Annotated in this window: 53 protein-coding genes (2 of these 53 only partly in view); 22 read left to right on the top strand and 31 right to left on the bottom strand. The window is 70.1% G+C overall.

All coding sequences use genetic code 11. The annotated features are described in order from the left end of the window. On the bottom strand, positions 1 to 921 hold the 5' end (the start) of the coding sequence (locus I004_RS0119615) for a WD40 domain-containing protein (RefSeq protein ID WP_037977025.1). Its footprint begins 4980 nt before the window's first position; only the first 921 of its 5901 coding nucleotides appear in the window; the start codon lies at positions 919 to 921; its stop codon lies off the left edge, out of view. 93 nt (positions 922 to 1014) lie between these two features. On the opposite strand from I004_RS0119615, the gene I004_RS0119620 reads away from it, so the two are divergent. Next, positions 1015 to 2202, top strand: coding sequence for an SLC13 family permease (locus I004_RS0119620; RefSeq protein ID WP_028436903.1), 1188 nt, complete (start codon positions 1015 to 1017; stop codon positions 2200 to 2202). Between the two features lie 12 nt (positions 2203 to 2214). On the opposite strand, the gene I004_RS0119625 is transcribed toward I004_RS0119620, so the two are convergent. From I004_RS0119625 to I004_RS0119645, 5 genes are all read right to left on the bottom strand, one after another. Beyond that, positions 2215 to 3108: an inositol monophosphatase family protein gene (locus I004_RS0119625; protein WP_486580134.1), complete on the bottom strand. Its 894-nt coding sequence runs from the start codon at positions 3106 to 3108 to the stop codon at positions 2215 to 2217. After that, positions 3089 to 3787 (bottom strand): hypothetical protein, encoded by a 699-nt coding sequence (locus tag I004_RS0119630; protein WP_028436905.1) that lies wholly within the window; start codon positions 3785 to 3787, stop codon positions 3089 to 3091. The genes I004_RS0119625 and I004_RS0119630 overlap by 20 nt, the downstream gene beginning before the upstream one ends. A 14-nt stretch (positions 3788 to 3801) precedes the next feature. Next, positions 3802 to 4752 carry a hypothetical protein gene (locus tag I004_RS0119635; RefSeq protein WP_486580135.1) on the bottom strand — a complete coding sequence of 317 codons (951 nt, stop codon included), beginning with the start codon at positions 4750 to 4752 and terminating at the stop codon, positions 3802 to 3804. A 92-nt stretch (positions 4753 to 4844) separates the two neighbouring features. Then, entirely contained in the window at positions 4845 to 5639 is a 795-nt protein-coding gene (locus I004_RS0119640) for an SDR family oxidoreductase (protein ID WP_078511466.1), read from the bottom strand. Positions 5640 to 5765: 126 nt separating this feature from the next. Then, on the bottom strand, positions 5766 to 6554 hold the full coding sequence (locus I004_RS0119645; protein ID WP_078511468.1) for an SIR2 family NAD-dependent protein deacylase: 789 nt from the start codon (positions 6552 to 6554) through the stop codon (positions 5766 to 5768). 196 nt (positions 6555 to 6750) lie between these two features. Here I004_RS0119645 and oxc point away from each other — a divergent pair, with 196 nt between their 5' ends. Continuing rightward, positions 6751 to 8478 (top strand): oxalyl-CoA decarboxylase, encoded by a 1728-nt coding sequence (gene oxc, locus I004_RS0119650; protein ID WP_028436909.1) that lies wholly within the window; start codon positions 6751 to 6753, stop codon positions 8476 to 8478. 204 nt (positions 8479 to 8682) lie between these two features. After that, complete coding sequence (locus I004_RS40390; RefSeq protein ID WP_486580136.1) at positions 8683 to 8823, top strand: hypothetical protein; 141 nt, start codon at positions 8683 to 8685, stop codon at positions 8821 to 8823. A 38-nt stretch (positions 8824 to 8861) separates the two neighbouring features. On the opposite strand, the gene I004_RS0119660 is transcribed toward I004_RS40390, so the two are convergent. Next, complete coding sequence (locus tag I004_RS0119660; protein ID WP_028436910.1) at positions 8862 to 9281, bottom strand: CoA-binding protein; 420 nt, start codon at positions 9279 to 9281, stop codon at positions 8862 to 8864. 228 nt (positions 9282 to 9509) lie between these two features. Between I004_RS0119660 and I004_RS0119665 the strand changes: the two genes are divergently transcribed. The 9 genes from I004_RS0119665 to I004_RS0119705 all read left to right on the top strand — a co-directional run bounded on the left by I004_RS0119665 (position 9510) and on the right by I004_RS0119705 (position 20822). Next, complete coding sequence (locus I004_RS0119665) at positions 9510 to 11147, top strand: ABC transporter substrate-binding protein (RefSeq protein WP_051345211.1); 1638 nt, start codon at positions 9510 to 9512, stop codon at positions 11145 to 11147. Then, a complete protein-coding gene (locus tag I004_RS0119670) occupies positions 11144 to 12097 on the top strand; it encodes an ABC transporter permease (RefSeq protein ID WP_028436912.1) in 954 nt (317 codons plus the stop codon). The genes I004_RS0119665 and I004_RS0119670 overlap by 4 nt, the downstream gene beginning before the upstream one ends. Positions 12098 to 12189: 92 nt before the next feature. Next, positions 12190 to 13014, top strand: a complete 825-nt coding sequence (locus I004_RS34900) for an ABC transporter permease (RefSeq protein WP_037977030.1) — start codon at positions 12190 to 12192, stop codon at positions 13012 to 13014. A 68-nt stretch (positions 13015 to 13082) separates the two neighbouring features. Beyond that, positions 13083 to 14123 (top strand): ABC transporter ATP-binding protein, encoded by a 1041-nt coding sequence (locus I004_RS34905; RefSeq protein ID WP_051345242.1) that lies wholly within the window; start codon positions 13083 to 13085, stop codon positions 14121 to 14123. After that, the gene (locus I004_RS0119685; protein WP_051345213.1) at positions 14120 to 15196 is read left to right on the top strand and encodes an ABC transporter ATP-binding protein; all 1077 of its coding nucleotides are present in this window, start codon (positions 14120 to 14122) and stop codon (positions 15194 to 15196) included. The genes I004_RS34905 and I004_RS0119685 overlap by 4 nt, the downstream gene beginning before the upstream one ends. 96 nt (positions 15197 to 15292) lie before the next feature. Continuing rightward, positions 15293 to 17140 (top strand): gamma-glutamyltransferase, encoded by a 1848-nt coding sequence (locus I004_RS0119690; RefSeq protein WP_028436914.1) that lies wholly within the window; start codon positions 15293 to 15295, stop codon positions 17138 to 17140. 65 nt (positions 17141 to 17205) lie between these two features. Further along, the gene (locus tag I004_RS0119695) at positions 17206 to 18024 is read left to right on the top strand and encodes an inositol monophosphatase family protein (protein ID WP_028436915.1); all 819 of its coding nucleotides are present in this window, start codon (positions 17206 to 17208) and stop codon (positions 18022 to 18024) included. Positions 18025 to 18066: 42 nt separating this feature from the next. Beyond that, positions 18067 to 19494 carry a phytoene desaturase family protein gene (locus tag I004_RS0119700; RefSeq protein ID WP_028436916.1) on the top strand — a complete coding sequence of 476 codons (1428 nt, stop codon included), beginning with the start codon at positions 18067 to 18069 and terminating at the stop codon, positions 19492 to 19494. Between the two features lie 191 nt (positions 19495 to 19685). Further along, on the top strand, positions 19686 to 20822 hold the full coding sequence (locus tag I004_RS0119705) for a glycerate kinase family protein (protein ID WP_028436917.1): 1137 nt from the start codon (positions 19686 to 19688) through the stop codon (positions 20820 to 20822). A gap of 88 nt (positions 20823 to 20910) precedes the next feature. Here the strand turns inward: I004_RS0119705 and I004_RS34910 are convergent, their stop codons facing one another. From I004_RS34910 to ccrA, 12 genes are all read right to left on the bottom strand, one after another. Beyond that, positions 20911 to 22011, bottom strand: a complete 1101-nt coding sequence (locus tag I004_RS34910) for an acyl-CoA desaturase (RefSeq protein WP_078511470.1) — start codon at positions 22009 to 22011, stop codon at positions 20911 to 20913. Between the two features lie 85 nt (positions 22012 to 22096). Continuing rightward, entirely contained in the window at positions 22097 to 22357 is a 261-nt protein-coding gene (locus I004_RS0119715) for a hypothetical protein (protein ID WP_158677059.1), read from the bottom strand. Between the two features lie 5 nt (positions 22358 to 22362). Then, positions 22363 to 22938, bottom strand: a complete 576-nt coding sequence (locus I004_RS0119720) for a DUF5994 family protein (protein WP_028436919.1) — start codon at positions 22936 to 22938, stop codon at positions 22363 to 22365. Between the two features lie 122 nt (positions 22939 to 23060). Continuing rightward, on the bottom strand, positions 23061 to 23456 hold the full coding sequence (locus I004_RS0119725) for a DUF5994 family protein (protein WP_028436920.1): 396 nt from the start codon (positions 23454 to 23456) through the stop codon (positions 23061 to 23063). Further along, on the bottom strand, positions 23447 to 23704 hold the full coding sequence (locus tag I004_RS34915; RefSeq protein ID WP_051345214.1) for a hypothetical protein: 258 nt from the start codon (positions 23702 to 23704) through the stop codon (positions 23447 to 23449). Before I004_RS34915 ends, I004_RS0119725 begins: the two co-directional genes overlap by 10 nt. Positions 23705 to 24173: 469 nt before the next feature. Beyond that, complete coding sequence (gene pssA, locus I004_RS0119735) at positions 24174 to 25028, bottom strand: CDP-diacylglycerol--serine O-phosphatidyltransferase (protein ID WP_028436921.1); 855 nt, start codon at positions 25026 to 25028, stop codon at positions 24174 to 24176. Beyond that, on the bottom strand, positions 25015 to 25662 hold the full coding sequence (locus I004_RS0119740) for a phosphatidylserine decarboxylase (RefSeq protein ID WP_028436922.1): 648 nt from the start codon (positions 25660 to 25662) through the stop codon (positions 25015 to 25017). The genes pssA and I004_RS0119740 overlap by 14 nt, the downstream gene beginning before the upstream one ends. Positions 25663 to 25831: 169 nt before the next feature. Then, positions 25832 to 27046 carry an acyl-CoA dehydrogenase family protein gene (locus I004_RS0119745; RefSeq protein ID WP_028436923.1) on the bottom strand — a complete coding sequence of 405 codons (1215 nt, stop codon included), beginning with the start codon at positions 27044 to 27046 and terminating at the stop codon, positions 25832 to 25834. Position 27047: 1 nt separating this feature from the next. Further along, on the bottom strand, positions 27048 to 27602 hold the full coding sequence (locus I004_RS34920) for a MaoC family dehydratase (RefSeq protein ID WP_051345215.1): 555 nt from the start codon (positions 27600 to 27602) through the stop codon (positions 27048 to 27050). Positions 27603 to 27607: 5 nt separating this feature from the next. Next, the gene (locus tag I004_RS0119755; RefSeq protein ID WP_051345216.1) at positions 27608 to 28591 is read right to left on the bottom strand and encodes an HpcH/HpaI aldolase/citrate lyase family protein; all 984 of its coding nucleotides are present in this window, start codon (positions 28589 to 28591) and stop codon (positions 27608 to 27610) included. Continuing rightward, on the bottom strand, positions 28588 to 30609 hold the full coding sequence (locus tag I004_RS0119760; protein WP_028436925.1) for a protein meaA: 2022 nt from the start codon (positions 30607 to 30609) through the stop codon (positions 28588 to 28590). Before I004_RS0119760 ends, I004_RS0119755 begins: the two co-directional genes overlap by 4 nt. Further along, positions 30602 to 31966: a crotonyl-CoA carboxylase/reductase gene (gene ccrA / locus I004_RS0119765; protein ID WP_028436926.1), complete on the bottom strand. Its 1365-nt coding sequence runs from the start codon at positions 31964 to 31966 to the stop codon at positions 30602 to 30604. Before ccrA ends, I004_RS0119760 begins: the two co-directional genes overlap by 8 nt. Before the next feature lie 461 nt (positions 31967 to 32427). Here ccrA and I004_RS0119770 point away from each other — a divergent pair, with 461 nt between their 5' ends. Next, positions 32428 to 33177, top strand: coding sequence for a hypothetical protein (locus I004_RS0119770; RefSeq protein ID WP_028436927.1), 750 nt, complete (start codon positions 32428 to 32430; stop codon positions 33175 to 33177). Positions 33178 to 33253: 76 nt separating this feature from the next. On the opposite strand, the gene I004_RS0119775 is transcribed toward I004_RS0119770, so the two are convergent. The 3 genes from I004_RS0119775 to I004_RS0119785 form a co-directional block, all read right to left on the bottom strand. After that, positions 33254 to 33919: a class I SAM-dependent methyltransferase gene (locus I004_RS0119775; RefSeq protein WP_028436928.1), complete on the bottom strand. Its 666-nt coding sequence runs from the start codon at positions 33917 to 33919 to the stop codon at positions 33254 to 33256. A 93-nt stretch (positions 33920 to 34012) separates the two neighbouring features. Next, complete coding sequence (locus I004_RS0119780; RefSeq protein ID WP_051345217.1) at positions 34013 to 34801, bottom strand: TetR family transcriptional regulator; 789 nt, start codon at positions 34799 to 34801, stop codon at positions 34013 to 34015. Between the two features lie 97 nt (positions 34802 to 34898). Next, positions 34899 to 36683, bottom strand: coding sequence for a 3-hydroxyacyl-CoA dehydrogenase family protein (locus tag I004_RS0119785; protein WP_028436930.1), 1785 nt, complete (start codon positions 36681 to 36683; stop codon positions 34899 to 34901). A gap of 358 nt (positions 36684 to 37041) precedes the next feature. Here I004_RS0119785 and I004_RS34925 point away from each other — a divergent pair, with 358 nt between their 5' ends. Then, positions 37042 to 37674: a PBS lyase gene (locus I004_RS34925; protein WP_051345218.1), complete on the top strand. Its 633-nt coding sequence runs from the start codon at positions 37042 to 37044 to the stop codon at positions 37672 to 37674. Here the strand turns inward: I004_RS34925 and I004_RS0119795 are convergent. Then, positions 37652 to 38233, bottom strand: a complete 582-nt coding sequence (locus tag I004_RS0119795) for a GNAT family N-acetyltransferase (protein WP_028436931.1) — start codon at positions 38231 to 38233, stop codon at positions 37652 to 37654. The two genes, I004_RS34925 and I004_RS0119795, sit on opposite strands and share 23 nt — an antisense overlap. A 206-nt stretch (positions 38234 to 38439) precedes the next feature. Between I004_RS0119795 and I004_RS0119800 the strand changes: the two genes are divergently transcribed. Together I004_RS0119800 and I004_RS0119805 are read left to right on the top strand one after the other, a co-directional pair. Next, on the top strand, positions 38440 to 39435 hold the full coding sequence (locus I004_RS0119800; RefSeq protein ID WP_028436932.1) for an aldo/keto reductase: 996 nt from the start codon (positions 38440 to 38442) through the stop codon (positions 39433 to 39435). A 128-nt stretch (positions 39436 to 39563) separates the two neighbouring features. Further along, positions 39564 to 40073: a pyridoxamine 5'-phosphate oxidase family protein gene (locus I004_RS0119805; protein WP_028436933.1), complete on the top strand. Its 510-nt coding sequence runs from the start codon at positions 39564 to 39566 to the stop codon at positions 40071 to 40073. On the opposite strand, the gene I004_RS0119810 is transcribed toward I004_RS0119805, so the two are convergent. The 8 genes from I004_RS0119810 to I004_RS0119845 all read right to left on the bottom strand — a co-directional run bounded on the left by I004_RS0119810 (position 40058) and on the right by I004_RS0119845 (position 48559). Then, positions 40058 to 41269, bottom strand: a complete 1212-nt coding sequence (locus I004_RS0119810) for a Gfo/Idh/MocA family protein (protein ID WP_028436934.1) — start codon at positions 41267 to 41269, stop codon at positions 40058 to 40060. The genes I004_RS0119805 and I004_RS0119810 overlap by 16 nt on opposite strands. Then, positions 41266 to 42282: a glycoside hydrolase family 130 protein gene (locus I004_RS0119815; RefSeq protein WP_051345244.1), complete on the bottom strand. Its 1017-nt coding sequence runs from the start codon at positions 42280 to 42282 to the stop codon at positions 41266 to 41268. Before I004_RS0119815 ends, I004_RS0119810 begins: the two co-directional genes overlap by 4 nt. 66 nt (positions 42283 to 42348) lie before the next feature. Beyond that, positions 42349 to 43191 (bottom strand): carbohydrate ABC transporter permease, encoded by an 843-nt coding sequence (locus tag I004_RS0119820; protein ID WP_486580137.1) that lies wholly within the window; start codon positions 43189 to 43191, stop codon positions 42349 to 42351. A 3-nt stretch (positions 43192 to 43194) separates the two neighbouring features. Continuing rightward, positions 43195 to 44109, bottom strand: a complete 915-nt coding sequence (locus I004_RS0119825) for a carbohydrate ABC transporter permease (protein WP_037976935.1) — start codon at positions 44107 to 44109, stop codon at positions 43195 to 43197. 22 nt (positions 44110 to 44131) lie between these two features. Continuing rightward, a complete protein-coding gene (locus tag I004_RS0119830) occupies positions 44132 to 45415 on the bottom strand; it encodes an extracellular solute-binding protein (RefSeq protein WP_028436938.1) in 1284 nt (427 codons plus the stop codon). Beyond that, a complete protein-coding gene (locus I004_RS34930; protein ID WP_078511473.1) occupies positions 45412 to 46497 on the bottom strand; it encodes a LacI family DNA-binding transcriptional regulator in 1086 nt (361 codons plus the stop codon). The genes I004_RS0119830 and I004_RS34930 overlap by 4 nt, the downstream gene beginning before the upstream one ends. Positions 46498 to 47079: 582 nt before the next feature. After that, positions 47080 to 47475, bottom strand: a complete 396-nt coding sequence (locus tag I004_RS0119840) for a RidA family protein (RefSeq protein WP_028436939.1) — start codon at positions 47473 to 47475, stop codon at positions 47080 to 47082. A gap of 43 nt (positions 47476 to 47518) precedes the next feature. Next, on the bottom strand, positions 47519 to 48559 hold the full coding sequence (locus I004_RS0119845) for an Rv2578c family radical SAM protein (protein ID WP_028436940.1): 1041 nt from the start codon (positions 48557 to 48559) through the stop codon (positions 47519 to 47521). 157 nt (positions 48560 to 48716) lie between these two features. Here I004_RS0119845 and I004_RS0119850 point away from each other — a divergent pair, with 157 nt between their 5' ends. The 6 genes from I004_RS0119850 to I004_RS0119875 all read left to right on the top strand — a co-directional run. Next, complete coding sequence (locus I004_RS0119850; protein ID WP_028436941.1) at positions 48717 to 49163, top strand: SRPBCC family protein; 447 nt, start codon at positions 48717 to 48719, stop codon at positions 49161 to 49163. Between the two features lie 268 nt (positions 49164 to 49431). After that, a complete protein-coding gene (locus I004_RS34935; protein WP_037976936.1) occupies positions 49432 to 51924 on the top strand; it encodes an MFS transporter in 2493 nt (830 codons plus the stop codon). Between the two features lie 188 nt (positions 51925 to 52112). Continuing rightward, on the top strand, positions 52113 to 52946 hold the full coding sequence (locus tag I004_RS0119860; RefSeq protein WP_028436942.1) for a M55 family metallopeptidase: 834 nt from the start codon (positions 52113 to 52115) through the stop codon (positions 52944 to 52946). Beyond that, positions 52939 to 54273: a M20/M25/M40 family metallo-hydrolase gene (locus I004_RS0119865; protein ID WP_028436943.1), complete on the top strand. Its 1335-nt coding sequence runs from the start codon at positions 52939 to 52941 to the stop codon at positions 54271 to 54273. Before I004_RS0119860 ends, I004_RS0119865 begins: the two co-directional genes overlap by 8 nt. A gap of 27 nt (positions 54274 to 54300) precedes the next feature. After that, on the top strand, positions 54301 to 56325 hold the full coding sequence (locus I004_RS0119870; protein ID WP_028436944.1) for a prolyl oligopeptidase family serine peptidase: 2025 nt from the start codon (positions 54301 to 54303) through the stop codon (positions 56323 to 56325). Further along, on the top strand, positions 56322 to 56848 hold the 5' portion of the coding sequence (locus I004_RS0119875; protein ID WP_028436945.1) for an LD-carboxypeptidase. Its footprint extends 418 nt past the window's final position; 527 of the gene's 945 nt are visible here — the first part of the coding sequence; it begins with the start codon at positions 56322 to 56324; its stop codon lies beyond the right edge, outside the window. Before I004_RS0119870 ends, I004_RS0119875 begins: the two co-directional genes overlap by 4 nt.

A 56848-nucleotide genomic window follows, 5' to 3' on the forward strand; every position in this document is an offset into this window, starting at 1 on the left:
CGCCGCCTGGCTGACGTCCTGGGTCCCCGGCACGATCACCATCCGCTGCGGCGGCAGGTCCAGCTGGGAACGCAGCCCTGTCAGGAAGTTGAGGGCCTGGTCGCATTCGCGGGGGCTTCCGGACGCGGTCAGGTCACCCGAGACGACGAGGAGATCGGGCGCGGGCGCACCGGCGTCCTTCAGCTCCACCAGGTCGCTCCACATCTCCCGCAGCAGCACGTCGGGTTCACGGCCGCGCCCGAAGTTGGGCCCGGCCACGTGCAGCACCGACAAGGCGTCCTGCCGCGACGCGGTCCCGCCACCCGGTGCGGACGGGTACTGCGGGGCCCTGGCGGGCCGTCGGCGTCCGGACCAGCCCGTGCGACCGAGCGGGCGCTGGCCGTCGTCGTGCGGGCCGGCGGAGTCGTGCGGCACGCGCGGCCCGGGAACCTCCCCGGTGGCGCTGCCCGGGTAGCCGGGCCGCAGCCCCGGGCGTGCGTGCCCCTCGACGGCCTGTCCGACGCGCGTGAGCAGCATGTCGCGGGCGGTCTGCGTGTCGCTGACGCCCACCAGGTCGACGTACGTGATCGTCGCGAGGAGGCCCTCGATGGGGATGTCCTCGACGCGCACGGTCAGCAGCTTGCGCTCGGGCGCCTCCGGCTCGGCACGCAGCGCCGCCTGCCACTCCATGCGCCCGTACGTCGAACGCCCGTAATGGCTGGAGAGGACGGCGATCACGGCGACGGACTCGCTTACTCCGCGGTCCATGAAGTCGATGAAATTCGTGCCCGGGACGAAGTCCCAGGCCTGGATCACCGTGCGGTAGCCGGCTTCCTCCAGCGTCCAGGCGATCCACGAGGCCCATTGCTCGTCCGCCGGGGAGTAGCTGATGAAGAAGTCCAAGTCCCGCGTGTGGCCCACCAGTTCCCCGTTGCCCGTCATGGAAGCATCGTAGGAGCTGAGAGGCATGTCGGGCACCTCGGGTTCGACGGGCAGCGACATTCTCCTCACGTCGCGTGTGCGATTCTGTGTGCCGTGCGCATCGTGAAGAGAGTGCATCCCCTGGACTGGTTCGCCGGCGGACTCCTCGTCTGCGGGATCCTTCTGGTCGCCACCGGGCTGCTGCCGACCGGCCCGGCCGGGGAGGCGATGACCCGCATCGGGCCGCTTCTGGTCTTCCTCGCCACGGTGATCGTCCTGGCCGAACTGACCGGCAGGGCCGAGGTGTTCGACGCCGTCGCCTCATGGGTCGCCCGCACCGGCAGGGGCAGCTATCCGCTGCTGTTCTGCCTGTGCGTGCTCTTCGCGTCCGTCACCACGATCACGCTCAACCTGGACACCACTGCCGTGCTGCTCACGCCCGTGATGCTCGCGCTGTCCACGCGGGTCGGCATCGCGGCCGTGCCGCTGGCGATGACGACGGTCTGGCTGTCGAATACGGCGAGCCTGCTGCTGCCGGTCTCCAACCTCACCAACCTGCTCGCCGCCGACCGCGTGGCGCTCTCGCCCGTCGAGATGGCCACCACCATGGGGCTGCCGCAGCTCGCCTCGATCCTGGTGACCATGGCCTGTCTGTGGGGCTTCTACTGGCGCCTCGGCCGACGGAACGCCGAGAGCTACATACCTCCGCAGCCGCTGCGGCCCGCGGACCCCGTGCTCTTCCGTGTGTGCGCGCTCGCGTGCGCCGGGTTCCTGGTGGCGATCCTCGTGGCCGATGTGCCGCTGTGGTCCGCCTCGCTGACGGCGGCTGTGGTGGTCGTCGTGGCATTCGCGGTCAGGCGCAGAGCGGACCTGCGGCTGACGCTCATCCCGTGGCGGCTGCTGATGATGGTCCCTGGGATGTTCCTCGTCGTGGAGACCGTCAACGCACACGGGCTGCACGATCTGCTCACCGCGACGATCGGCGCGGACGGCGGCCTGCTGGGCATGCTCCGCTCGGCGGGCGTGGGCGCCGGCCTCTCCAACGTCCTCAACAACCTCCCCGTCTACCTCGCGGGGGAGGCGGCCGTCCCGGTTGCGAACGAGCACCAGCTGCTTGCCCTGCTCATCGGCACCAACGTCGGTCCCCTGGTGACACCTTGGGCGTCACTGGCGACGCTGCTGTGGTTCGAGCGGTGCCGCTGGCACGGCACCCGGATCCCCCTGCGCCGCTTCATGGCCACCGGGCTGGTGCTCGCCGTGACGGCGACGCTCTCGGCCACCGCCGTTCTCGCCCTGATCTGAGAAGCGGCCTGGTCACTCCGCCGCCGGCGCGCCGCCGGAGGCCGCTGCCGCCAGATCCACCAGATGCGCCAGCGTCTCACCGCGGCCCGCGACGAAGCTCCGCCCCGAGTCCGGTCCGTCGAAGCCCACCCGGAAGGGGCTGCCGGAGAGGGAGCGGAACTCCACGCCGGCCTCGGCGGCCAGCAGCGCACCGCCCGGGAAGTCGACGGCCTCCGCCCGGTAGCCCACGTATCCGTCGATGGTGCCGCTCGCCAGCATGCTCCATCCCAACAGCGGTGCCCACAGCTGCAGTACGCGCCGCGAGTGCAGCTCCAGAGCTCCCCGCAGGGCCTGCGCGCGCACGTCGCTCCTGCTCACCGAATGCCCCTGCGTCCACGCCAGGACGGGCCCGCACCGCGCCAACTCTGCGCGCGGACCGCCCAGTCGGGTGGTGCCGCACCAGGCGCCCTGCCCGAGCGCCGCGCGCCACGTCCGCCCCGTCACCGGCTCGTGCACCACGCCGACGACGGGTGAGCCGTCCACGCACAGGGCGATCCCGACGGCGTAGGCGGTGAGCCCGATCGCCACGTTGTTGCTGCCGTCGAGCGGATCCACCAGCCACGTCCGGCTGCCGTCGGCCTCGATCAGCCCGGCCTCCTCCGAGACGATCCGCTCGTGCGGGAAGTGCGTACGCAGCCGGGCGAGTATGATCTCCTCGGCCGCCAGGTCCAGATCCGTGACGACGTCGCCGCCGTCGCCCTTGCTGCCGACGGTGTGGGCCTCCGCGAAGCGGGCGCTGAGTAACGCCCCCGCCTCCTCGGCGGCTTCGACCGCCACCTTTTGCTCGTAGGCGTACGCGCCGGTGTCGGTGCCCGCCCACATGCTCTTGGGTGTGTCACCGTCCGCGTCACTCCCGGTGCCCTGCATGGACCCTCCTCAGCGCCGCCCGCACGGTCCTTCGGGTGTCTTCTGCCCCGCACAGCCGCCGTACAGTGCTGTGGCCGGGTCCGTGCAGGGGCCCGAGAAAGAGATCCCTGCGCCCAGGAAGCGTCCTCCCCAGCACGAGCGTGGCCGCGGGCTCGCCGTTCCTGACAACGGTCGAGTGGAACTCACCGGCCGCCAGCGTGTACGTCTCCCCGCCCGTGCTGGTGTGCTCGGGGCCCGGCTCGCTGCGCACGAGGCGTTCGGTGGGCCGCAGTTCGTCCGTGCCGTCGGGGGCGCTGTGCACCTCGAAGACGCGGTGAGTCGCGCCGGGGGAGGGGCCGGTGGCCGGGCCGGGCGCCGCGGCAGAGGCCGGTTCCGTGATGCGTACCGGGACGTTGGAGACGTGGCCGTAGAGCACGTGGCTGAGCAACTCCCAGCTGTGGGCGTGCATTCCGGCGGCCAAGGCCTCCCCGGCAGAGGACCCGCCGCCGAAGAGGTGGACGCACACGCCCCGCTCACCGTCGCGCACCACGGGCAGGCACAGAAAGCCCAGTGGATGCCGTACCGCTCTCAACTCCCGCTGCCCGGACGCGATGTCACCCAGGACGCCCGCCACCGCCTCGCGCGGTACATGTGCCGCGGATCCGTTCCGCAGCGCGTGTTCGAGCTCGTCGTAGTCCATGGCGCCCGACGGGTTCACCTCCGGTACGGGTCGTCCGCGTGAAGTGCCTTGTCGATGATCTCGCCGACGTCGGTGTCGGTGAAGACGGTGGGGAGCGGAAGGCTCAAATGGTCGAAAACCGCTCGCACTTCGTCGACGGTCGGCTCGTCGCTCAGCGGCGGCAGCGCGTGCAGGTCGAGCCGCTCGGCCTGCTCCCTGCTCTGGTGCAGCTCAGTGACGTAGTAGTCGTAGAGCGGCTGGTCGCGTGCGACGAGGAGGTTGACGCGGTTGGGGTCGTCCTGCGTGATGACAAGGCAGGATTCGGACAGGTCGAAGCGGAGCGTCGGCACTCCCGCCGAGAGATGCACGCTGATCTCCAGCGTGTCCAGGCGCTGCCGGTACCAGCAGGCGGCCAGCACGGTCGCGTACGACTCCTTGCGGGTGCGCGTCGCCGTCCATGCGTTGGCGGCGTCCACGTTCCGCTGCCGCGCGAAGGTCTGCCGGAAGCGCGCGTAGTCCGAACACGTCTTCTCGCTGCCGGGGTTGATGATGTCGATCTTGATGCTGAGCGGAGTGCGCTGACGGGTCGCCGTCTCCACACAGCGCGGCAGCGTCACCGCCCGCAGATAGGTGCCCGTACCGCCTTTGAAGTACCAGCGGTTGGTCTGCTCGCGGGCCTTGCTGAGCGCTTCCCCCACCTCGCTGCCCGACAGGGAGCGCACCATCGCCAGATCCTCCAGCGCACGGCGTGTGTCGGAGGACACCTCCTGGATGTCGGACCGGCGGCGGACGCGCTCGGTCATCGACCCCACGGCAAGCGCGCCGAGTACAAGGAGAGTTGCACCGGAGGAGACGTCGTCGCTGATCACTTCCCCGAAGACGTCGAGGAAACCGATCGTCAGGCCCAGTCCGACGGCGATGACGACATCCAGGTTCCGGATGATCCAGCCGACGCCCAGTTCCACACGCCCCACACGCTGTGCCACGTATCCACCCCTCCCCGTGATGACCAGCATCGTAGGAGGGACGGGACTTCGCCCGCCAGGCGGGGATGCCCTCGCAGCGGCCGGACCGGGGGTCAGGCGTTGAACCCGCCGTCCACCGCCATCGACGCACCGGTGATGTTGCGTCCGCCCTCGCCCACGAGATGGGCGACCGTCGTGGCGATGTCGTCGGCCTCTCCGTACCTCCCGCGGGCGGTGAAGGCCGCCTGGGCGTCGGCTCCTTGTCCGTCCGCGGGGTTCATGTCGGTGTCGACGGGCCCCGGCGCCACGAGATTCACGGTGACTCCGCGCGGCCCCAGTTCACGGGCGAGTGCCCTCGTGAGCCCGCTCAGGGCCGCCTTGCTCGTGGCGTACAGCGACATGCCGGGGAACACGACGCGCTCGCCGACGCAGCTCCCGATGTTCACGATGCGCCCGCCCTCGGCGAGGTGCGGTTCCGCGGCCTGCGACGCCAGATAGGGGCCGCGGACGTTCACCGCCAACACCCGGTCGATGTCGGCGAGTTGCATCGAGCCGACGGGCCCGGTGGCCCCCGTGCCCGCGTTGTTGACCAGGATGTCCAGGCGTCCGAACTCCGTTACGCACGCTTCGACCGAGTGACGGATCGCCGCCGGGTCGGCGCAGTCCGCGCGTACGGCCAGGGCGCGGCCACCCGACTTCTCGATGAGGGCGGCGACCTCCTCCGCCGCGGCCGCGCTCCGGTCGTAGGTCAGGGTGACGTCGGCGCCGTCGGCCGCCAGTCGCAGTGCGATCGCGGCACCGATGCCGCGGCTGCCGCCCGTCACGAGGGCCGCCTTGCCGTACAGGGGAAGCGACTGCCGGGCTGCGACGCCGGTCGCTGCAGTGTCTGTGCTCTGGATCGAAGACATACCGGGAGTCTCGTGCGGGTCCCGGAAGATCTCCGGCGGATATCGGACGGTGCGCTGCGGCACCGGCGCCCTGCCGTCGCGCCGGTGCCGCAGGTGCGGGGCCGGCCCGGCGGGCGGCCGTTGCGGTCACGCCTCGTGCAGCCCCTCCAGCAGCGCCGGCAGTGACTCGCCGATCGGTTCGCGTACGAGTTCGTCCGCCAGTTCGTCGTACGGAGTGGGCTCGGCGTTGACGATGATCAGGCGGGCGCCGTGGTCGACGGCGATCTCCGCGAGCGACGCCGCGGGCTGCACCTGGAGCGAGGTGCCGACCGCCACGAAGACGTCGCACGCCTTGGCGACGCCCACCGCCTGCCCCAGCACCTCAGGGTCGAGTGCCTGCCCGAACATGATGGTGCCCGACTTCAGGATGCCGCCGCACTCCAGGCAGTCCGGGTCGTCCTCGCCCGCCTCGACCCGCTCCAGGGCCTGAGCCATCGTGCTGCCGGCCTCGCACCGCGTGCACATCACGGTGCGTGAACTGCCGTGCAGCTCCAGCACCTTGCGGTCCGGCACCCCGGCGAGCTGGTGCAGTCCGTCCACGTTCTGCGTGATGACACGGACGGGCTTGCCGGACTTCTCCAGTTGCGCCACCGCCTCGTGCGCCGGGTTGGGACGGGCATCCCAGGTGGGGCTGTTGCGGCGCATCTGCCACGACTTGCGACGGATGTTCGGATCGTTCATGTAGTAGTCGTAGGTGACGAGCTTCTCCGCCTCCGGGTCCTTGCGCCAAAGCCCTTGCGGGCCGCGGTAGTCGGGGATGCCGGAGTCCGTGGAGATCCCCGCACCGCTGAGGATCGCGACGAGAGGGCCGCGCAAGGAGCCGGCGGCGTGCGGACCGTCCGGTGCGGGCCCGGGGGAGTCAGGGGAAGCAGCCATGCGGGCCAAGGGTAGTCACACTGCCGCGGATCGGCCGCCGCCTTCGGCCTCGTCGTTGACGACGGTGTCAGTGCTGCGCGGTGGCGCAGAACCGCATCTCGAGCGCTCAGCACAATCCTTGTCAGCCACCTGAGGCGAGGATACTGTATGCAGTATTCCGTGATCTCGATGGCACCATCCAGGGAGGGTCCTCACCATGACCGCCGCTTCCGTACCGGGCACAGAGGCAGGGGGGGACCACCCCGATGTCACCGACGGGATTCATCTGGTCGTCGATGCGCTGAAACTCAACGGCGTGGAGACCATCTACGGTGTCGTCGGCATCCCGATCACCGACCTGGCGCGTGTCGCCCAGGGAGCGGGCATCCGCTACATAGGCTTCCGCCACGAGAGCAACGCCGCACACGCCGCGGCGGCCGCCGGATTCCTGACGAAGAAGCCGGGCATTTGTCTGACGGTGTCCGCGCCGGGCTTTCTCAACGGGCTGGTGGGGCTGGCCAACGCCACCACGAACTGCTTCCCGATGGTCCAGATCTCCGGATCCAGCGAACGGCACCTCGTCGACCTGCAGCGCGGCGACTACGAGGAAATGGACCAGCTGGCCGCGGCCAAGCCCTTCGCCAAGGCGGCCTACCGGGTCCACCGCGCGGAGGACATCGGCCGCGGTCTGGCCCGCGCCATCCGCACCGCCGTTTCCGGGCGCCCGGGTGGGGTCTACCTCGATATCCCGGCCCAGGTGCTGGGCGAAGTCATGGACGCGGAGAAGGGCGCCGCATCACTGTGGCCGGTCGTCGACCCGGCGCCGCGCCAGCTGCCCGACCAGGAGGCAGTCGACCGTGCTATGGACCTCCTCGCCAACGCAGAGCGGCCACTGGTCGTGCTCGGCAAGGGCGCGGCGTACGCACAGGCGGACGAGCAGATCCGGGAATTCATCGAAACCACGGGAATCCCCTACCTCCCCATGTCGATGGCGAAGGGCCTCCTCCCCGACGACCACGCCTCGTCGGCGGCCACCGCCCGCTCGCTGGCGCTCCGCAAGGCCGACGTCGTGATGCTCGTCGGCGCGCGGCTCAACTGGCTCCTGGGGCATGGCGACGCGCCGCAGTGGAATCCGGAGGCCAAGTTCATCCAGGTCGACATCGCCGCTTCCGAGATGGACAGCAACCAGCCCATCGCGGCTCCGCTGGTGGGTGACGTGGGATCCGTGATGGAGGCCCTGACCGAGCGGAACAAGGCGGGCGGGATCACAGTGCCGGCGCAGTGGCGCGAGGAACTCGACGCCCGGGCGGCGCAGAACGTCGAAAAGATGGCCGGACGCCTCAAGGCCGCCGCGAGCGCACACCCGATGAAGTTCCTCGGTGCACTGCAGGCGGTCCGCGACGTCCTGCAGGAGTACCCCCAGGCCTACGTCGTCAACGAGGGCGCCAACGCACTCGACCTCGCCCGCAACACGATCGGCATGCAGGCACCGCGGCGACGGCTGGACAGCGGCACCTGGGGCGTCATGGGCATCGGCATGGGGTACGCCGTGGCCGCCGCCGTCGAGACCGGCGCCCCGATCGTGGCCATCGAGGGCGACAGCGCCTTCGGATTCAGCGGTATGGAGTTGGAGACCATCTGCCGCTACAAGCTCCCCGTCGTCACCGTCGTGCTCAACAACAGCGGCGTCTACCGCGGCAACGAGGCATCCCCTTCGTCCGACCCGGCACCGACCGCCCTCACGGCCAATCACGACGTCATGATCAAGGCGTTCGGCGGCAAGGGTTACCAGGCGACGACACCGGATGAGGTGGCCACGCTCCTGCGCGAGGCGCTGGCGTCGGGCACCTCGACACTCATCGACTGCGTGATCGACCCGTCCGACGGGACCGAGAGCGGCAACATCTCGCACCTCAATCCCAAGGGCATCACCATCAAGCAGTAACAACACGGCCGGCCCGCCCCGCCCCCCCCGCCCAGGACCAACGTCACAACTCCTGGCCGAACGGTGAGGGCGGTCCCGGCAGTTGCCCGACCACTGGGGCGTTCCGCAAACTCCCCGCCCTGCTGGGTCCCGGGCCGAAGGCCCAGGGGAGGACGACGCTACTTTCCGGACACGCCCTGGGGCCGCGGGCTGGTGTGGGGCCGGTTGCACGAGGAGATCGTGCGCCGGCTCGACGCCGCCGACCTGCTCGACTGGTCCCGCGCCGTCCTCGGAAGCGGCCTGGCGCATCCACCTCGGCGGTGTCATCTCATGGACGCCGAAGTCCTTCGCGATCTGCGCGGGTGACGCCCTTCTCGCGGTTGCGGGCCGACGCGCACCTCAACTCAGTCCAGTTCGAGGCGTGGGATCTCCCGTCCCGGGGAGCGGTCCATCACCATCTGCAGTCCGGCCTTGCGAGTCCTGACGTAGGCGGCCTCGTCCACGACTCCCAGCTGGAACCAGACCGCCTTGGCGCCGAGCGTCACCGCCTGGTCGGCGACGCCGCCGGCGCGGGCGGAGTTGACGAACACGTCGACCACGTCCACCGGGAAGGGGACCCCCGCGAGGGTGGCATAGCCCTGTTCGCCATGCACCGTCTCGGCCCGGGGGTGCACGGGCACCACCTTCTTTCCGAAGCGCTGCAGCTTCTCCGCCACGCGATAAGCGGCTCGTTCAGGGGTGTTGGACAGACCGACCACGGCCCATACGTCCCCGGCGTTGGTGAGGATGTCTTTGATCGTCGCGTCGTCGCCGTAGTTCGTCATGCGCGATTCACTCCCTCTCGGTCCGACTTCCGTGTCGGGCGCCCGGTGGGCATGCCGGAGATGAGCCGCGGAACGGTTTCCCGCAGCCGTGGAGTGATTGTATACTGTATGCGTTCCAGCTGACCCCGTCCGGTACTCGGGAGAGTTTGGGCAGTGGGCTAGTCAGGGTCGCTGTATACGGCATACAGTCGCCCGGATCCTGTCGGTCCGCTTGTGAGGTGGGGCAGCATGCGGCTTCGCGTATCAGCTCCCTCGCGCGCCGTGGCCCTGACGGCCGCCCTGGCACTCACCGTGACGGGCTGCGCTTCCCTGACGACTTCCGCGACCGAGGTCGGCGGCGTGCGGATGGGTGACGACAGACCGGTACGGGACGGGGGCACCCTCACCGTCGCGTTCAAGTCCGACCCGGACAAGCTCGATCCGAGCCTCGGCAGCACTCTCGTCGGCCGCAGCGTCTTCGCCGCGATGTGCCAGAAGCTCTACGACACGGACGCGAAGAACCGCATCAAGCCCCAACTGGCCGCCGGAATGCCGAAGGTGAGCGACGGCGGCCGGAAGGTCGTCATCGAGGTGCGCCGCGGCGCCCGCTTCAGCGACGGGACGCAGATGGACGCGAAGGCCGTCGAGACGTCACTGAAGCGGCACCGTGACCTGCCGGAGTCGGCCCGTTCCAGCGAACTCGAACCCGTCCAAAGCATCGAGGCGGTCGGCGACGACAAGGTCGAGCTGCGTCTGAAGGAGCCCTACGAGCCGCTGCTGGGTGCGCTCGCCGACCGCTCCGGCATGGTGATGTCCCCGCGTGCCCTGAAGAAGTACGGCAAGGACTTCGCCACGCATCCCTCCTGCGTCGGGCCCTTCCGCTTCAAGCAGCGCGTGACGGGCGACCGGATCGTGCTGGAGAAGGACCCCAACTACTACGCCGCCTCCCGTGTGCATCTGAAGAGGGTCGTCTACCGCACGATCATCGACGGCAACGTGCGGCTGGCCAACCTCCGTTCCGGCGACTCGCAGATCAGCGACCAGACCGCCCCGCTGGAGGTGCAGAGCGCGCTGACCGACGACAAGCTGCAGCTCTTCAACTCCCCGACGCTCGGCTACCAGGGCCTGACCGTCAACATCGGCAACACCCGCGGCCTGGGCAAGAAGCCGGGCAGGAAGAACAGCTCGTTGGCCCGCGACAAGCGCATACGCCACGCGTTCGAGCTCTCCCTCGACCGCAGCCTCATCAACAAGATCGTCTTCCAGGGCATGTACGACACCGCCTGCGGCCCGGTCGCCCCCTCCAGCGAACTGGGCACGAAGACGAAGTGCCCGGGCCGGGACCTCGGGAAGGCGCGCCGGCTCCTGCGCGAAACGGGTGCGAAGGGGCGGGTCCCCGTCGAACTGACGATCTCCAACACCGTGGAGGACATGCGGCTCGGGCAGGTCGTCCAGGCGATGGCCAAGGACGCCGGGTTCCAGGTGAAGCTGCGGCCCACGGAGTTCACCACGCTCCTCGAACACGCCGACAAGGGCGACTTCGAGGCCGTGTCCGTCGGCTGGTCCGGCCGGCTCGACCCGGCGGGCAACATCGACGCCTTCGCCGCAACCCTCGGCTCGGAGAACCGCTCCGGACTCTCCGACAAGAGCGTCGACTCCCTCATCGAGGACGGACGCCGCACCGCGGACCCCGGCGAACGCCGCGACATCTACCGCGACGTCACCCGGGCCATCAACGACCAGCACGCGCTGATCTATCTCTACCGGCAGCGCAACTACGTCGTGGCCACAAAGGACGTAGGGGGCCTGCGCGTCTACGGCGACGGCCTGATACGCGTCGAGAACGCAGGCTACGCCCAAGGTTCTGGTACGGAGGCGGGCCGATGACCCGGTATGTGCTGCGCCGGCTGGGCCAGTCGGGACTGACGCTGGTCCTCGTCAGCATCGTCGTCTTCCTCGGCGTGCGCGCCATGCCCGGCGACACGGCGCGCGCACTCGCCGGCGAGGAGACCAACCCGAAGGCGCTGGACGCGATCCGCCGCCAGTACGGACTCGACCAGAACATCGCCGTGCAGTACGGGCGGTACGTCGAGAACGCCGTCACCGGCGACCTCGGCACCTCGGCGCGCACCGGCCTGCCCGTCGTCGACGGCATCTTCGACGCCTTGCCCGTCACCCTCGAACTCGCCCTGCTCTCCCTGCTCCTGGCCGTCGTCGTCGGCATCGGCGCCGGAGTGGTCGCCGCCGTGCAGCGCGGCAGGCCCGCCGAGTGGCTGGCCAATACCGTGGCCCTGCTGGGGCTTTCGGTTCCGAACTTCTGGCTCGGCATCGTCCTGATCCTGGGATTCGCCATCGCCGTACCGGTGTTCGCGGCGTCGGGCTTCGTGCCCTTCGGCACCGACCCGCTGGAGAACCTGCGGCGCATGGTGCTGCCCGTCATAGTCCTCGGCAGCGGCCTCGCGGCCATCGTGATGCGGCAGACGAGAGCGGCGATGCTGGAGTCGCTGTCGGCCGACTACGTGCGCACCGCGCGCGCCAAGGGCCTCGCTCCGCACCAGGTCGTCGGCGGGCACGCGCTGCGCAACTCGCTGGTCACCGTCGTCACCGTGCTGGGACTCCAGCTCGGGCACCTCATCTCCGGCGCGGTCGTCACGGAGCAGATCTTCGTTCTGCCCGGCTTCGGCAAGCTGATGATCGATGCGGTGTTCACCCGCGACTACGCGATGGTGCAGGGCGTCGTGCTCTTCACCGCGACCGGTTACATCCTCGTCAATCTCGCCGTAGACCTCCTCTACTCCGTCATCGACCCGCGCATCAGGCTGGGAGGTGCACAGTGAGCACGGTCACCGAAGCCGCGGAAGGCGCCGGGTCGGACGGGACGCGCGCCGGGGCCCCCGAACCCCCGGCCGCACCGGCACGGTCGAAGCGTGTGCTGCGTCAACTGGGCCGCAACAAGCTCGCGTTCACAGGCGGGGTCATCGCGGCGGTCTTCGTGCTCGTCGCTCTCGCCGCGCCGCTCATAGCCCCGTACGACCCGGCACGCGCCGACTTCGGCTCTGCCCTGGCCGCACCGGGACTCGACCACTGGCTCGGAACCGACGACCTCGGCCGGGACCAGCTCTCCCGCGTGATTTACGGCGCCCGGGCCTCCATGCAGGTAGGGGTGCTGGCGGTGGCGCTGGCGTTCGTCGTGGGCGTGCCGTTCGGCCTGATCGCCGGGTACTACGGGCGGTTCGCCGACTCCCTCGTCTCGCGCCTCACCGACACGTTGCTCGCCTTCCCCTTCCTGGTGCTGGCCGTCGGGCTCGCCGCCGTGCTGGGCCCCTCGCTGCTGAACGCGACGATCGCCATCGGCATCTCACTCGTCCCGCAGGTCGTACGCGTGATGCGCGCCGAGACCCTGCGGCTCAAGCACCTCGACTACATAGGGGCCACCATCGCCGGCGGCGGCGGTGACGGCACCGTCCTGGCCCGGCACATCCTTCCCAACGCCGCCTCGGCGCTGCTCGTACAGGCCACGGTCGGCGTACCCACCGCCATCATCGGCGAGGCGCTGCTCAGTTTCCTCGGCCTCGGCGTGCAGCCGCCCGACCCCTCGCTCGGCGTGATGCTCTCCACCGCACAGCCCTACATCGCGGCTGCGCCCTGGATGGCGGTCTTCCCGGGACTGGCCATCGTCGCCGCGACGCTGGCCTTCAACCTCTTCGGTGACGGGCTGCGCGACGTGCTCGACCCCAGGGGGGTGACCCGGTGAACGAACCGAACCCCGCGGCCTCCGCCGGCGCCGCATCCGGTGACTCCGTTTCCAGCCGCAAGGACCCCGTGCTGCGCGTCAGCGACCTCGCTGTCACCTTCCGCGGCGAGGAGGGCGACGTACACGCCGTCGACGGCGTCGGATTCGACGTCGAGCCGGGCGAAGTGCTCGCCGTGGTGGGCGAGTCGGGCTGCGGCAAGTCCGTCACGTCGCTGGCCGTGATGGGACTGCTGCCCGGAACGGCGCACGTCAGCGGCTCCGTGACGCTCCGCGGACGCGAACTGGCGGGCGCCGAGGAGAAGTTGCTGCGAGGTGTGCGCGGCACCGAGCTGTCCATGATCTTCCAGGAGCCGATGACGTCCCTCAACCCGGTGCTGAGCGTGGGACGCCAGATCGGCGAGGTGCTCCGCCGCCACAAGGGCATGGACAGGCGGCAGGCGAAGAGGCGCTCCGTGGAACTGCTGGAGCTGGTGGGCATCCCCGCGCCGGAGCGGCGCATACACGAGTATCCGCACCAGCTCTCCGGCGGCATGCGCCAGCGCGTGATGATCGCCATCGCTGTCGCCTGCGATCCGGCGGTTCTCATCGCGGACGAACCCACCACGGCGCTGGACGTCACAGTGCAGGCAGGCATTCTCGACGTGCTGACCTCGCTGCGGGAACGGCTGGGCACCGCCGTCGTGCTGATCACCCACGACCTCGGTGTCGTCGCACACACCGCCGACCGCGTGCTCGTGATGTACGCCGGGCGCGCCGTCGAACACGCCCGCGTCGACGACCTGTTCGCGCAGCCCCGCCACCCGTACACCCGCGGCCTGCTCGGCGCCGTGCCACGCCCCGGTGCGACGGCTGCGGCCCCCACGGGCGAGCGGGCGCGGCTGCGCGAGATCCCCGGCATCGTCCCCGGACTCTCCGTCCAGCCGGACGAGTGCACCTTCGCGCCGCGCTGCCCGCGCGCCGACGAGGTGTGCACCGCGTCGCGGCCCGTGCTCTCCAGGCCCGAGGAGACCGACGGCGACCACGTCGGGCGCGGGCACAAGGTCGCCTGCCGGCACCCGCTGACCGGCACCGACGAACTCGTCGGCTTCGCAGGGGAGGGAGCACCGTGAACAAGCCCGCAGAAGGGACCACCGGCGCGGCGGCGGACGCACCCGCCCTCGAAGTGGACGGCCTGGTACGGCACTTCACCACCCCCCGGGGAAGGGGCACCGTACGTGCCGTCGACGGGGTGTCCCTGACCGTGGGACGCGGCGAAGTCGTGGGCCTCGTCGGTGAGTCCGGCTCCGGCAAGTCGACCGTCGGACGCTGTGTCGTGCGGCTCGACACACCCACCGCCGGCACGGTCCGCATCGGCGGCACCGACATCACGCGGCTGTCACCACGCAAACTGCGCCCCCTGCGCAAGGACTTCAACATCGTCTACCAGGACCCCTCAGCGTCCCTGGACCCGCGGATGCGCGTCTCCCGCATCGTCGGCGAACCGCTCACCCTGCACCGGATGGCGAGCGGCGCCGAGCTGCGAGAGCGTGTGGAGAAGCTGCTGGTCCAGGTCGGGCTGCCGGCCGGCACGGCCGAGCGCCGCCCGCACGAGCTGTCCGGCGGGCAGCGCCAGCGCGTCTCCATCGCCCGTGCGCTCGCCGTCGACCCGATGCTGCTCGTCGCGGACGAGCCGACCTCGGCCCTCGACGTCTCCGTGCAGGCGTCCGTGCTCAACCTGCTCGCGGACCTTCAGCGCGACCGCGGCTTCGGCTGCCTCTTCATCACGCACGACCTGGCCGCCGTGGAGTTCCTGGCCGACCGCATCGCCGTCATGTACCTCGGCGAGATCATCGAGGTGGCCCCGGCCGCCGACCTGTTCGCCGCACCCAAGCACCCGTACACGCAGGCACTGCTCTCCGCCGTGCCCGTACCCGACCCGCCTGTCCAGCGCGCACGGCAGCGGATCGTCCTGCAGGGCGACCTGACCGGCCCCGTCTTCCCCAAGGCCGGGGGCGCGGCGCAGACTGTGGACCACTGCCGCTTCCACACCCGCTGTCCCCTCGCGGTCGAACAGTGCCGTACGCAGGCGCCCGAGCACCGCGCACTGCCCGGCGGGAACGGCGGCCGCATGGTCGCCTGTCACCTCGTGGCGGACGACGGAACCGCACCGGACGCGGCCGCGACGGCACACTCCCGCACCTGAACAAGGCGGCAGAGTCACCGCAAGCACAAGGGGAACCCGACGGCACAAGAACCCGACAGCACACCACAGCCCACGAAGCAGGGAGCCGCACCACCCGTGTTCACGACCCGCCCCACCCTCCAAGGCACCTTCGGCATGGCCTCCTCCACCCACTGGCTCGCCTCGCAGACCGCGATGGCCGTACTGGAGGACGGCGGCAACGCCTACGACGCCGCCGTCGCCGCGGGCTTCGTGCTGCAGGTCGTCGAACCGCACCTGAACGGACCCGCCGGCGAGGTGCCCATCCTCGTCGCCCCCGCCGCCGGCCCCGTACAGGTGCTGTGCGGGCAGGGAGTCGCACCGCGCGGCGCGACCGTGGAGCACTACACCTCACTCGGCCTCGAACTCGTCCCCGGCACCGGCCCCCTGGCCGCCGCCGTCCCGGGCGCCTTCGACGCGTGGATGACGCTGCTGCGCGACCACGGCACCCAGTCCCTGGAGCGGATCCTCGGCTACGCCATCGGTTACGCCGAGCGCGGCCACCCCGCGGTCGAACGCGTCGGCGAGACGGTGGAGACCGTACGTGAACTCTTCGAGACGGAATGGACCACCTCCGCGGCCCTCTACCTCGCCGGCGGACGAGCGCCCGCCCCCGGATCGCTGCTGAAGAACCCGGCGCTGGCCGCGACCTGGCAACGGCTGCTGTCCGAGGCCGCCGGGGCCGGACCGGGCCGCGAACAGGTCATCGAAGCCGCACGGCGAATATGGCGCGAGGGCTTCGTCGCCGACGCCCTCCTCGCAGCCTCCGCCCGGCCCACCATGGACACCTCGGGGGAGCGCCACACCGGCACCCTCACCGGAGACGACCTCACGACCTGGGAGGCCACGTACGAGGACCCGGTCACCTACGACTGGAACGGCTGGACGGTCTGCAAGGCGGGCCCATGGTCCCAAGGCCCCGCCCTGCTTCAGCAGCTCGCGCTCCTGCCTGATGAAGTGACCGCCGCGGACGTGCAGTTCGACGACGCGTCGACCGGATCCGCCTCGGGGGACGGGGCCTTCGTCCACCGTCTGATCGAGGGCACCAAGCTCGCCATGGCCGACCGTGAGGCGTGGTACGGGGACGCCGACGGCGCCTCCGCCGTTCCCGTCGAGGCGCTGCTCTCCGACGGGTACAACTCCGCGCGGCGCGCCCTCATCGGCGAGAGCGCCTCCCGCGAACTGCGTCCCGGCAGCCCCGGCGGCCGCGAACCCCGCCTGTCCGCGCACGCCACCGCCGTCGCGAGCGGCCAGGTCGGCTTCGACCCCCTTGCCGTCTCGGCCGGCGCCGGAGAGCCCACCGTCGCTCGCGACGGGGCCACCCGCGGCGACACCTGTCACATCGATGTCGTCGACCGCTGGGGCAACATGATCAGCGCCACCCCCAGCGGCGGCTGGCTCCACTCCAACCCCGTCGTCCCCGAACTCGGCTTCCCGCTCGGCACACGGCTCCAGATGACCTGGCTGGAGCCCGGCCTGCCCAACTCCCTGACACCGGGCCGCCGTCCCCGCACCACCCTCACCCCGTCGCTGGCGCTGCGCGACGGTCATCCGGTGCTCGCGTTCGGTACGCCCGGCGGCGACCAGCAGGACCAGTGGCAGCTGCACTTCTTCCTCGCCGCCGCGCTGCGCCCGCATGTACGCGGCGGGCTCGACCTTCAGGGCGCGATCGATGCCCCCAACTGGCACACGGAGAGCTTCCCCGGCTCCTTCTATCCGCGCGCGATGCGGCCCGGCAACGTCACCGTCGAGGCCCGCGCGTCGCAGGCGGTCACCGACGGGCTGCGCCGGCGCGGTCACGACGTCGAGATCGGTCCTGCCTGGTCGGAGGGCCGGCTGTGCGCCGTCGCGCGCGACCCGGAGACCGGGGTGCTCAGCGCCGGTGCCAACCCGCGCGGCATGCAGGGCTACGCGGTGGGGCGTTGACGCCGGCGGGAACCCCGGAGGCAGGGGGAGGGCGCACCGCGGGCGCCCCGTGCTTTCATGGGCGGATGATCGACGATGAGCTGGTGGCAGCAGTCGAGGGCGCCGTTCGCAGGGCTGTCGCGGAGGAGGTGACGCCGCGTTGGCGTCAGCTCTCCGATGACGAAGTGCTGCAGAAGAGCGGCCCCCACGATCTCGTGACCGTCGCCGATCAGCGCGCGGAGGAGCAGCTGTCCAGGGAGCTGATGGCCCTGCTGCCCGGCTCCGTCGTGGTCGGGGAGGAGGCGGTGCACGCCAAGCCCGCCACGTATGAGGCCCTGCACGGCGACGCACCCGTGTGGATCGTGGACCCGATCGACGGCACACGCCAGTTCGTACGCGGCTACGAGGGCTTCTGCACACTGGTCGCCCTCGCCCGCTACGGCGAGCTCCTCGCCTCCTGGACCTACGCCCCCGTTCCGGACGAGATGGCGATCGCTCGGCACCGCGGCGGCGCGCTCCTCAACGGAGAGGTGCTGTGTGCCGGGTCCCCCGAGGAGGACAAGGTCCTCGAAGTGGCCACCTCCCACCCGGACTTCACCACCGACGAGCAGAAGCGGTCGCTGCTCGGGCTGCGCACCGAGGGTGTGGAACCCCGCCCCTGCGGCTCCGCCGGGCTGGAGTATCTGTCGGTGGCGCGCGGCCGCGTCGACGCCGTCGCCTTCAGCTGGGAGGCCGCGTGGGACCACGCCGCGGGGCTGCTCCTCGTGGCGGAGGCGGGCGGCGAGAGCCGCACCGTCGCGGGCGAGCCGTTCCGTCTCGCCGGAGGCAACGCGCTGCCGTTCACCGCGGCGCGGGACGCCGGTACGGCCCGGCGTATGGTGGGGCTGCTGCGCGCCGGACGCTGACCGGTGCGGCGCGCGACCTCATAGGCGAGGGGAGAGCCGACAGTGCCATCGATCCGTGACGCGGTCGTCGTCGGAGCAGGTCCCAACGGGCTGACCGCGGCGGTCGAACTGGCCCGACGCGGCTTCTCCGTCGAACTCTTCGAGGCGAAGGAGACCGTGGGCGGCGGAGCCCGCACGGAGGAGCTCACCTTGCCGGGATTCCGGCACGACCCGTGCTCCGCGGTGCATCCCACGGCAGCGGTCTCTCCCGCGTTCAACAGCATGCCGTTGGAGAAGTACGGGCTGGAGTGGCTGCACCCCGAACTGTGCATGGCCAACCCCTTCCCTGACGGCACGGCAGCCGTCCTCTCCCGTTCCGTCAGCGAGACAGCCGTCTCGCTCGGTCCGCGTGACGCGGGCACCTACCGGCGTATGGTCGAGCCGTTCCTCGCCAAGTGGGAGACCCTCGCTGCCGACTTCCTCGGCATGGGTTCCTGGTTCAACGGCCGCTTCCCCTACGCTCCGCTGCTGCTCGCCCGGTTCGGGCTGACGGCGCTGCAGCCGGTGAACCTGCTCAACCTCCGCTTCCGCGACGAGAAGGCCCGCGCGCTCATGGCCGGCCTCGGCGGTCACGTCATCGCCCCGCTGTCCACCCCAGCCATGAGCGGAGCGGCGCTGACCTTCGCCCTGGCCGCCCACAAGGCCGGCTGGCCACTTCCGCGCGGCGGCTCACAGGCCATCTCGGACGCTCTCGCCGCGTATCTACGCGCGCAGGGCGGGCAGATCCACACGGGCACGGAGGTGAAGCGCCTCGACGAACTGCCCCCGGCCCGCGCCTATATCTTCGACACCTCGCCGCGTGCGCTCGCCCGCATCGCCGGGCTCGGCAACGCCTACGACGGCTTCCGCTACGGCGCCGGCGTCTTCAAGATCGACTATGCGCTGGACGGACCGGTGCCGTGGACGTCCGAGGCGGCACGCCGCGCGGGCACCGTCCACGTCGGCCCGACGGCGGGCGCGATCGGCACGGCCCTCAAGGCAGCGGTCTCGGGCCACGCGCCGGAGCGGCCTTTCCTGATCACCGCCCAGCCGAGCCTCGTCGACGAGTCCCGGGCGCCGAAGGGCAAGCACGTCTTCTGGGCGTACGGGCACGTCCCGAACGGCTGGGAAGGCGACGCCACCGAGGCAGTCGAGGCCCAACTGGAGCGCTTCGCACCGGGGTTCCGCGACCTGGTGCTGGCGCGTGCTACGGCCGGGCCGCCCCAACTGGCCGCCCGCAACGCCAACTACGTCGGCGGCGACTTCTGCGCGGGTGCGGCCGACGGGCTCCAGCTTCTGATCCGTCCGAAACTGACGTCCGTTCCCTACAGCACCGCTCACCCCGCCGTCTTCCTGTGTTCCTCCTCCACGCCGCCCGGCCCGGGGGTGCACGGAATGTCCGGACATCATGCGGCTCGTGCCGTCTGGCGGGAGCTGCGGCGGCGTTCCTGAGGCCCGACGGGCGGCCGCGCCCCGGCGGATCTCCGTGTCCGGACCCTCGGACCGGGGAATCCGGGACCTTCGGCAGGGGAACCCCAGAAGGGCAGTCGTTGCATAGCCCATGGTGGCAGGGGGCCCGTGACGGATAAGGTCGCACCGGCGCGACTGCCTGTTCGAACGTAAACAGACCCAGGGGCAGAACCATGACGACGACGGCGCGCGTACTGATCGCCGCGGACAAGTTCAAGGGATCGCTGACGGCCGTCGAGGTCGCCGAGCGGATCACAGCAGGGATCAGGCGGGCGCGGCCCGGCGCGATCGTGGAATCGCTCCCCGTGGCCGACGGCGGCGACGGGACGGTGGCGGCAGCGGTCGCCGGCGGCTTCGAGCGCCACGAGGCGGAGGTCACCGGACCGCTCGGCGCCCCCGTCACCGCGGCCTTCGCGCTGCGCGAGGGGACGGCCGTGGTCGAGATGGCTGAGGCGTCCGGGCTCGAACTGATGCCGCCAGGCGTCTTCGCACCGCTCACGGCGACGACGCGCGGCACCGGCGAACTGCTTCTGGCCGCCGTCGAGGCGGGCGCCCGCACCATCGTCCTCGGCGTGGGCGGGTCCGCGACGACGGACGGCGGTGCCGGCATGCTCGAGGCACTCGGGGCCCGGTTCCTCGACGAGGACGGCGACCCCGTGCCGCACGGCGGCGGCCCGCTGGTGGAGATGGTCTCCGCCGACCTCTCGGGCCTCGACGAACGCCTCAAGGACATCCAGGTCGTGCTCGCCAGCGATGTCGACAACCCGCTCACCGGCCCGAAGGGCGCCGCCGCGGTCTACGGCCCGCAGAAGGGCGCGGGCGAGGAGGACGTGAAGGTCCTCGACGCGGCGCTGACGCACTTCGTGCAGGTGATGGGCGACTCGGTCGGGCCGAGAGCGGCGGAGACCGCGGAGGCACCCGGCGCGGGCGCGGCCGGCGGCATCGGCTACGGCGCGCTCGTCGGCCTGAACGCGACGTTCCGTCCCGGCATCGACGTGCTCCTGGAGGTGCTGGGCTTCGCCCACGCCCTCGAGAACGCCGACCTGGTGATCACGGGGGAGGGTTCGCTCGACGAGCAGACCCTGCACGGCAAGGCCCCCGCGGGCGTCGCCGCCGCGGCGCGCAAGGCGGGCAAGCCCGTCCTCGCGGTGTGCGGACGGCTGTCCCTCGACAACAAGGCCCTCAAGGGCGCCGGCATCGAGCGCGTCTACGCCCTCACGGACTTGGAGAAGGACACGGCCCGCTGCATCTCGCAGGCAGGCCCCCTCCTGGAACAGCTGGCGGAACGTCTCGCCGAGGATTGCCTCTGAGCGCACGGGCCCTCTCGTTGCCGCCTGACCCCGCCGGCCGGGCTCGCGGGGCCGGCCGCGCCGGAGGCAGCCGTCGCGCCGCCCGGTGTCACCGGGAGTGGTCCGCCCGGAGGGGCGCTCCGGCGTGGTGCAGGCTCCTGAGCGCCTGCCGGTATGAGGCGATGAGCCCGGTCTCGAGGTAGTCCACACCCATCTCCTCGCAGTACTGCCGGACGATGGGCTGCGCCTTGCGGAGCTGCGGGCTCGGCATGCTGGGGAAGAGATGGTGCTCGATCTGGTGGTTCAGTCCGCCCAGCGCGATGTCCGTGAACCATCCACCGCACACGTTCCGCGACGTGAGCACCTGACGCCGCAGGAAATCCGGGCGCTCCTCACCCCGCACCATCGGCATTCCCTTGTGGTTTGGGGCGAAGATGGAACCGAGGTAGATGCCGAACAGACACTGGTGGACTGCGAGGAAGGCCAGGGCGAGGACCGGCGGAAGCACCAGGAACAGCGCTGCCAGATACAGCCCGAAGTGGGCGAACAGCAAGCTCCCCTCCACGCCGCGCTTCTTCACCGCCCGGTTCCTCAGCGCTCTCACCCCGGAGACGTGCAGATTGAAGCCCTCCAGAGCGAGCAGCGGGAAGAACAGGAGTGCCTGAGTGCGCGCGATCAGCCGCGTCAGGCCCCGTGCTGACCGTGCCTGAGCCTGGCTCCACACCAACAGGTCGGGCGTGACGTCGGGGTCCAGTTCCTCATGGTTGGGATGGGCGTGGTGTCGGGTGTGCTTGTCCTGCCACCAGCCGTAGCCCATGCCGATGCCCAGGTTTCCGGCGAGCCGCCCGACGCGCTCACTCGCCCTGCGCCGCCGGAAGACCTGGCGGTGTGCCACGTCGTGGGCCACGAGTGCCACTTGGCCGAACACGAGCGCCAGGTACCCGGCCACAGCCAGGCTCCACCAGCTCTCGCCGAGCAGCAGGAACACGGCCCAGCCCACGGCGTACAGCACGATCACGAGCGTGATCCGCAGCGTGTAGTAGCCAGTTCGACGACGCATCAGCCCAGCGGCCACGATCTGTTTCGACAACTGTGCGAAGTCGCTTCCGGGTCGCGGAACGGTGCTCGTGCTGCGCGCCGGTTCGTAGGCGGCGCTGTCGGGGCGCCGGGAATTCTCAAGGGGGACGGACGGATGCGGTTGTGCGCTCATCAGACGCTCCTCGGAGCGGAAGTCATGAGGTCCCGTTCGCGTCCGTCGGCAGCGGCCTGCCGCCGGACGCGAACGGGAGCCTCGGTCATCGGCGGCGGTTGCCGCGTCGCCGTGAGGGATGGCGCCCGCGACCGCCGTCACGGTGGTCGCGGCGAACACGTCCGCGCAGCGACTGGGCCCGTTGGTGGCTGCGACCGCGCCATCCGCGGTCCTCCTCACCAGGCCGGAAACCTCCGTGCTGCATGCTCGCGAGCCGGACCGCCTGTCTCTGGTGGAGCCGGCGGATGACGAGTGAGCCCAGGACGCTGATCGCGAGGATGATGCCGACGGTGACCAGCGTGTCCATCACCATCACCTCCCGCCGGAGCGGTCCGGCACGGGCGGAACGCGTGGAGCGGACGCGGTCACGGGAGCGGAGCCGCCCTCGGATTCCCACGCCTCTTCCTGCGTGCGCTGTCCCTCCACGAGGGCTTGACCCGCGTTGTCTGCTGCGACGAGTTCACTCGCGGTGAGGCGGAGGCCAGTGTGAGTCGCGGCGGCCATGAGACGGGCGGCGGTCGCCGCGCTCGTCGCAGGTGGTATCACCAGCAGGTCCATGCGGCCGACGCGGTAGGACAGCAGCACGACCTTGTGCGGGTCCTGCTCCGCCTTGAACCAGCCGACCTTGACCAGATGGCCGGTGACCGGCACCTTGCGCGGGACGACCGGCCAGTGAGTGGGGTTCACGGAGATCCGCGTGACACGTCCCCACAGGCGGTCCAACACGTTCGTGAGGACGGGGAGTTCACGCAGGAGATTACGGGAGTGCGGCCACCAGGCTCCGTCCAGAAGGCCCGCAGGGGCGCCCTGCGGTTTGAGGGCGAGGCGGACCGGCGGTGCGGAGTAAGGCTCGTGGATCAGCTGAGTGCGGTCTGAGGTCACGTGCATGACGCGTACCTGACTCGGGCCGGTGAAACAGCCCGGTGTCTTCCATCACCAAGAACGGCACCCGTATGAGCAAGCGGTGCACGGAAAGCCCTCGATGTCGCCAGCCTACTCCGCCGCGAGGCTCAACGGGCGTGCCACGGCCTCGCGTTCCGGCGCGCCCACTCCGCGCCCGGGGGTGTGACCAGCAGGTCGCAGCGGCTCGCGTCGGAGCGCAGACGTATCGTGTGCGGGTCCGGGGTGACGTCGCACCGGTCGATCCGTACGCTGCGGTGCTCGTCAAGTGCCAGGGCCTCGGGGCGGATTCGCCACATGGAACGGCTGACCGTGACTCCGGTGATGCCAGGCCAGCGTTCCTCCAGTGCGGAGATGAGAGTGGGAAGCTCCCGGCCGAGGTCGTGTGAGCGGGGCCACCAAGTGCCGTCACACCACAGTGGTTCCGTGCGCGCAGGCAACAGAGCGAGGCGCACCGGGAGGCCGCCTGCCCGGTGCGGGTCCGTGAACCTCCCGGCTACGCCCATTTCTGCCCAGTTCCTGGCACCACGTGTCCGGGCGGCAGCAGGGACGGACCCTGGGGCAGTGCGTCGGCATCCACTGTGAGGTACAGACGGGTGCCTGTTCCGGTGTCGCCGGCGGGGTAGCTGCGTTGTTCCGTGCTCGCGAACCGTGCGCGCAGTGTCTGCGCCACCCGCCGGGCGACCTCGGGGGAGGCCGCGGTGATGCGGACCTCGGCGAGGCCTGGCCCGGGAAGGGAGTGCTCGTGTGCCATCAGCGTTCCTGTTCGTCGTGGGGGCGCTTTTCTGCCCTGCCCCGGGTGTCGAGGAGACGCTTCGTCGTCGGCCCCGCGCCCGACCGAGGCGGGGCGAGGAAGGGTCCACCTCGGAGTGATCAGAAGTCGCCGGCAACAGTTGAAGCGGATGGCTTCCGGCGATGGATGGGGCGTCGCTGCCGTGTCCGTGGGCGTCGTCGGGGGAAGCTGTGTCCGCCCCGGGCGTGATCGGTCATCGCGGACAATGCGCAGACCTGTCCCCGGCCGTTGGCGGCCGGCGTTGTCATTCGTCGAGAGCGGCGCCCGCGTGAGAGCAGACGTGCGAGGAACTCTCGCTGCCGACTGTACGGCACAGGAGAGCGGGCCCCTGCAGACCGCTGAACCGACGACAGTGGGGCCCGGGTCGAAACCCGGGCCCCAGCGTCGTTCCGTCCCCTGGCCGCGCCGTCGCGCCGCCGAAGTGGGCTCGCTAGCCCTGTGCGGCGGTCCTAGCGTCGCGGCGGTTGTCGCGGAAGGTGTGCACACGGCGGGCCGTCGCGAAGAGCGGGATGACGGCGCCGAGCACGACCTGCAGCGCGCAGCCGGTCTGCAGCAGCAGCTCGCCGCCGGGGGCGTCGAACGCCCAGGCCGCCAGCAGCCCCATGCTCGCGACGATCCAGCCGAGCATCGCCACAGCCAGCCGTCCGGTGGGCTTCGGGTACTCGACGCGGCTCACCATCAGCCACGCGACGCCCATGATGGCCAGCAGCGTCGGCACGAACGGCAGCTCCAGCAGCACGATCGAGACGACCGTCAGCGCTCCGAACGGCCCGGGCATGCCCTGGAACATGCCGTCACGCATGGGCACGCACGAGAACCTCGCAAGCCGCAGCACCACCGCCAGCAGCACCACGACGGCGGCAACCACCGACACATGCTGATTGGCGTCGTTGGCGACCATGCCCCACGTGGCCACGAAGAAGGCGGGCGCAAGGCCGAAGCTGATCAGGTCGGAGAGGTTGTCCAGCTCCGCGCCCATGGCCGAGCTGCGCAGCTTCCGGGCCACCAGTCCGTCGAAGAGGTCGAAGACCGACGCCAGCAGCATCAGCATCACGGCGGTCGCGGCACTGTGCCGGGCCATACCGCCGTCCTCGCTGCCCGTCAGATGCGGGATGAGGACGCCGGTGGTGGTGAAGTACACCGCCATGAATCCGCACGTGGCGTTGCCCAGCGTCAGGGTGTCGGCTATCGACAGCCGCGTGGAGAGCGGCATCTCGTCGTCATCGTCCGCCTCGGCCTCGGCGACCCAGGCGGCAGCCTGCGTATCGGGATCAATCACGGTCAAGGCGAGTCACCCCCGCTGTGGTGGCCTGTCCGACCTCGACGCCGGCCTCGACCCCTTCGGGGAGGTAGACGTCGACGCGGGAGCCGAACCGGATCAGCCCCACGCGGTCACCCTGCTCGACCTTGCAGCCCTGCGGCACGTACGGGACGATCCGGCGCGCCACCGCGCCGGCGATCTGGATCATCTCCACATCGCCGATCTCGGTGTCGAAGTGCCAGACGACCCGCTCGTTGTTCTCGCTCTCCTTGTTGAACGCGGGGACGTAGCCGCCGGGGATGTGCTCCAAGGAGGACACGGTGCCCGCGAGCGGAGCGCGGTTCACGTGGACGTTCAGCGGGCTCATGAAGATCGCGACGCGGGTACGTCCGTCGTGCCACGGCATGATGCTCTGCACCACTCCGTCGGCCGGAGAGATGACGCGGCCCTGTGCGATCTCACGCTCGGGGTCGCGGAAGAACCAGAGCATGCCCGCGGCGAGAGCTGTCGCCGGTACGGCGAGCGCGGCCGCCTTCTTCGAGCGGCGGGCCCGGAGGAGGCCGACGGCCGCAGTGGCCACGGTCGGCAGGAGCCACGGCGACGCTCCGCGCGCGATGCGGACTCGTCCGCGTGGTGCGGAGGATGGGCTGTGGGGCATGTATGACCTTCGTAGCGGAGGGAGCCGCGGCAACGATTGGGGGACGGCGGCTTTTCGGGATGTTATCGGTTACGGATGGCAACTGGCCAAGCCACTACGACAGTCCGTACCCGCAATCCCGGATCGGGATGTCGTCCCGGCTGGCAGGAAAACACCCCGAAAAGGGACATCACCCCTGGAAGCGATACTCCTCCAACAGGCGGCGGCCTACGATCATTTTCTGGATCTCGGCGGTTCCTTCACCGATCAAGAGCATCGGCGCCTCGCGGTAGAGGCGCTCGATCTCGTACTCCTTGGAGAAACCGTACCCGCCGTGGATGCGAAACGCGTCCTCCACGACCTCCTTGCAGTACTCGGAGGCGAGGTATTTGGCCATTCCCGCCTCGAGGTCGTTGCGCTGACCGGCGTCTTTCTTGCGGGCCGCGCCGACCATCAATGCGTGCGCGGCCTCCACCTTCGTGCCCATTTCGGCCAGCTTGAACTGGATTGCCTGATGCTGCGCGATCGGCTTTCCGAAAGTGTGCCGTTGCTGTGCGTAGTCGATGCCCAGCTCGAAAGCGCGCTGCGCGACACCGCAGCCACGCGCGGCGACATTGACGCGGCCGACTTCGACGCCGTCCATCATCTGGTAGAAGCCGCGGCCGGTCTCGCCGCCGAGTACCCGGTTCGCGGGCACCCGCAGGTCCTGCATGATGAGCTCCGTCGTGTCGACGCCCTTGTAGCCCATCTTGTCGATCTTGCCGGGGATGGTGAGCCCGGGCCGCACCTCGCCGAAGCCCGGCTCCTTCTCCACCAGGAACGTCGTCATCGACTTGTGCGGTGCCGTCCCCTCGGGATGACCCTCGTCCGTACGGCAGAGCACCGCGACCAGCGTCGAGGAACCGCCGTTGGTCAGCCACATCTTCTGGCCGTTGAGGACGAAGTCTCCGTCGTCACCGCCCTCGCGGACGCCCTTGGAGGAGATGGCCGAGACGTCCGAACCCAGGCCCGGCTCCGACATGGAGAAGGCGCCGCGCACCTCGCCCGCGGCCATCTTCGGCAGGAAGTGGTCCTTCTGCTCCTGGGTGCCGTGCTGCTTGAGCATGTACGCCACGATGAAGTGGGTGTTGATGATGCCCGAGACGCTCATCCAGCCGCGGGCGATCTCCTCCACGCACAGGGCGTACGTGAGCAGGGACTCGCCGAGGCCGCCGTACTCCTCGGGGATCATCAGGCCGAACAGGCCCAGTTCCTTGAGGCCTTCGACGATCTCGGTCGGGTACTCGTCGCGGTGCTCGAGCTCCGTCGCGACCGGGAGGATCTCCTTGTCGACAAAGCTGCGGACGGTGGAGAGGATCTCCTGCTGGATCTCCGTGAGGCCTTCCGTCTGTGCGAGGCGTCCCATCTCACTTCCCTCCCTTTGCTTTGTCCGTGCCGGAGGCGGACTTGCCGGAGGCGGACTCGCGCAGCTCGGGGCGGCCCGGCTGCTCGCCTCCGCGCTCCTTGATGTAGGCCTCCGTGGGCACCATCACCTTGCGGCGGAAGATGCAGACGAGCGTGCCGTCCTGGTTGTAGCCCTTGGTCTCGACGTGCACGATCCCGCGGTCGCTCTTGGACTTCGACGGGATCTTGTCGAGGACGGTGGTCTCACCGTAGATCGTGTCGCCGTGGAAGGTCGGCGCCACGTGCTTGAGCGACTCGATCTCCAGGTTGGCGATGGCCTTACCCGAGACGTCCGGTACGGACATGCCCAGCAGCAGCGAGTAGACGTAGTTGCCCACCACCACGTTCTTGCCGAAGTCGGTCGTCCGCTCCGCGTAGTTGCTGTCCATGTGGAGCGGGTGGTGGTTCATCGTGAGCAGACAGAACAGGTGGTCGTCGTACTCGGTCACCGTCTTGCCGGGCCAGTGCTTGTAGACGTCCCCGACGGCGAACTCTTCGTATGTGCGGCCGAACTGCATCCTGATCAGGCCTCCGGTGCTTCGAAGGACGTCGTGCGGGACATCCCGGCGGCGCGGCCCTTGCCCGCGATGACCAGGGCCATCTTGCGGCTCGCCTCGTCGATCATCTCGTCGCCGAGCATCGCCGAACCCTTCTTGCCGCCCTTCTCGGACGTGAAGTACTCGTAGGCGTCGAGGATCATCTCCGCGTGGTCGAAGTCCTCCTGGGAGGGGGAGAAGATCTCGTTCGCCGCCTCGACCTGCCCGGGGTGCAGCACCCACTTGCCGTCGTAGCCGAGCGCCGCGGCACGTTGTGCCACCTCGCGGAAGCCGTCGACGTCCTTGATCTGCAGGTACGGGCCGTCGATCGCCTGGAGGTCGTGCGTGCGGGCGGCCATCAGAATCCGCATCAGGATGTAGTGGTAGGCGTCGGAGGGGTAGCCGGGCGGCTGCTCGCCGACGACGAGGGACTTCATGTTGATGGACGCCATGAAGTCGGCCGGCCCGAAGACGATCGTCTCCATGCGGGGCGAGGACGCAGCGATCTCGTCGACGTTCACCAGGCCCTTGGCGTTCTCGATCTGCGCCTCGATGCCGATGCGGCCCACCTCGAAGCCCATCGTCGTCTCGATCTGCGTCAGGAGCATGTCCAGGGCCTGGACCTGCTGGGCGTCCTGGACCTTCGGCAGCATGATGCAGTCGAGGTTCTGCCCGGCGCCCTCGACGACGGTGATCACGTCGCGGTAGGTCCAGTGGGTCGTCCAGTCGTTGACGCGGACGACGCGCGTCTTGCCGGTCCAGTCACCCTCGTTGAGGAACTTCACGATGGTGTGCCGGGCGTCCGGCTTGGCCAGCGGCGCACAGGCGTCCTCCAGGTCGAGGAAGACCTGGTCGGCGGGGAGGCCCTGCGCCTTCTCCAGGAAGCGCGGGTTGCTTCCGGGCACGGCCATGCAGGAGCGCCGGGGGCGCAGCGTGCGGGATGCCTGGCCGGTGTCCGACGGGGCTGTCATGCGGGGACCTCCAGGGGGTCGAGCTTGTTCGCTGTGCGGATTTCGTTGACGATACGGCCGATGATCTCGGTGATGCCGAAGTCCTTCGGCGTGAAGACGGCGGCTACTCCGGCCTCGCGCAGCGCCACGGCGTCGGCCGACGGGATGATGCCGCCGACGATGACGGGGACGTCGTCCGCGCCCGAACGCCGCAACCTCTCCAGTACGTCCGGAACCAGCTCCGCGTGCGAGCCGGAGAGGATGGACAGGCCGACGCAGTGCACGTCCTCGGCGACCGCGGCCGAGGAGATCTGCTCGGGCGTGAGCCGGATGCCCTGGTAGATCACCTCGAAGCCCGCGTCGCGGGCCCGTACGGCGATCTGCTCGGCTCCGTTGCTGTGCCCGTCCAGGCCGGGTTTGCCCACGAGCAGCCGGAGCTTGCCGACGCCGAGTTCCCCGGCGGTCAGCTCCACGCGGCGGCGTACGTCGGCGAGCGTGGAGCCTTCCTCGGCGGGCACCGCCACGGGGGCGCTGCTGACGCCGGTGGGCGCGCGGAACTCGCCGAAGACCTCGCGCAGGGCGCCGGCCCACTCGCCGGTGGTCACGCCCGCCCGGGCGCATTCCAGCGTTGCCTCCATGAGGTTGGCGTCCGTGGCGGCGGCGTCCCTGAGTCGCTGGAGGGCGCGTGGCGCGGCGGCCTCCGGGGACTCGTCGCGAGTGGCACGCCAGCGCCCGATCGCCTCCGCGACCTGTGCCTCGGTCGCCGGGTCGACGGTGTGGATGGCCGTATCCAGGTCGGCGGTGAGCGGGTTCGGTTCGGTCGACTCGTAGCAGTTGACCCCGACGATCTTCTCCTCGCCGGACTCGATGCGGCCGCGGCGCTCGGCGTGCGAGGAGACCAACTCCGACTTCAGATAGCCCGATTCGACGGCCGCCATGGCCCCGCCGAGCTTCTCGATGTGCTCGATCTCGGCGAAGGAGGCCTCGACGAGTTCGTTCACCTTCGCCTCGATCACGTGCGATCCGGCGAAGATGTCCTCGTACTCGAGCAGGTCGCTCTCCACCGCCAGGACCTGCTGGATACGCAGCGACCACTGCTGGTCCCAGGGCCGCGGCAGGCCCAAGGCCTCGTTCCAGGCGGGCAGTTGGACGGCGCGGGCGCGTGCGTCCTTGGAGAGGGTGACAGCCAGCATCTCCAGCACGATGCGCTGGATGTTGTTCTCCGGCTGGGCCTCCGTCAGCCCGAGGGAGTTGACCTGCACGCCGTAGCGGAATCGGCGCTGCTTCGCGTTCTCGATGCCGTACCGCTCGCGAGTGATGCGGTCCCAGATGCGGGTGAAGGCCCGCATCTTGCACATCTCCTCGACGAAGCGGACGCCCGCGTTGACGAAGAAGGAGATCCGGGCCACGACGTCGCCCATCCGCTCCTGCGGCACCTGCCCCGAGTCGCGCACGGCGTCGAGTACGGCGATCGCCGTACTCATCGCGTACGCGATCTCCTGGACCGGTGTGGCACCGGCCTCCTGGAGGTGGTAGCTGCAGATGTTGATCGGATTCCACTTGGGGATGTTGCCGACGGTGTAGGCGATCATGTCCGTCGTCAGACGCAGAGAGGGGCCCGGCGGGAAGACGTGCGTGCCCCGCGACAGGTACTCCTTGACGATGTCGTTCTGCGTCGTTCCCTGGAGCTTGGAGATGTCGGCGCCGTGCTCCTCCGCGACGACCTGGTACAGCGCCAGCAGCCACATGGCGGTGGCGTTGATCGTCATCGACGTGTTCATCTGCTCGAGGGGGATGTCCTCGAACAGCCGCCGCATGTCCGCCACATGGGAGACCGGCACGCCGACGCGGCCGACCTCGCCACGCGCGAGGACGTGGTCGGGGTCGTAGCCGGTCTGCGTCGGCAGGTCGAAGGCGACCGAGAGCCCGGTCTGGCCCTTGGCGAGATTACGCCGGTACAACTCGTTGGACGCCTCGGCCGTGGAGTGACCCGCGTACGTGCGCATCAGCCACGGCCGGTCCTTGGCTCGCTCAGGCATGCTTGCCGTTCCGCTCGCTGTCGGCGTCCCTGAACAGATTGATCGAGCCGAGGTGCTTCGCGCGCTTCTCCGCGTCGCGGACGCCCAGGCCCTCCTCGGGAGCCAGCGCGAGGACGCCGACCTTGCCCTGGTGGACGTTGCGGTGCACGTCGTGGGCGGCCTGGCCGGTCTCCTCCAGGTTGTAGGTGCGGGAGAGCGTCGGGTGGATCTTGCCCTTGGCGATGAGGCGGTTGGCCTCCCACGCCTCGCGGTAGTTGGCGAAGTGCGAGCCGACGATGCGCTTGAGCGACATCCACAGGTAGCGGTTGTCGTAGGTGTGCTCGTAGCCCGAGGTGGATGCGCAGGTGACGATGGTGCCGCCCTTGCGGGTGACGTACACGCTCGCGCCGAAGGTCTCGCGTCCGGGGTGCTCGAAGACGATGTCGACGTCCTCGCCGCCCGTCAGTTCGCGGATGCGCTTGCCGAAGCGCTTCCACTCCTTCGGGTCCTGGTTGTGCTCGTCCTTCCAGAACCTGTAGCCCTCGGCGTTGCGGTCGATGATCGCCTCGGCGCCCATGCGGCGGCAGATCTCCGCCTTCTGTTCGCTGGAGACGACACAGATCGGGTTGGCGCCGCCGGCCAGTGCGAACTGCGTGGCGTACGAACCGAGTCCGCCGCTGGCGCCCCAGATGAGGACGTTGTCGCCCTGCTTCATCCCGGCGCCGTTGCGGGAGACCAACTGCCGGTAGGCGGTCGAGTTGACCAGGCCGGGGGCCGCGGCCTCCTCCCAGCTGAGGTGGTCAGGCTTCGGCATCAGCTGGTTCGTCTTGACCAGCGCGATCTCCGCGAGGCCGCCGAAGTTGGTCTCGAATCCCCAGATGCGCTGTTCCGGGTCGAGCATCGTGTCGTTGTGGCCGTCGGCCGACTCCAGCTCGACGGAGAGGCAGTGCGCGACGACCTCGTCGCCCGGCGCCCACTTGTTCACGCCCGCACCCGTGCGCAGCACGACGCCGGCGAGGTCGGAGCCGATGATGTGGTAGGGCAGGTCGTGCCGCTTGGCCAGCGGGGACAGGCGCCCGTAGCGCTCCAGGAACGCGAAGGTGGACATGGGCTCGAAGAGCGAGGTCCACACGGAGTTGTAGTTGACGGAGGAGGCCATCACGGCCACCAGTGCCTCACCGGGCCCCAGTTCGGGCACGGGGACCTCGTCCAGGTGCAGGGACTTGCGGGGGTCCTTCTCCCGGGAGGGGAGACCGTCGAACATCTCGGCCTCGTCCCGGTGGACGGTCACCGCCCTGTAGGACTCCGGGAGGGAAAGGTTCGCGAAGTCTTCGGCGGTCGTGTCGGACGCGAGGATCGCGTCGAGGATCTTGTTCACGGTAATGCCTCCGGCGAAGCGCTGTGGAAGAGGACGCTTTGAGGGTCGTCGGGTGTGAGGCAGTGCCGTCGGTTCGGCGGGTGATGCTGTTGGCGGCGCTGGTGAGCGCGGGTTGCCTGTGACGCAGGCGTCCGGGCGCGGACGGGTGTGGTGCCGTTGGGACGGGCCCGGACATGCATCAAGGTATGACACCCAGTGCCAGTGCACAAGACACTGCGTGCCAATAAATTCTCTCACTTGATGTGAGGGTCCGCACGCATGAGCGGCGCCCCCCGCTCCGCTCGCACCGTGCGGGCCCGGCTCCGGGCCCGCACGGTGCGCCCGTCCGGAACCGCACTGGTCCGAACAGGCCCTGCTCCGAGCAGCGGTTTTGGCCTCCGCGTCGTCAGGGGACCTCTGGATCGATCGCCGCGTTTGAACCCTGCGCCGCACAGGCGCGCGACTCGAAGCCGAGGGAGACCATGGGTCGGACACGCACACGTCGCGCGGCCGCGTCGGCCGCACTCGCCGCAGCACTCGCCGTCGTCATCACGACCCTGCCGCCTGCCGCTGCCGAATCGCGCACCGGGACCACGGCATCCTCCGGGGCCGCGACGGCGACGAAACCGATCGACCCGAGAACGCCGCAGCCGCCTCAGCTCCCGCGCAACTTCCGGGGCAAGGGCAAGTGGATCGTCCGCGACCTGGGCATCACGGTCCCGTTCACCTGGGAGGGGAAGAACGGCGACAGCCAGATGACCGCCGGAGGCCCGCAGTACCCCATCTGGTTCACGAACCTGATCTACCGCAACACGCTTTACACGATCACCTTCAAGTGGCCGGGCCTGAACCTGCATTCGTGCTCGAGGATCCCCGGCTTCAACCTGAACACGGTGAACCGGTTCCTTGAGGGATCACGGTTCGTCGGACGGGAGACCCTCCATCTGAACAAGCCCCGGCAGGTGAACCACTGGAGAGTCGGCGTCGTCCTGCCGCAGCGGCCTCCGGGGCTGCACCTGCGGTTCCCGCTGGCCCTCGCCGACGTCTACGTCGACCAGCGCAACAGGGGGACGTTCCGGCAGTTGCTGCAGTTCGGTCTCCAGAACCTGTACGACCCGGAACTGGACGAGTGGGCGAAGATGGACTCCTTCGTGCACAAGCCCGGAAAGGTGAAGCTCCCCGCTGAGTGCGCCACCCCCGGCACCCAGGGTTCGGCTTCGAAGCGCTCCTGACGGAGGGCACCTCCCGGCAGGTCCGCGTGGCGACTTCGCCCCGCAGGCGGCGTCACGCGGTCCTGCCACTCTCGGGTCACGACCGCCGGAACTCCGCGCGCCACCGCAGGGCGTCGGGATCACCGGGGTGCGGCACCTGCTCCACCTGAGCGGCCCGCAGCCCGTGGACGGCGAAGGAGTCCAGTTCGGAGCGGGTGAGCGGCCACGGCGGACCGTCCACCTGCTCGCCCTCCTCGCGGGCGCCGGAGATGACCACCAGCCGCCCCCCGAGCGCCACCGTGCGGGCGACGTTGACGATCACTTCCGCGCGGACCGAGAGCGGCATGGACTGCACCGTGATCGACTCCACGACGAGGTCGAAGGCACCGGCCCACTCGGCGGGCGGGTCCAGGAGATCGGCCACGACGTAGGCGACGGCCGAGTCGGGGAAGCGCTCCCGCGCACCGCGGACGGCCGTCGGCGAGATGTCGAACGCGGTCGTACGGAAGCCGAGATATGCCACGTATTCCGCGTCCCGCCCGAGCCCTGAGCCGACCACGAGCGCACGCATTCCTGTGCCGTCGAGTGCTTGCCGCTCGGCCCATTCGACCAGCAGCGCGTTCGGCTCGTCGCGGTCCCACGGCACCGTCGCCTCCCCGGCGGCGGCCTCGGCGTAGAGCCGCTCGAACCAGCCCGTCGGATCGTCCTCGGCGAGCGACTCGGAAGCCAGCCGGTTCGCGTCCACGTCACGGTCATCGGTCATGGAGCCAGCTTCGCCGAAGCCGTGGGCGCGTTCACGCCTTGGGGCAGGTTCGCGAACGGCCGTCAGCCACCGGGCTCTTGTAGCTGGTGGCGCTCAGTCCCGCAGCGCCTGCTCGATCGTGCGCATGATCTCGCCGATCGGCGTATCGGTGCGGGCGACGGTGACCAGCACCTCGTCCTCGCGCGTGGTCTCGGCACCGACGGCACCGTTCGGGCTCCCGGCCGGCTCGGGCGCCGCGAGCCGGTTCGCCCCGAAGCCCGTGCCGAAGGTTCTGCGTACGATCGCGAACGCGTGGTCCAACTGTGCCTCCACGTCGCCCACTCCGCCGTTGCGCAGCCACCGGCGCAGCACGTGGTTGTGCGCCGTGACGACCGCCGAGGCGGCGACCTCCGCCAGGAGCGGATCGTCGTCGCCGTCGCGGTGGGCCGCCTCGTCGAAGTGGCCGAGCAGATACCGCGTGAAGAGCCGCTCGTAGCGCGCTACGGATGCGATCTCGCGCTCGCGCAGCGCCGGCACCTCGCGGGTCAGCTTGTAGCGCTCGACGCTGCCCTTCGGCGACGCCGCGTACATCCGCATGACCTCTTTGATGCCGCGGCACACCGTGTCGAGCGGGTTCTCGTGGGCGGGCGCTGCCTCCAGGACCGCCTGTGCCCGCACTAGGGTGTCGTCGTGGTCCGGGAAGATGGCCTCTTCCTTGGCGCGGAAGTGCCGGAAGAAGGTGCGCCGGGCGACACCTGCCGTGGCCGCGATCTCGTCGACCGTCGTGGCCTCGTAACCCTTCGTCGCGAAGAGCTCCATCGCCGCCGCCGCCAACTCGCGCCGCATCCTGAGGCGCTGGGAGGAGGCGGTGTGCGAACGGGACGGCTTCGCGGAGTCTGACATGTGGGGAACGTTACATGCCGTGACGGAGTCGGGGGGCGGGCTGCCTGCGGAAGGCTCGAGCAGCCCGCCCCACCGGTTGTCCCGCTTCACAGAAGCGTCACCGCCGTGCGTACTCGCGGAAACCTCGTCCCGTCTTCCGCCCCAGGCAACCCGCCGCGACCAGGTGTTCCAGCAGCGGCGCGGGCGCCAGGCCCGGGTCGCGGAACTCCCTGTGCAGCACCTGCTCGATGGCGAGAGAGACATCCAGGCCGACGACGTCCAGCAGCTCGAAGGGCCCCATCGGGTAGCCGCCGCCGAGCTTCATGGCCGCGTCGATGTCGTCGAGCGAGGCGTAGTGCTGTTCGACCATCTTCACGGCGTTGTTGAGGTACGGGAAGAGCAGCGCGTTCACGATGAATCCCGCCCGGTCGCCGCAGTCCACGGGGTGCTTGCGGATGCGTCCGCACACCTCGCGGATGGTGGCGTGAGCCTCGTCGACGGTGAGCACCGTCCGCACGACCTCGACGAGCTTCATCGCCGGCGCCGGGTTGAAGAAGTGCATGCCGATGACGTCCTGCGGACGTGACGTGGCGCGGGCGCAGGCGACCACCGGGAGGGAGCTGGTGGTCGTGGCCAGCACCGCGCCGGGCTTGCACACCTCGTCGAGCCTGGCGAAGAGGGCCCGCTTGACCTCCAGGTCCTCCGCGACCGCTTCGACCGCCAGGTCGACGTCGGAGAGCGCCTCCAGGGAACCGGCGGGGGAGATGCGGCCGAGCGCGGCGACCCGGTCGTCCTCGGTCATCCGGCCCTTCCTCACGGCACGCTCGAAGGACTTGGCGACGCGTGCCTTGGCCGCCTCCGCCTTCTCCTCGCTGCGTGCCGCGAGCACCGTCTCGTACCCGGCCTTGGCAAAGACCTCGGCAATGCCGCTCGCCATGGTGCCCGAGCCGGCGACGCCGACGGACGAGACGGGACGGCCCTCGGTGCGGGCTGCGTCGCCGTCCGGTGTCTCCGAGTCGGTGATGAGGACGGAGGAGCCGGGCGCCTCGTACGAGTAGAAGCCGCGGCCGGCCTTCTGGCCCGTCAGACCGGCGTCGCTCAGCTGCCGCAGGATCGGCGCCGGTGCGTGGAGCCGGTCGTGCGAGTCGGCGTACATCGCGTCCAGCACGGTGCGCGCGGTGTCGATGCCGATGAGGTCGAGCAGGGCCAGCGGGCCCATGGGGAGACCGCACCCGAGGCGCATCGCGTTGTCGATGTCCTCGCGGCTGGCGTAGCGCGACTCGTACATCGCCGCGGCCTGGTTGAGGTAGCCGAAGAGCAGCCCGTCGGCGACGAACCCGGGGCGGTCGCCGACGGCGACGGGTTCCTTGCCCAGCTCGCGCGCGAGTTCGGTCACTGCGGTGACGGCCTCCGGAGAGGTGAGCACCGAGGAGACGACCTCGACGAGCTTCATCGCCGGGGCGGGGTGGAAGAAGTGCAGACCGAGCACGCGTTCGGGGCGGTCCGAGTCGGCCGCGAGCCGCGTGACGGAGAGCGCGTTGGTGCCCGTCGCGAGGATCGTGTCCGGCTTGACGACGGTGTCGAGCGCGGCGAACACCTGGCACTTGGTGTCGTAGTCCTCCGGCACGACCTCGATGACGAGGTCCGCCTCGGCGGCGGCCTCCAGTTCGCCGAAGGTGCGGAAGCGGGCGAGCGCTTCCTGCCGCTCTTCCTCCGTCATCCGCTCGCGCTGCACGGCACGCGCGGTGGAGGCTTCGAAGGCGGCGGTTGCGTGACGTGCGGCGGCGTCACTGATGTCGATGCCGATGACCTCACGGCCGGCACGGGCGAGAACGTCGGCGATGCCGGTGCCCATGGTGCCGAGGCCGATGACGGCGATGGTGTTCAGAGGCGGACGGTCCATCACGGGACTCCAGGTGTGACGACTGACGATGAGGGTGAGCCGGCCGCGCGCTCAGCACGCGTGCAGGGCGCAGCTGCGGCAGGAGACTCGAGGAATCGAGGAAGGAAGACGGAAACGGGGTCAACCGGCCCTGTCCCAGGGGCCGTTCCGTACAGGCGGTGCAGCCCGGGCACTCCCGCGGCGGTACGCCACGGGCCCGGACCCCCGCCGAACCGACTTCACTCTCGGGCGGCTGCGTCACCAGGCCGCCTGAGCGGGGGTGCCGCTCTGACGAGCAGCTTAACTCGTGGGTAACCAGAGCGCCAGGGGTATGGCTCTTCCAGGGCTGTGGGACGGAGCACGTGGGGGAGGAGCGGAAGTGGCCGACGCATTCCGATCGTTGATCGATCGCGTCCGGGCGGAGGCGGACCCGGTCGAGTACGAGCGGCTGGTGGCACTCGCGAGGGAGGACACTCCGGCGGCGCGGGACGAGTTGGCGTCCGTGCTGGCGGAGAGTCAACGCCCACTGTGGGCGCGGGAGGTGGCGGCATTCGCCCTCGGCAGCGCGGGGGACAGGCGCAGTTTCGAAACCTTGATCTTCATGCTGAACTACCGCGATCCCGTGCGCTGCGCCACGGCCGCTCATGCCCTGGCACGGCTGCGCGACCCGCGCACCGCACGGGCTGCCGCGGCCCTCGCGACCAACGAGCTGCGCACGGGCTACGCGCTGCATGCCGTGCGGCTGCTCACGGCGTTACGGGCGCCGGAGTCGGTGCCCACGCTGATTTCCGTCCTGCAGCGGCTGCTGATGGGGCCGGTGCACTACTGGCCGATCGCCGAGGCATGCGTGCAGGGGCTCGGGGCGCTGGGGGACCGGCGTGCCGTCGCGGTTCTGGGGGCGGCCGCCGAGCACCACCGGCTCTCGCCCTTCGCGAAGGCGGCGCTGGCGCGCATCCCGACGGCGCCGGCGCGGCCCCGCAGAAGAGCCGTCAAACCGAACAGCTGTCCGTGACCGTCAACGGCCGCCCGTAGCGCACGATCGGGATGTGCGTGCCCTGCCCCTCGATGTCGTAGGTGTCCTCGCCGCCGTCCGGGGCGAAGCCGGCGCGCTCGTAGAAACGGCGGGCGCGGGCGTTGCCCTCGATGACCCACAGCACGACGCGTGTGAAGCCCTGCCGGGCGGCACCCTCCAGGCAGGAGGCCGTGAGGTCCCGGCCGAGGCCGGTGCCGAGCAGTTCGGGCCGCACGTAGATCGCGTACAGCTCCGCCTCCTCGGTGGCGGTCTCCGCTCGCGGCGCCGACGTGTGCGCACCGCCGGGGCGGTTCGGGCCGAACGCCGCCCAGCCGGTGACGGCCCCGTCGGCGCTCTCGGTGACGAGGTTCGTTACGGGATTGCGGGCGAGGGCGGCAGCCTTGGCGAACAAATCCCGGCGACGGGCGGCGTCCTCCTCCACGGACATCGCGTTCAGGAAGCGGTGCGGCAGGAGGTCCGCGTAGGCGTACTGCCAGGCGCGCACCCGCAGTTCGGCGACGGCGTCGATGTCGTCCGCGGTCATCTCCCGTACAGGCATGGACGGATCGTGTCAGAACGGTGGAGCGGTCTCGACCGAATTCCGGGGCCCCGGGCCGACTGTGCTGACAAGACGGCCGAGGGGACGGCTCTGCCCTCAGGGCGACGAGTGGCGGGGTGCCGGCCGGGTCGTCGTCGGCGAATTGATTGGATGCTCCAGAAGTCCAAGGCCCACGCTGACGGGCAACGTGAACAGGGGGAGTTGCGATGAAGTTCCGTCCACTCGGCGATCCCGCTGCCCGGGTGTCCGAGATCGGTCTTGGCTGTATGGGCATGTCGATCGCCTATGGAGCCGCCGACGAGAGCGAGTGCCTGCGCACGTTGGATCGTGCCGCTGAGCTGGGCGTCAACCTTCTCGACACCGCGGACGTGTACGGCGTCGGCGCCAACGAGGAGCTGCTCGGCCGTTGGCTGCGCAACCGCGGGCGCGACTCGGTCTTCCTCTCGACCAAGTTCGGTCTCAAGCACAGCGCCGCCACCCGCAGGGTGGACGAAGTCGACACTTCCGCCGAGTACGTGCAGGTCGCGTGCGACGCTTCTCTGGCGCGGCTGGGGGCCGAGCACATCGACCTGTACTACATGCATCGCCGTGACCCCGGCGTACCTGTCGAGGACACGGTCGGTGCCATGGCGGCCCTGGTCGAAGCAGGCAAGGTCCGCTTTCTCGGACTGTCCGAGGTCAGCCCGGGCACGCTGCGCCGGGCACACGCGGTGCACCCCATCACGGCGATCCAGCTCGAGTACTCGCTGTTCACCAGGGACGTGGTGGAGGGGGAGATGCTCGACACCTGCCGGGAGCTCGGCGTCGCCGTGGTTGCGTACTCGCCACTGGGCCGCGGCATGCTCGGCGGCGCTCTGCACTCACGTGAAGCTCTGTCCGAAGAGGACAACCGCCGGCGATGGCCGCGTTTCGCGCCCGGGAACATCGCTGGCAACCTTGCTCTGGTCGAGGCGGTCAGGAACGTCGCCGATCAGATCGGCTGCTCGCCGGCCCAGGCGGCGTTGGCCTGGCTCCTGTACCAGGGGCCGGACATCCTGCCGATTCCCGGTACCAAACGGGAGCGGTACTTGCTGGAGAACATCGAAGCGACCGATGTGGCTCTGAGCCCGGATCAGGCGGCGCGCTTGCGCGATGCCGTGCCGGAGCGGGCGGTGGCCGGCGGACGCTACCCCGACCAGGCTCTCGCCCGTCTCGGCCACTGAACCGGCTCGCCGGCTGCTGCGCCGGAAGGGCGGACGAGGGGACGGCTGCCCGGGCACAGGCGCGGCGCACCCGTACGCGGGACGCAATCCGGACGGAAGATGTCGGGTATCGGCGGCAGCATGGAGCCATGACCGAGAGCTGGGCGGCCTTCCGGGCCGCCGAACCCGAATTCGCCGACGCCGTACGAGCCCGCTTCCAGGCGTTCCAGCACCACGTGCTCGCCACCCTGCGCCCCGACGGCTCGCCCCGTCTGACCGGCCTGGAGGGCGACTTCCGGGGTGACGAGCTGTGGCTGGGCATGATGATCGGGTCCCGCAAGGCGCTCGACCTGCGCCGCGACCCCCGCTTCTCGATGTACGCCAACCCCGGCACGGGCACCGGAATGGGCGGCGGCGACGTCCGCATCTCGGGCCGTGCGGTCGAAGTGACGGACCCGGAGGAGTTCGCCCGGTACGCGGCCGACGATTCGGAGACTGAGGCGCCGGAACGCTTCCATCTCTTCCGCGCGGAGCTCTCCGAGGTCGTACGGATCAGGGTCGAGGACCCGCACATCGTCTTCCAGGTCTGGCACCCGGGCCGCGCACTGCGCACGATCCGCCGCGGCAACGAGGACAGCACCGTCTACGAGGACGCCTGAGCCCCCGCGGGTACGGCGATGGTCTGGCCGACTCCGGTGCCGGCCGCACGGGTGGCCGCCTCGGCCACGGCGACCGCGGTCAGGCCGGCGTGGGCGTCGGCGACCGGTGGGGAGCCGTCGGCCGCGCAGCGCAGCAGGTCGGCGACGGCGGCTCGCACGCTCTCCGCGTACACATACGGTTTGCGCATCTCGCCGCCGAGGTCGATGACGGCCTCCACACGGTGCGGGACGCTGCGTGCCACACCTCTGCCGCGGGCGGGACGGCCATCGCCTGCGTGCCGGTGCACGTCGACGGCGACGCGTTCGCCGCCGTGCGGTCGTAGGCCGGGAACGGCCAGCAACTCACCTGTCCTGGAAGGGAGTTCCTCCCACCTCGCGGCGCCCTCGTCGTCTGTCCACGCGGTGATGGCGGCGTGTGTCGGGATCCACCCGGTGATGCGCGACTCGGCGAAGCCGTGGTCCAGGCGCATCAGTTGACGCTCGCATCGGTGGGCGTGGGTGAAGGAGTGCAGGTGGGTGGCCAGGACACCGCCGGGGTGCACGGCGTCCGCGATCACCATGTCGACGGGGCCGCCCGGGCGCCGTACGGCCGTGGCGCGCACCGACTCGGGCTCACTGCCGATCAGGGCGCGGGCGGCGTCGAAGAAGTGGACGCCGTGCTCGATGAAGATGCCCCCGCTGTGCGCGGGGTCCCAGAACCAGTGGTCGGGGCCGAGGTCCTGGTCGGATGCGTCGTTCTCGAAGAGGAAGCGGTGGGGCGGGGAGAGGGGGCCCTCGGCGATCAGTCGCTCCACGGCGCGCAGGATCGGGTTGTAGCGGAGGACGTGATCGACGGCGAGAACTCCGGGCGAACGGTCCACCTCGTCCCGTACCCGGGCGGCGTCCTCGGTGGTGGTGGCCAGCGGCTTCTCGCAGAAGACGTGCTTGCCGGCGCGGAGAGCGCCGATGGCCATCCCGGCGTGCGTGGCGGGCGGGGTGGCGAGGGCCACCAGGTCCACGCCGTCCGTGGCGAGAAGCGACGGGAGGCCGTCGCGTACGGTCGCGCCGTGCCGTGCGCCGAGCGGTTTCGCGCGCGACTGGTCGGGATCGGCGACGGCGGTGATGCGCAGGCCGGGCAGGCCGGCCACGGCATCCAGGACGTACGCCCCGAACGATCCGCAGCCGACCAGCCCGAGGCCGAGGGCCGGCGCTGTCACGTGACGCGTTCCAGGAGGGCGGCGCCGATGTGGGCGTCGGCCATGCCGTAGAAGACGTACAGCTTCCCGTCGATCTCCTCGATCGCCGTGGGGAAGACCACGTTCGGGACGGTGCCGGAGCGCTCCTCCTCCGTCTCGGGGGCCATCAGCGGCTCATCGGACCGGGCGATGACCTTCGACGGGTCGGCCGGATCGAGGAGCATCGCCCCGGCGGCGTACGACACCCGCTGGTTCTGCTCGAAGGGATCCTCCATGGAGCCGGAGACCCCGTGATGGATGAGCAGCCAGCCTTCGTCGACGCGGATCGGGGCGGGGCCGGCGCCGATCTTGAGTGCCTCCCAGGGGTGCTCGGAGAGAGCGACCAGGCGGTGCTGCCGGGGGCGGACCAGCGCGCGGATGTCCTGCTCGGCCTCCGCGACCGGAACGTAGGAGATCCAGATGCCGGGGCGCTCGTCGGTGACGCCGGAGGGGAGGTGGACGCCCTCACCGGGACGGAACCAGCCGAGGTCCCACATGGGGCGGTGCAGCATCGCGTACGCCGGTTCGCCATCCGGGCCCGGAACGGGCTCGGGGAAGTGGACGACGTCCTTGTTGGGGAAGAGGTTGAGGTCGGTGTCGAGGTCGGGCTGGTACTCGAACTGGATCGGGCCGAGCCGGGTCCAGTCGGAGAGGTTCGCGGAGACGGCGAGGGCCGGCTTGGGGCCGAGGGGCCCGTAGGCGACGTAGGACATGACGTGCTTGCCGAGGGAGGGGATCCAGGTGGTGCGGGGGTCCTCGACACCGGCGTTGTTCTTGCCGCGCTCCCAGCCCTCGTCGGGGGCCAGCACGACGCCGTGGCGCTCGACGCCGGAGGGTACGCCGTCGGTGAAGGTGACCTCGGCCAGCCCGACGCGGGAGACGTTGCCGTCGGCCACGAGGCGGGGCAGCAGGTGCAGCTTGCCGTCCGGGGTGCGGCCGGAGGCGGGATTGAGGACTCCCTCGCTCTCGTTGGCCTCGCCGGGCAGTGGCGACATGACGACGCCCAGTCGGCGCAGGGTGTAGGGGATGTTCGTACGGGGGGTTGTGTCGGTGCTCAAGTGTCAGCCCTTTACGCCGGATCCGAGGTCGGTGGAGACGAAGCGGCGCTGGAACGCGAGGAACAGCGCCACGGCCGGGGCGGCGAGCACGCATGCCCCGGCGAGTATCGCGCCGTACGGGTTGGCGGCCCGGCCGGCGACGTTCGAGATGTAGTTGGCCAGTGCCACGGCCAACGGCTGCATGTCCGAGTCCTTGGTCACGAGGAACGGCCAGAGGAACTCGTTCCAGGGACCGATGAAGGTCAGCAGCACGGTGGTGAGCAGCGCCGGCTTGCACAGCGGGGTCGCGATCCGCAGCATGATCGCCAGCTCGCTCGCCCCGTCGATCCGCGCGGACTCGAACAGCTCACGGGGAAGCTGCAGGAAGAACTGGCGGAAGATGAAGACGGCCGTCGAGTTGATCGCGAACGGCAGGATGATGCCGAGGTAGGTGTCCGCCAGCCCGTAGCTGCGGACGATCATCACATAGAGCGGGATCATCAGCAGCTGGAACGGAACCAGCTGCACCAGGAGCACCGTGCCGAAGACGGCGCCTCGGCCGCGGAAGTGCATCTGCGCCAGTGCGTAGCCCGCCATGAGGCCGAACACGACGGTGCACAGGATGACGCCCCCGGTGAAGATCCCCGAATTTGCGACGGCCCTCAGCAGCGGGACCCGGTCGTTGATCGCCGCATAGTTGCCCAGCGTGATCCCTGACGGATCGGGCACGACGGCCGACGGGTCGGAGCTCGGCTCGGCCTGGAGCGATCCGAGGACCATGGAATAGAAGGGGAAGAGGAACACGCACGCGCCGGCGAGCAGCACGAGCAGCCGGGGTATCCGGCGCTTGGTGGCAGCGGACCTCACGGCTCAGTCCCTTTCCGTCAGCTTGCGGTTGATCAGCGAGACGGCCAGTACGAACAGCACCAGCAGCACCCCGATCGCGGCGGCGACATCCGGATTTCCCTGCTCGATGCCCCGCTGGTACATGAGCAGGACGGGGGAGGCGGAGGCTCCGTCGGGGCCGCCGCCACCGGTGAACAGGTACGGCTCGGTGAACAGGTTCGCCCCGGTGATCGTGGCCACGATCAACACCAGCGTTGTTGCCGGGCGCACGCCGGGCACGGTGATGGAGAGGAACTTGCGCACCGTGGACGCGCCGTCGATGTCCGCCGATTCGTAGAGCTCCTTCGGCACGTTCTGCAGGGCCGCGAGGTACAGCATGATGAAGAAGCCGAGCTGCTTCCACGCGACGAACACTGCGATCAGCGGCATCGCCAGAGTCTCGTTGACCAGCCACGACGGCTCCGGAGCCAGCTGTCCCAGGACCTGGTTCACCAGGCCTCCGCTGCTGAAGAGCCACAGCCAGATGCCGACCATGGCCACGCTCGCGGTGATGTACGGCAAGTAGTACGCCGCGCGGAAGAACGAGCGCATCGGCAACTTGGCGTTGAGCGCGCTGGCCAGCACGAGCGAAAGGCCCACGGTCAGCGGCACGTTGATGAGAAGAAAGACGACGATGTTGCCGAATGCCTGGCGGACGTCCGGGTCGCTCAGCACTGCCGCGTAGTTCTCGAAGCCGACGAACGGGTATTCCACGATCGCGTTCGGTGCGGCGAAGAAGTAGTCGTGGAACGACATCCACACCGCGAAACCGAACGGGTAGGCGAAGACCACGGCGACGAACGCCAGATACGGCGAGACGAACCCGAGCCCCAGGAGGTTGCGGCCGAAGGACCGCCCGATGCTCCTGGGGCGCGTGCTGCCCGGCGCGGGCGAGGACATCAACAAAACCCCTCTGCGTTGATCACTTCTGGGCGGCGAGCTTCTCGACCTCGGTCGCAGCCTTCTTCAACGCGGTCTGCGGGTTCTCCTTGCCGAAGATGACCGAGCGCGAGTAGGCGTCCCGGAACGCCTGCCATGCGGCGATCGACTTGGGCACGTTGGGCACCTCGACGGTGTTCTCGGCCGCTTGGGCATAGGTCTTGTACTTCGCGTTCTTCGCGAAGAAGTCCGCGTAGTTGCCCGTCAGGTCCTCTCGCACCGGCATCTGGCCGGTGGTCTCCAGCAGCTTTTGGTCCTGCTCCTTGCTGCTGGCGAACTTCAGCACGTCCCAGGCCGTACCGCGGTTCTTGCAGGAGCTGAACATCCCCACCGACTTGGCGTCGCTGAAGGTACGGGTCTCCGCGGCCGATGTGCCCTTCGACGTGGGAACAGGGACCACGCCGTAGTCGACCTTCTTGTCGTAGACCTTCACGGCCCACGGGCCGGCGATGGTCATCGCGGCCTTGCCGTCGGCGAACGCGTCCCCGTTGTACTTCTCCTTCTGCGACAGGCCCTTGTCGTACATCGACCGCCAGAAGTCCGCGACCCGCCGCCCCTCAGGGCCGGTGAACTGCGCCTTGCCGTCCTCCAGCAGCTGCTTGCCGCCGCTCTCCGCCGCGAACAGCGGGTAGAAGTCGAACCAGGACTGGAAGAACTCCGAACTCGGTGCGGGCCAGACCGCAGCCTTGACGCCGCCCTTGTCGACCAGCTTCTCGGATGTGGCCAGGAAGTCCTTGTACGTCGTCAACTTGGGCTTGTCCGGGTCGAGTCCGGCCTTGGCGAAGACGTCCTTGTTGTAGGAGATCATCACGGGGTTGGACTTCCAGGGCAGCTGGTAGTACTTGCCGTCCTCCGACTTGTACTGGGCAGCCGCGTCCCCGGAGCGCTTCTGGATGTGCTGTGTGGCACCGGGGAAGTCGTCGAGCGGCACCAGACCGCCCTGCTTCTGGAACTGCGAGACGGCTGCCGGGGAGGTGTTGAAGACCAGACAGGGGGCGTTGCCCGCGGTGATGGCCGCGCCGATGACCTCCTCGGAGCTCTTTCCGGCCGGTATCTCCTGAGCGCGGACCTTCTCGTCCGGGTGCGCGGAGTTCCATGACGAGACCATCTTCTTGGCCCAGGCGATCTCGTCGGGGTTGTTGGCGTACCAGATCTTGATGGGGCCCTTGGACGAGGCGGCCTTTCCGCCGTCGTCGCCGGAGCCGCCACCGCACGCGCTGAGCGGCAGCACGAGGAGGGCCATGGCAAGGGGAAGCGCTCGTTTCATGAGGTACTCCGTGGTTCGTCGTCGGCTTGGAGGGAGACTCGAGGGCGGGGGACACCGCCCGGGGCGGGAGGTGCGGTGGATCGTCGGAGAACCAGTTCGGTCGGCGGCAACTCGGCACTCTCCGCGCTGCCCTTCTCCACGAGTTGGAGCAGGGTGCGGGCGGCGGCGCGGCCCATTGCGAGGGCGTCCATCCGCACCGTGGTCAGCGGCGGGTGCACATGGCGGGCCAGTTCGGTGTCGTCGAAACCGGTGACCGACAGGTCGTCGGGAATGCTCAGGCCCCGCTCATGCGCGACAGTTGCGCCCGCGATCGCCATCAGGTCGTTGGCATAGACGATGGCGCTCGGCGGCTCGCTCTCCTCGAACAGGCGCCGGGTGGCCGCGGCGCCGCCGGCCGCGGTGAAGTCCCCTGCCGCCTCCGGACCCGGAGGCAGGCCGAGGTCGCGCAGCGCGTCCGCCCAGGCGGCACGCCTCCTGTGGCCGTGGACGAACTCCTGCGGCCCGGCCACATGCGCGATCCGCCGGTGCCCCAGCGCGGCCAGGTGCTCCACGGCGGCGCGGATCCCGGTCCGCTCGTCGAGGTTCACGGCGGGAAAAGCGGGCGAAGTGTCCGGCGTCTGCAGGGTCACGGCGGGCAGCCGCAGCTCCCGCAGAAGCTCCAGCCGGGGATCGTCGCCCACCCGCAGGTCGGAGAGGAACACCCCGTCCACCCGTCCGTCCCCGGCGAGTTGACGGTATCCGTCGGCCTCCTCGTCCCAGCCGCCCGTGACGACCCGCAGCACCAGGGCATGCCCCACCTTGGCCAGCTCGGTCTCCACCCCGGCGATGAATGCGGGGAAGAACGGGTCTGCACCGAGCAGCTCGGCGGGCCGGGCCATCACCAGACCGAGCGCGAAAGCCCGGGAGTAGGACAGGGCCCGCGCCCGATGACTCGGCCGGAATCCCAGCTCCGCCGCCGCGGCGAGGACTCTTGCCCTGGTGTCCGCCGCGACTCCGGGGCGGTCGTTCAGGACGAAGGACACCGTGCTCTTGGAGACGCCGACGGCCCGGGCGACGTCGGCGATCGTCGGGCTTTGGCGCACGGTCTCTCCCCTCGGACGGTGTGGGTGGTACTGGCTGGGCTGCGTGCGGACGAGCACCAGCACGAGCGGCTGGGGGGCAATTGCTCGCCGTGCAGCCTGAGCAGGCACTTAACCGGTTTGAAACGAACCCCGTCAAGAGTCCTGACCCGAATTTTCAAACCGGTTTGAAAGTGAGCCGTCCCACGGCCGGTGCCGGCAGCCTTCAGCGAGCTCTGCGCACGGATTCAAGTCGCAGATCAACTGACCGGGGATGATGGGCAGTTGGGTTGGGAGGGCTGTACTACTGGCCTCGGCCCCAGCGCCCGCATCGAAGACGCCGGGGGCCAGACGCAGCCCGGTCCGCGCCCGCCCTCGACTCCCCCTGAGCCTGGCGGCTCGGGAGGCACCCCCACCATCGCCGGAGCACGCCGACCGCGGGCCCGTTCATCGAGCAGGGCGCGCGTACATCGGTCAGGCGCGTTCATGGAGCGGGGCGCACCTGAGGCGCTCGGTCCGCTGTCCCGTCTGAACGCGGCCGATTTCCCTTGGGGTTCGCCGCCGGTGCGTGCGGGCGTGTGTGCTTGTGCCGGATCCCGGCCGCGGTCAGGGAACGACCGCGTACGCCTCGACCTCCAGCAGGAGATCGGGGTGGACGAGCGAGGAGACCTGGACCGCCGTGCTGGCCGGTGGCCGCGTGACGTCGATGCACGCGTCCCGCGCCTCGCGGACCGCGGGGAGGATGCCGACATCCGTGGTGAAGAAGGTGAGCTTCACGACGTCGTCGAATCCGGCGCCGGCAGCGGCAAGGCACAGGCGCAGGTTCGCGAAGACCTGCCGGGCCTGGGCGGCGGGGTCCCCCGGGCCGACGACGTCGCCGTTCTCGTCGAGGGCGATCTGCCCGGAGACGGCGACGAACCGGCCCTCGCCCCATACGACATGGCTGTAGCCGTTGCCCGGCGCGACGCCGTGCGGGGCCTTGATGTGAGTGAGTTCGGACATGTGGGGATCGTCGTGGCTGCGGCACGATCGGGCGAGCGGATTTCTACAGCAGGGTCAGCTGCGTGCAGTCAGGGGTGTCGGGCTCCTGCTCGGCTGCCCTGTCGGGGTGGACGTCGACGCGGCGGTGGGTGCCCGGTGACGTGGGCCCGATGCCGTACTCGGAGGCCAGTTCGTGGACCTGCCGGGTGATGCGCCTCTGGTACCACGTGGGGGCGTAGGCGCCGTCCGCGTACAGCCCCTCGTAGTGCCGCACCAGCCCGGGGTGGTGCTTCGCGAGCCACTGCATGTACCACTCGCGCGCCCCTGGCCGCAGATGCAGCGCGAGCGGCGTGACGGACGTGGCCCCGGCGGCGGCTATCGCCCGCACTGTCGTGCGCAGTTGGGCCGGGGAGTCGCTCAGGAACGGGATGACCGGAGCCATCAGCACTGCGCAGGGGATGCCCTGGCTGCTGAGCGTGCGGACCACGTCGAGGCGGCGGTCGGGGGCCGGGGTGCCCGGTTCGACGGTGCGCCACAGCTCCTCGTCGGTGAAACCCACGGAGACGGAGATGCCCACGTCCGTGATCGCTGCCGCCGAGCGCAGCAGGTCGAGGTCGCGCAGGATGAGCGTCCCCTTGGTGAGGATCGAGAACGGGTTGCTGTAGTCGCGCAGCGCCGTGAGGATGCCGGGCATCAGCCGGTAGCGGCCCTCCGCCCGCTGGTAGCAGTCGACGTTGGTGCCCATCGCTATGTGCTGCCCGTGCCAGCGGCTCGACCCGAGCTCACGGCGGAGCAGCTCGGGGGCGTTGACCTTGACGACGATCTGCGTGTCGAACCCGGCTCCCGTGTCGAGGTCGAGGTAGCGGTGCGTGCCCCGGGCGAAGCAGTACACGCAGGCGTGCGAGCAGCCCCGGTACGGATTGACCGTCCATTCGAACGGCATGCGGGAGGCCCCCGGCACGCGGTTCACGATCGAGCGGGCGCGCACCTCGTGGAAGGTGATGCCCGCGAATTCGGGGGTGTTGAACGTACGACTGACAACGTCGGTGCCGAAGAGGGCGGGGTTCACCGCCGACCCGTCGCCGCTCAGGTTCTCCCAGCGCATGGACCCTCCTCGTGCATCGTGCTGTTCGTACTCAGAGAATAGAACATCTGTTCCCACCCCCTCGTCAAGCCGATTTGGGCCCCCGTCCGCGGGGTGATTGGGTTGCCGGGCGCCAGCGGGCGCAACGGACGGACGTGCCGAACAGCAGGAGGAGCACATGGCGCAGGTCGAGTCGACGACCCATCGCGAGATCGCTGCGGAGCCCGACGCGGTACGGAGCGCGCTCGCCGACTACAGCGGGACCCGGCCGAAGCTGCTGCCCGATCACTACAGCGAGTACGAGGTGCGCGAGGGCGGCAAGGGTGCGGGCACCGTCGTGCACTGGAAGATCCAGGTCACCAGCAAGCGGATCCGTGACTGCCTCATCGACGTCAGCGACTCGGCCGGAGGCGAACTGGTCGAGAGCGACCGCAACTCCACGATGGTCACGACCTGGAAGGTCGAACAGGGATCCTCGGAGAACGCCGCACGCGTCACGGTGAAGACCACCTGGAAGGGTGCGGGTGGCATCGGGGGCTTCTTCGAGAGGACCTTCGCACCCAAGGGGCTGGCCCGCATCTACGACGAGATCCTGGCCAAGCTCGCCGCGGAGACGGAGAAGTGAGGCAGAAGTAACGGAACGGCGGGTGTGCGGCCGCACACCCGCTCACCGGATCGAGTGGTTCTTGCGGGGGCGGGGGTGGCGTGCGGCGTGGCCGCCCCGCCGGCTTCCGCCCCCGAAAGCCCCAGTTGAGCGCCCGACAGGCGCCCCGGGCAACGGACTTGGGGGTTCCACGGCCCGCCGGAAGCCAGTGGTGTCTGACTTGCTCGCTCCTGTCACGTAATGCGAGAAATGCTCCCCGAGGATGAGCGGATGCGACCAGGGGAGTGCGATGAGCGGTACGGCTCTGGAGCACCCGGAGGCGCGGTCACCCGCGGTCGTCGAGGTGAGCCTGGAGATCCCCACACCGGGCCCCGCGGCCGCGGATGCCGGTCATGGAACCGATCACGGAGCCGGTCACGGAACCGAGCAGGGGCAGCCCCCCGAGTCGCCCCAGCAGGACAGTCCAGCAGGGCTCAGCAGGCGCCGCGTGCGGCTGGTCTTCGTCGGGCTGATGCTCGCCCTGCTGCTGGCGGCGCTCGAACAGACCATCGTCGCCACGGCGTTGCCCAGGATCGTCGGCGAACTGCACGGCCTGGACCGGATGTCCTGGGCCGTCACCTCCTACCTGCTCGCGGCGACGATCGGGCTGCCGGTCTACGGCAAGCTCGGGGACCTCTTCGGACGCAAGGGGATCTTCCTCTTCGCCATCGTCGTCTTCATCGCCGGCTCGGCCCTCGCCGGCTGGTCGCGCACGATGACGGAACTGATCGCCTACCGGGCGCTCCAGGGCGTCGGCGCCGGCGGGCTCATGATCGGAGTGCAGGCGATCATCGCGGACGTCGTTCCGCCCCGCGAACGCGGCCGCTACATGGGCCTGATCGGCGCCGCGTTCGGCCTCGCGTCCGTGGCGGGGCCGCTGCTCGGCGGCTGGCTCACCGACGAACTCTCCTGGCGCTGGTGCTTCTACATCAACGTCCCCTTCGGCCTGGTCACCCTGATCGTCACCGCCCTCGTGCTGAAGCTGCCGCGCCCGGAGGGACGCCCGAAGCTGGACGTGCTGGGGACGCTCCTTCTCGGGGCGTTCTCCACGTGCCTGGTGCTGCTGACGAGCTGGGGCGGCACCGAGTACGACTGGGACGACACCGTCATCCTCGGACTCGCCGCGGGCGGTGCCCTCAGCGCGGTGCTGTTCATCGCCGTCGAACGCCTCGCGAGCGAACCTGTCCTGCCGCTGCGCCTCTTCCGCGACTCCGTCTTCAACGTCACCGGCATCGTCGGAGTGGCCGTCGGCATCGCCCTGTTCGGTGCCGCGAGCTATCTGCCGGGCTTCCTCCAGATGGTCGACGGCGTCAGCGCGACCGAGTCGGGGCTGCTGATGCTGCCCATGATGGGCGGGGTCGTGCTCTCCTCCATGGTCTCGGGTCAGCTCATCTCCCGCACCGGCCGCTACAGGGTCTATCCGGTGCTGGGCTGCGCCCTCTCGGCCGTCGGCATGTGGCTGCTGTCGCGACTGGAGACCGGCACCTCGCGTGAGGCCTACAGCGTCTGGATGGCCGTCCTGGGCCTGGGCATCGGGCTCGTGCTGCCGGTCCTGGTCCTGGCCGTGCAGAACTCCGTGCCGGTCCGGGACCTCGGCGCGGCGACCAGCGCGAACAACTACTTCCGCCAGATCGGCGGCAGCGTCGGCGCAGCCGTCTTCGGCACGCTCTTCATCCAGCGCCTCACCGACGCGCTCGCCGTGCGGCTGCCGCACGACGCGCCGCACTGGCTGCCCGACCCTTCGTCGCTGACCCCGCAGGCGGTGCACAAGCTGCCCGGCCCACTGCGCGAGATCTACGTACAGGCCTACGCCGACGCCATGCCGCGCATCTTCTTGTACCTCGTCCCGGTGCTCGTGCTCGGGCTGATCTTCACCTTCTTCCTCAAGGAGAAACCGCTCGTGAACGAGAACGCCGCCGTCCCCGAGGCACGCGCCCCGGCACACGCCGCCGCGCCGACGGCCACGGTGAGCGCCCCGCACACCGCGGGCGTCCCCGTCTGCGGAAGCGTCCGCCATCACGACGGCAGCAGCGTGCCGCGCGCCGCCCTCACTCTCATCGACACGTCCGGGAAGCAGGTCGGGCGGAGCGCGACGGGGGAGGACGGGCGGTACGCGCTGAGCACGCCCGCCACCGGTTCCTATGTCCTGATCGCCGCGGCGAGCGGCCATCAGCCCCAGGCCGTCGGCGTCACCGTGGCCGAACGCGCCGTCGAGCTGGACATCGTGCTCGGCGGCGCCGGACGCCTGGCGGGCTGCGTGCTCACCCCGGACGGTCTGGCCGTGAGGGAGGCCTCGGTGACGCTCACCGACGTACGCGGGGAGGTCGTGGCCGCCACCCGCAGCAGCATCGAGGGGGGTTACGTCCTGGACCAGCTGGTGGCCGGCGAGTACACGCTCGCCGCCAGCGCCCCCGCATACCGTCCCGCGGCGCTGCCGGTGTCCGTGCAGGCCGCGTGCGAGACACGGCAGGACATCGAACTCGCGGGCGGAGCCATGCTCCGCGGCACCGTGCGGGCCGTCGGCGGAAGGCCCGTTGAGGACGCGCGCGTCACCTTGCTCGACGCGGCGGGCAATGTGGTGGACACGGCAACCACCCGCGAGGACGGCGTCTTCCGCTTCGTCGATCTGGCCGCCGGCGAGTACACCGTCATCGCCGCCGGCTATCCACCGGTGGCGACGGTGCTTCAGGTCGAGGGCGGCGGTCGCACGGAGCGCGATCTGCGGCTGGGGCACGAGAACTGACCCTCGGTCCGGTCGTGGCAGCTCCGCTCAGGGCGTTGACGCACGCGTGTCGCGCGAGGCGTCGGTGACCTTCACAGCCGGTTGAAACGCCTGGTCAGAGCGGGGAGCGGTGAGGCTTCACTGGTCAAGACCACAGGAGTTATCCACAAGGGTGTCACGGGGTTTGCGTACCGCGTAACGTTCCCGGCATGAAGATCCTCATCAGCGCCGACATGGAAGGCGCCACCGGCGTGACATGGCCCGGGGACGTCCTGCCGGGCACCCCCCAATGGGAGCGCTGCCGCCCGATGTTCACCTCGGACGTGAACGCCGCGGTGGTCGGCTTCTTCGAGGGCGGCGCCGATGAGGTCCTCATCAACGAGGCGCACTGGACGATGCGGAACCTGCTGCTGGAACAGCTCGACGACCGGGCAGAGATGATCACCGGGCGGCACAAGAGCCTCAGCATGGTCGAAGGCGTGCAGCACGGCGACGTGGACGGCATCGCCTTCGTCGGCTATCACACGGGAGCGGGCACCGAAGGCGTCCTGGCGCACACCTACTTGGCGAACTCCATCACCGGCGTCTGGGTCGACGGGTCCCGCGCCAGCGAAGGCCTCCTCAACGCCCTCGTCGTCGAGGAGTACGGGGTGCCGGTGATCCTCGTGACCGGTGACGACCGCACCATCGAGGACGCGAAGGGGTATGCCCCGGACGCCTACGGGGTCGCGGTCAAGGACTACGTCTCGCGCTACGCGGCGGTCTGCCGCACACCGCGGCGAACGGCCGCCGACATCAGGTCCGCCGCAAGCAGGGCCACCGCTCTCGCGGTGCGGGCCAGCCCGTCACGGCCTCAGGAACACACGGTGGAGCTGGAGTTCGACGCGGAGCATCTTGTGGGCGCGGCCACCGTCGTGCCGGGCGTCGAGCGCACCGGGGAGCGCCGAGTCGCCTACACCTCCCCGGGCATGTACGAGGGAATCCGCACGTTCAAGGCGGTCACGACGGTCGTCTCGGCCGCGGTGGAGGAGCAATATGGCTGAGCACATCGACCAGACGGCGCTCGACGAGGCAGTGACGTTCACCTCCGAGCTGATCCGCATCGACACCACCAACCGGGGCGGGGGCGAGGGCGAGGGCTCCGAGCGTGCTGCCGCGGAGTACGTCGCCGAGCGCCTCGCAGGTTCGGGCATCGAGCCGCAGTTGCTGGAGAAGGCCCCCGGGCGTACGAACGTGGTGGCGAGGATCCCCGGCTCCGAGCCGGAGGCCGACGCGCTCCTCGTGCACGGCCATCTCGACGTGGTGCCCGCCGAACCCGCCGACTGGAGCGTGCACCCCTTCTCCGGCGAGATCCGCGACGGTGTGGTCTGGGGCCGCGGTGCCATCGACATGAAGAACGCCGATGCGATGGTCCTGGCCGTCGTTCGGGCCTGGGCGCGTGCGGGCGTCCGGCCGCGCCGCGACATCGTGCTGGCCTTCACCGCGGACGAGGAGGACAGCGCCGAATACGGTTCGGACTACCTCGCCGACCAGCATTCCGGGCTGTTCGAAGGCTGCACCGAGGGCATCAGCGAATCGGGAGCCTTCACCTTCCACGCCGGCGACGGGCTGCGGATGTACCCGGTCGCCGCGGGGGAGCGGGGCACGGCCTGGCTCGAACTCACCGCCCGCGGCAAGGCCGGGCACGGCTCGAAGGTCAGCCGGGCGAACGCCGTGAGCAGGCTCGCCGGCGCCGTGGCCCGCATCGGCGAGCACGAATGGCCGCAGCGGCTGACTCCGACGGTGCGCGCCGCCCTGAAGGAACTGGCCGCGGTGCACGGTCTGCCCGAACCGGCAACGGACGCCCCGGACTTCGACGCCGACAAGCTTCTCGCCGAACTCGGCCCCGCCGCGGCCCTCGTGGAGCCCACGGTGCGCAACAGCACCAACCCGACGATGCTGAGCGCGGGTTACAAGGTCAACGTCATCCCCGGCAGCGCCACCGCTTTCGTCGACGGGCGGATGCTGCCCGGCGGCGAGGAGGAGTTCCACCGCACTCTCGACGAGCTCACCGGCCCCCACGTGGACTGGAAGTTCCACCACCGTGAGGTCCCCCTCGAGGCCCCGGTGGACTCACCGACGTATGCGGTGCTGCGAGAAGCACTGAATCACTTCGACCCGGACGCGCACGTGGTGCCGTTCTGCATGTCCGGCGGAACCGACGCCAAGCAGTTCTCCCGGCTGGGCATCGCCGGCTACGGCTTCACACCGCTGAAGCTGCCCCAAGGATTCGACTACCAGGCGCTCTTCCACGGCGTGGACGAGCGCGTGCCCGTCGACGCCCTGCACTTCGGAACCCGCGTCCTCGACCGCGCCCTGCTCGCTCTCTGACCCTCACCCGACGGAGGCTCATCCCATATGGCGAAGATCACGGCACCGTACGGCAGTTGGCCGTCCCCCATCGACGCCGCCCTCGTCGCGTCGCACGACGGGCGGCCGGATTACCTGGGCGCTGTCGGCGAAGAGGTGTGGTGGACGGAGCCCCGTCCCGCCGAGGGCGGACGCCGCGCCCTGATGCGGCTGTCCGCGGACGGCGGTGAGGCCCGGTCGGTGCTGCCCGCTCCATGGAACGTGCGCAACCGCGTCATCGAGTACGGCGGGGTGCCGTGGGCGGGCATCGACCGCCACCCGGACGGCCCGCTGATCGTCTTCACCCACTTCGCGGACCAGCGGCTCTACGCCTACGAGCCCGACATGCCCGACCGGGCACCACGCCCCCTCACACCCGTTGCGGAAGTCATCCCCGGCGGGCTGCGCTGGTGCGACCCGGTGCTTGTGCCGGACGGCCCGGCCGGGCCCGAAGTGTGGTGTGTGCTGGAGGAGTTCACAGGCGAGGGGCCCACCGATCTGCGACGGGTGATCGCGGCCGTGCCGCTGGACGGCTCCGCGGCCGACGACCGCGGCCGCGTGCGTGAACTGACCGACGACGCAAGCAGGTTCGTGACCGGGCCGCGGCTCTCGCCGGACGGCAGCCGCGCCGCCTGGCTCGCCTGGGACCACCCCGCCATGCCCTGGGACGGCACGCAGGTGAAGACGGCCCGTGTCACCGCCGACGGCCGGTTCGAGGACGTACGGGCCGTGGCGGGAGGCCCGGAGGAGTCGGTGGCGCAAGTCGAATGGGCTCCCGACGGCGCCCTGTTGATGGCCTCCGACGAGTCCGGCTGGTGGAATTTGCAGCGCCTCGACCTCGACGCGTCCGCCACCGACCCCGGCGGAAGAAGGGATCTGTGCCCCCGCGAGGAGGAGTTCGCCGCCGGGCTGTGGCGCATCGGGCAGAAGTGGTTCGAGCCTCTGGAGGGCGGCCTGATCGCGGCGCTGCACGGGCGGGGCGCCCTGCGGCTCGGTGTGCTCGACCCGGACAGCGGTGAACTCGCCGACGCGACCGGCCCCTGGACCGAATGGGCAGCCGTGGCATCAGCCGGCACCCGTGTCTTCGGCGTCGCCGCGGGACCGCAGAGTTCGTACGAGGTCGTCGAACTCGACACGCGCACCGGCCACAGCAGGGTCGTCGCCGCACACCACAAGGATCCCGTGGACCCGGCTCACTACCCCCAGCCGCACGAGCGCACCTTCACCGGCCCCGACGGACGCGACATCCACGCCCAGGTCTACCCACCGCGCCACCCCGGATACGAGGCACCCGACGGGGAGCTGGCGCCGTACGTCGTGTGGGCGCACGGAGGCCCGACGAGCCGGGTGCCGCTCGTGCTCGACCTGGAGATCGCCTACTTCACCTCACGCGGCATAGGCGTCGTGGAGGTCAACTACGGCGGATCGACGGGCTACGGGCGTGCCTACCGCAACCGGCTGCGCGAGCAGTGGGGCATCGTCGACGTCGAGGACTGCGCCGCGGTGGCACGCCAGTTGGCGGCGGAAGGCGAAGCCGATCCGGCGCGGCTCGCCGTGCGCGGCGGCAGCGCCGGCGGCTGGACCAGCGCCGCCTCCCTCACCTCTCCGGCGGCCGAAGGCCTCTACGCGTGCGGGACGATCAGCTATCCGATCCTCGATCTCGCGGGCTGGGCCACCGACGAGACCCACGACTTCGAATCGCAGTACCTGGAGTCCCTCGTCGGTGACCGGGAGCGCTTCCCGGAGCGCTACCACGACCGTTCCCCCCTCCATCACGCCGACCGCGTAGGCGTGCCCTTCCTGCTGCTGCAGGGGCTCGACGACGTGATCTGCCCGCCCGTCCAGTGCGAACGCTTCGTGGCAGAGGTCGACGGCAGCGACGTCCCATACGCCTACATCACCTTCGAGGGCGAGGGCCACGGCTTCCGCCGGGCCGAGACGATCATCCGAGCCGTCGAGTCCGAACTCTCCTTGTACGCACAGGCCTTCGGCATCGACCGCGACGACGTACCGGTACTGGAGCTGAACCGATGAGCAGCAGCACGACCACAGCGCTGACCAGGCCGACCAGGCTGCGTCCGGGCGACCGCGTCGCGATCGTCGCCCCCAGCGGCCCGGTGCCCGAGGAACGGCTGAAGGCGGGCGTCGCCGTTCTGCGCGAGTGGGGCCTGGAGCCTGACGTGGGCCGGCACGTCCTCGACCCCCACCCCGCCCTCGGCCATCTGGCGAGCATGGACGAACATCGGGCCCGCGACCTCCAGGAAGCGTGGTGCGACCCGTCGTACGCAGCCGTCATCTCCGCGCGGGGCGGCTACGGCACTCAGCGCGTCCTCGACCTGCTCGACTGGGACAGGCTGCGCGCGGCCGGCCCGAAACTCTTCGTCGGCTACAGCGACCTCACCGTCCTGCACGAGGCCGTCTCACAGCGCCTCGGCCTCGCCACCCTGCACGGGCCGATGCCGACGACTGCCGCGTTCCTCGAGGACGAGGCGACGCGTGAGCACTTGCGGCGGTCGCTCTTCGAACCCGAATCCGTCCTGACCATCGGGCCCACGGC

The organism is Streptomyces sp. TAA486, from assembly GCF_000426165.1.

What these genes read in the sequence shown, in the direction of transcription:
- I004_RS0119830 (WP_028436938.1), bottom strand. Translation starts at nt 45,415, where the DNA reads ATGAAACGAGCGCTTCCCCTTGCCATGGCCCTCCTCGTGCTGCCGCTC.
- I004_RS0119705 (WP_028436917.1), top strand. Translation starts at nt 19,686, where the DNA reads ATGACGACGACGGCGCGCGTACTGATCGCCGCGGACAAGTTCAAGGGA.
- I004_RS0119695 (WP_028436915.1), top strand. Translation starts at nt 17,206, where the DNA reads ATGATCGACGATGAGCTGGTGGCAGCAGTCGAGGGCGCCGTTCGCAGG.
- I004_RS0119670 (WP_028436912.1), top strand. Translation starts at nt 11,144, where the DNA reads ATGACCCGGTATGTGCTGCGCCGGCTGGGCCAGTCGGGACTGACGCTG.
- I004_RS0119740 (WP_028436922.1), bottom strand. Translation starts at nt 25,662, where the DNA reads ATGCCCCACAGCCCATCCTCCGCACCACGCGGACGAGTCCGCATCGCG.
- I004_RS0119665 (WP_051345211.1), top strand. Translation starts at nt 9,510, where the DNA reads ATGCGGCTTCGCGTATCAGCTCCCTCGCGCGCCGTGGCCCTGACGGCC.
- I004_RS0119775 (WP_028436928.1), bottom strand. Translation starts at nt 33,919, where the DNA reads ATGACCGATGACCGTGACGTGGACGCGAACCGGCTGGCTTCCGAGTCG.
- I004_RS0119745 (WP_028436923.1), bottom strand. Translation starts at nt 27,046, where the DNA reads ATGGGACGCCTCGCACAGACGGAAGGCCTCACGGAGATCCAGCAGGAG.
- I004_RS0119770 (WP_028436927.1), top strand. Translation starts at nt 32,428, where the DNA reads ATGGGTCGGACACGCACACGTCGCGCGGCCGCGTCGGCCGCACTCGCC.
- oxc (WP_028436909.1), top strand. Translation starts at nt 6,751, where the DNA reads ATGACCGCCGCTTCCGTACCGGGCACAGAGGCAGGGGGGGACCACCCC.
- I004_RS0119860 (WP_028436942.1), top strand. Translation starts at nt 52,113, where the DNA reads ATGAAGATCCTCATCAGCGCCGACATGGAAGGCGCCACCGGCGTGACA.
- I004_RS0119825 (WP_037976935.1), bottom strand. Translation starts at nt 44,109, where the DNA reads ATGTCCTCGCCCGCGCCGGGCAGCACGCGCCCCAGGAGCATCGGGCGG.
- I004_RS0119630 (WP_028436905.1), bottom strand. Translation starts at nt 3,787, where the DNA reads ATGGACTACGACGAGCTCGAACACGCGCTGCGGAACGGATCCGCGGCA.
- I004_RS0119815 (WP_051345244.1), bottom strand. Translation starts at nt 42,282, where the DNA reads ATGTCGCCACTGCCCGGCGAGGCCAACGAGAGCGAGGGAGTCCTCAAT.
- I004_RS0119715 (WP_158677059.1), bottom strand. Translation starts at nt 22,357, where the DNA reads ATGGACACGCTGGTCACCGTCGGCATCATCCTCGCGATCAGCGTCCTG.
- I004_RS0119660 (WP_028436910.1), bottom strand. Translation starts at nt 9,281, where the DNA reads ATGACGAACTACGGCGACGACGCGACGATCAAAGACATCCTCACCAAC.
- I004_RS0119800 (WP_028436932.1), top strand. Translation starts at nt 38,440, where the DNA reads ATGAAGTTCCGTCCACTCGGCGATCCCGCTGCCCGGGTGTCCGAGATC.
- I004_RS0119795 (WP_028436931.1), bottom strand. Translation starts at nt 38,233, where the DNA reads ATGCCTGTACGGGAGATGACCGCGGACGACATCGACGCCGTCGCCGAA.
- I004_RS34920 (WP_051345215.1), bottom strand. Translation starts at nt 27,602, where the DNA reads ATGCAGTTCGGCCGCACATACGAAGAGTTCGCCGTCGGGGACGTCTAC.
- I004_RS0119780 (WP_051345217.1), bottom strand. Translation starts at nt 34,801, where the DNA reads ATGTCAGACTCCGCGAAGCCGTCCCGTTCGCACACCGCCTCCTCCCAG.
- I004_RS0119870 (WP_028436944.1), top strand. Translation starts at nt 54,301, where the DNA reads ATGGCGAAGATCACGGCACCGTACGGCAGTTGGCCGTCCCCCATCGAC.
- I004_RS34910 (WP_078511470.1), bottom strand. Translation starts at nt 22,011, where the DNA reads ATGAGCGCACAACCGCATCCGTCCGTCCCCCTTGAGAATTCCCGGCGC.
- I004_RS0119640 (WP_078511466.1), bottom strand. Translation starts at nt 5,639, where the DNA reads ATGTCTTCGATCCAGAGCACAGACACTGCAGCGACCGGCGTCGCAGCC.
- I004_RS0119720 (WP_028436919.1), bottom strand. Translation starts at nt 22,938, where the DNA reads ATGCACGTGACCTCAGACCGCACTCAGCTGATCCACGAGCCTTACTCC.
- I004_RS0119645 (WP_078511468.1), bottom strand. Translation starts at nt 6,554, where the DNA reads ATGGCTGCTTCCCCTGACTCCCCCGGGCCCGCACCGGACGGTCCGCAC.
- I004_RS0119725 (WP_028436920.1), bottom strand. Translation starts at nt 23,456, where the DNA reads ATGGGCGTAGCCGGGAGGTTCACGGACCCGCACCGGGCAGGCGGCCTC.
- I004_RS0119850 (WP_028436941.1), top strand. Translation starts at nt 48,717, where the DNA reads ATGGCGCAGGTCGAGTCGACGACCCATCGCGAGATCGCTGCGGAGCCC.
- I004_RS0119840 (WP_028436939.1), bottom strand. Translation starts at nt 47,475, where the DNA reads ATGTCCGAACTCACTCACATCAAGGCCCCGCACGGCGTCGCGCCGGGC.
- I004_RS34915 (WP_051345214.1), bottom strand. Translation starts at nt 23,704, where the DNA reads ATGGCACACGAGCACTCCCTTCCCGGGCCAGGCCTCGCCGAGGTCCGC.
- I004_RS0119755 (WP_051345216.1), bottom strand. Translation starts at nt 28,591, where the DNA reads ATGACAGCCCCGTCGGACACCGGCCAGGCATCCCGCACGCTGCGCCCC.
- I004_RS0119625 (WP_486580134.1), bottom strand. Translation starts at nt 3,108, where the DNA reads ATGCAGGGCACCGGGAGTGACGCGGACGGTGACACACCCAAGAGCATG.
- I004_RS0119760 (WP_028436925.1), bottom strand. Translation starts at nt 30,609, where the DNA reads ATGCCTGAGCGAGCCAAGGACCGGCCGTGGCTGATGCGCACGTACGCG.
- I004_RS0119845 (WP_028436940.1), bottom strand. Translation starts at nt 48,559, where the DNA reads ATGCGCTGGGAGAACCTGAGCGGCGACGGGTCGGCGGTGAACCCCGCC.
- I004_RS0119785 (WP_028436930.1), bottom strand. Translation starts at nt 36,683, where the DNA reads ATGGACCGTCCGCCTCTGAACACCATCGCCGTCATCGGCCTCGGCACC.
- I004_RS34935 (WP_037976936.1), top strand. Translation starts at nt 49,432, where the DNA reads ATGAGCGGTACGGCTCTGGAGCACCCGGAGGCGCGGTCACCCGCGGTC.
- I004_RS0119805 (WP_028436933.1), top strand. Translation starts at nt 39,564, where the DNA reads ATGACCGAGAGCTGGGCGGCCTTCCGGGCCGCCGAACCCGAATTCGCC.
- I004_RS0119865 (WP_028436943.1), top strand. Translation starts at nt 52,939, where the DNA reads ATGGCTGAGCACATCGACCAGACGGCGCTCGACGAGGCAGTGACGTTC.